General features: G+C 65.8%; 52 protein-coding genes and 1 other RNA gene (1 of these 53 cut by a window edge). 33 read left to right on the forward strand and 20 right to left on the reverse strand.

Going from position 1 to position 56854, the window contains the following annotated elements; translation table 11 throughout:
• Positions 1 to 383 precede the first annotated feature (383 nt).
• Both D779_RS08005 and D779_RS08010 read left to right on the forward strand, forming a co-directional pair.
• Positions 384 to 815, forward strand: a complete 432-nt coding sequence (locus D779_RS08005) for a gamma-butyrobetaine hydroxylase-like domain-containing protein (protein ID WP_043752250.1) — start codon at positions 384 to 386, stop codon at positions 813 to 815.
• Between the two features lie 50 nt (positions 816 to 865).
• Complete coding sequence (locus D779_RS08010; RefSeq protein WP_043752253.1) at positions 866 to 2074, forward strand: PQQ-dependent sugar dehydrogenase; 1209 nt, start codon at positions 866 to 868, stop codon at positions 2072 to 2074.
• 92 nt (positions 2075 to 2166) lie between these two features.
• Here the strand turns inward: D779_RS08010 and D779_RS08015 are convergent, their stop codons facing one another.
• Positions 2167 to 3384, reverse strand: coding sequence for an argininosuccinate synthase (locus D779_RS08015; protein ID WP_043752257.1), 1218 nt, complete (start codon positions 3382 to 3384; stop codon positions 2167 to 2169).
• A gap of 317 nt (positions 3385 to 3701) precedes the next feature.
• On the opposite strand from D779_RS08015, the gene D779_RS08020 reads away from it, so the two are divergent.
• A complete protein-coding gene (locus D779_RS08020; protein WP_043752262.1) occupies positions 3702 to 4514 on the forward strand; it encodes a UDP-2,3-diacylglucosamine diphosphatase in 813 nt (270 codons plus the stop codon).
• 153 nt (positions 4515 to 4667) lie between these two features.
• Complete coding sequence (locus D779_RS08025) at positions 4668 to 5012, forward strand: phenylpyruvate tautomerase MIF-related protein (RefSeq protein ID WP_043752266.1); 345 nt, start codon at positions 4668 to 4670, stop codon at positions 5010 to 5012.
• A gap of 184 nt (positions 5013 to 5196) precedes the next feature.
• Here the strand turns inward: D779_RS08025 and pufA are convergent, their stop codons facing one another.
• The 6 genes from pufA to D779_RS08055 form a co-directional block, all read right to left on the reverse strand.
• Entirely contained in the window at positions 5197 to 5379 is a 183-nt protein-coding gene (gene pufA, locus D779_RS08030; RefSeq protein ID WP_043752268.1) for a light-harvesting antenna LH1, alpha subunit, read from the reverse strand.
• Positions 5380 to 5464: 85 nt separating this feature from the next.
• A complete protein-coding gene (locus D779_RS08035; RefSeq protein ID WP_043752271.1) occupies positions 5465 to 7438 on the reverse strand; it encodes an alpha-amylase family glycosyl hydrolase in 1974 nt (657 codons plus the stop codon).
• Positions 7439 to 7462: 24 nt separating this feature from the next.
• Positions 7463 to 8362 (reverse strand): carbohydrate kinase family protein, encoded by a 900-nt coding sequence (locus D779_RS08040; RefSeq protein WP_043752273.1) that lies wholly within the window; start codon positions 8360 to 8362, stop codon positions 7463 to 7465.
• 61 nt (positions 8363 to 8423) lie between these two features.
• The gene (locus D779_RS08045) at positions 8424 to 9257 is read right to left on the reverse strand and encodes an HAD-IIB family hydrolase (RefSeq protein WP_043752276.1); all 834 of its coding nucleotides are present in this window, start codon (positions 9255 to 9257) and stop codon (positions 8424 to 8426) included.
• On the reverse strand, positions 9254 to 11389 hold the full coding sequence (locus tag D779_RS08050) for an HAD-IIB family hydrolase (RefSeq protein WP_043752278.1): 2136 nt from the start codon (positions 11387 to 11389) through the stop codon (positions 9254 to 9256). Before D779_RS08050 ends, D779_RS08045 begins: the two co-directional genes overlap by 4 nt.
• A gap of 586 nt (positions 11390 to 11975) precedes the next feature.
• A complete protein-coding gene (locus D779_RS08055; RefSeq protein ID WP_043752280.1) occupies positions 11976 to 12599 on the reverse strand; it encodes a pseudouridine synthase in 624 nt (207 codons plus the stop codon).
• A gap of 337 nt (positions 12600 to 12936) precedes the next feature.
• On the opposite strand from D779_RS08055, the gene D779_RS08060 reads away from it, so the two are divergent.
• A complete protein-coding gene (locus tag D779_RS08060) occupies positions 12937 to 14637 on the forward strand; it encodes a hypothetical protein (protein ID WP_043752282.1) in 1701 nt (566 codons plus the stop codon).
• A 6-nt stretch (positions 14638 to 14643) separates the two neighbouring features.
• Here D779_RS08060 and ampD read toward each other — a convergent pair whose 3' ends face one another.
• A complete protein-coding gene (gene ampD / locus D779_RS08065; protein ID WP_052347959.1) occupies positions 14644 to 15228 on the reverse strand; it encodes a 1,6-anhydro-N-acetylmuramyl-L-alanine amidase AmpD in 585 nt (194 codons plus the stop codon).
• A gap of 143 nt (positions 15229 to 15371) precedes the next feature.
• Between ampD and nadC the strand changes: the two genes are divergently transcribed.
• Complete coding sequence (nadC, locus tag D779_RS08070) at positions 15372 to 16199, forward strand: carboxylating nicotinate-nucleotide diphosphorylase (protein WP_043752285.1); 828 nt, start codon at positions 15372 to 15374, stop codon at positions 16197 to 16199.
• 74 nt (positions 16200 to 16273) lie between these two features.
• Here the strand turns inward: nadC and D779_RS08075 are convergent, their stop codons facing one another.
• Entirely contained in the window at positions 16274 to 17194 is a 921-nt protein-coding gene (locus tag D779_RS08075) for a DnaJ C-terminal domain-containing protein (RefSeq protein ID WP_043752286.1), read from the reverse strand.
• A 137-nt stretch (positions 17195 to 17331) separates the two neighbouring features.
• Complete coding sequence (locus D779_RS08080; RefSeq protein ID WP_043752289.1) at positions 17332 to 18840, reverse strand: AAA family ATPase; 1509 nt, start codon at positions 18838 to 18840, stop codon at positions 17332 to 17334.
• Positions 18841 to 19070: 230 nt separating this feature from the next.
• On the opposite strand from D779_RS08080, the gene D779_RS08085 reads away from it, so the two are divergent.
• From D779_RS08085 to D779_RS08095, 3 genes are all read left to right on the forward strand, one after another.
• Positions 19071 to 20621 carry a 2-isopropylmalate synthase gene (locus D779_RS08085; RefSeq protein WP_043752291.1) on the forward strand — a complete coding sequence of 517 codons (1551 nt, stop codon included), beginning with the start codon at positions 19071 to 19073 and terminating at the stop codon, positions 20619 to 20621.
• A 9-nt stretch (positions 20622 to 20630) separates the two neighbouring features.
• Positions 20631 to 21443, forward strand: a complete 813-nt coding sequence (locus tag D779_RS08090) for a uracil-DNA glycosylase (RefSeq protein WP_043752294.1) — start codon at positions 20631 to 20633, stop codon at positions 21441 to 21443.
• 341 nt (positions 21444 to 21784) lie between these two features.
• Positions 21785 to 22159, forward strand: coding sequence for a sulfur globule family protein (locus tag D779_RS08095; RefSeq protein WP_043752297.1), 375 nt, complete (start codon positions 21785 to 21787; stop codon positions 22157 to 22159).
• A gap of 329 nt (positions 22160 to 22488) precedes the next feature.
• Here D779_RS08095 and D779_RS08100 read toward each other — a convergent pair whose 3' ends face one another.
• The 5 genes from D779_RS08100 to D779_RS08120 form a co-directional block, all read right to left on the reverse strand.
• Positions 22489 to 23016 carry a phosphatase PAP2 family protein gene (locus tag D779_RS08100; RefSeq protein ID WP_043752300.1) on the reverse strand — a complete coding sequence of 176 codons (528 nt, stop codon included), beginning with the start codon at positions 23014 to 23016 and terminating at the stop codon, positions 22489 to 22491.
• Positions 22988 to 24214 carry a glycosyltransferase family 4 protein gene (locus D779_RS08105; RefSeq protein ID WP_043752304.1) on the reverse strand — a complete coding sequence of 409 codons (1227 nt, stop codon included), beginning with the start codon at positions 24212 to 24214 and terminating at the stop codon, positions 22988 to 22990. The genes D779_RS08100 and D779_RS08105 overlap by 29 nt, the downstream gene beginning before the upstream one ends.
• Entirely contained in the window at positions 24211 to 25005 is a 795-nt protein-coding gene (locus tag D779_RS08110) for a lysophospholipid acyltransferase family protein (RefSeq protein WP_232424120.1), read from the reverse strand. The genes D779_RS08105 and D779_RS08110 overlap by 4 nt, the downstream gene beginning before the upstream one ends.
• Positions 25006 to 25048: 43 nt before the next feature.
• Positions 25049 to 25813 (reverse strand): GNAT family N-acetyltransferase, encoded by a 765-nt coding sequence (locus tag D779_RS08115; RefSeq protein WP_043752309.1) that lies wholly within the window; start codon positions 25811 to 25813, stop codon positions 25049 to 25051.
• 122 nt (positions 25814 to 25935) lie between these two features.
• A complete protein-coding gene (locus D779_RS08120; protein WP_043752312.1) occupies positions 25936 to 26592 on the reverse strand; it encodes a histidinol-phosphatase in 657 nt (218 codons plus the stop codon).
• Positions 26593 to 26857: 265 nt separating this feature from the next.
• On the opposite strand from D779_RS08120, the gene D779_RS08125 reads away from it, so the two are divergent.
• Together D779_RS08125 and ptsP are read left to right on the forward strand one after the other, a co-directional pair.
• Positions 26858 to 27397 (forward strand): RNA pyrophosphohydrolase, encoded by a 540-nt coding sequence (locus D779_RS08125; RefSeq protein WP_043752315.1) that lies wholly within the window; start codon positions 26858 to 26860, stop codon positions 27395 to 27397.
• Between the two features lie 214 nt (positions 27398 to 27611).
• Positions 27612 to 29873 carry a phosphoenolpyruvate--protein phosphotransferase gene (gene ptsP / locus D779_RS08130; RefSeq protein ID WP_043752319.1) on the forward strand — a complete coding sequence of 754 codons (2262 nt, stop codon included), beginning with the start codon at positions 27612 to 27614 and terminating at the stop codon, positions 29871 to 29873.
• Positions 29874 to 29901: 28 nt separating this feature from the next.
• Here ptsP and D779_RS08135 read toward each other — a convergent pair whose 3' ends face one another.
• From D779_RS08135 to D779_RS08150, 4 genes are all read right to left on the reverse strand, one after another.
• Positions 29902 to 31308: an FAD-binding oxidoreductase gene (locus D779_RS08135; protein WP_081763405.1), complete on the reverse strand. Its 1407-nt coding sequence runs from the start codon at positions 31306 to 31308 to the stop codon at positions 29902 to 29904.
• Positions 31295 to 31858, reverse strand: a complete 564-nt coding sequence (locus D779_RS08140) for a BON domain-containing protein (RefSeq protein WP_232424121.1) — start codon at positions 31856 to 31858, stop codon at positions 31295 to 31297. Before D779_RS08140 ends, D779_RS08135 begins: the two co-directional genes overlap by 14 nt.
• Positions 31859 to 31931: 73 nt before the next feature.
• Positions 31932 to 32297, reverse strand: a complete 366-nt coding sequence (locus D779_RS08145; RefSeq protein WP_043752324.1) for a YraN family protein — start codon at positions 32295 to 32297, stop codon at positions 31932 to 31934.
• A 57-nt stretch (positions 32298 to 32354) separates the two neighbouring features.
• Positions 32355 to 34181: a penicillin-binding protein activator gene (locus tag D779_RS08150; protein WP_043752327.1), complete on the reverse strand. Its 1827-nt coding sequence runs from the start codon at positions 34179 to 34181 to the stop codon at positions 32355 to 32357.
• 37 nt (positions 34182 to 34218) lie between these two features.
• Between D779_RS08150 and rsmI the strand changes: the two genes are divergently transcribed.
• The 20 genes from rsmI (at position 34219) to lpxC (ending at position 55126) form a co-directional block, all read left to right on the forward strand.
• Positions 34219 to 35076 carry a 16S rRNA (cytidine(1402)-2'-O)-methyltransferase gene (rsmI, locus tag D779_RS08155; protein ID WP_043752330.1) on the forward strand — a complete coding sequence of 286 codons (858 nt, stop codon included), beginning with the start codon at positions 34219 to 34221 and terminating at the stop codon, positions 35074 to 35076.
• A gap of 94 nt (positions 35077 to 35170) precedes the next feature.
• Positions 35171 to 35541: RNase P RNA component class A (gene rnpB / locus D779_RS21060), an RNA gene on the forward strand.
• 302 nt (positions 35542 to 35843) lie between these two features.
• Entirely contained in the window at positions 35844 to 36299 is a 456-nt protein-coding gene (gene mraZ / locus D779_RS08160) for a division/cell wall cluster transcriptional repressor MraZ (RefSeq protein ID WP_043752333.1), read from the forward strand.
• Positions 36300 to 36335: 36 nt separating this feature from the next.
• Positions 36336 to 37298: a 16S rRNA (cytosine(1402)-N(4))-methyltransferase RsmH gene (gene rsmH, locus D779_RS08165; RefSeq protein ID WP_094300774.1), complete on the forward strand. Its 963-nt coding sequence runs from the start codon at positions 36336 to 36338 to the stop codon at positions 37296 to 37298.
• Positions 37295 to 37585 (forward strand): cell division protein FtsL, encoded by a 291-nt coding sequence (gene ftsL, locus D779_RS08170; protein ID WP_043752336.1) that lies wholly within the window; start codon positions 37295 to 37297, stop codon positions 37583 to 37585. Before rsmH ends, ftsL begins: the two co-directional genes overlap by 4 nt.
• Positions 37572 to 39344: a peptidoglycan D,D-transpeptidase FtsI family protein gene (locus D779_RS08175; RefSeq protein WP_043752339.1), complete on the forward strand. Its 1773-nt coding sequence runs from the start codon at positions 37572 to 37574 to the stop codon at positions 39342 to 39344. Before ftsL ends, D779_RS08175 begins: the two co-directional genes overlap by 14 nt.
• Positions 39341 to 40909 carry a Mur ligase family protein gene (locus D779_RS08180; RefSeq protein WP_052347960.1) on the forward strand — a complete coding sequence of 523 codons (1569 nt, stop codon included), beginning with the start codon at positions 39341 to 39343 and terminating at the stop codon, positions 40907 to 40909. The genes D779_RS08175 and D779_RS08180 overlap by 4 nt, the downstream gene beginning before the upstream one ends.
• Positions 40909 to 42270 (forward strand): UDP-N-acetylmuramoyl-tripeptide--D-alanyl-D-alanine ligase, encoded by a 1362-nt coding sequence (locus D779_RS08185; protein ID WP_043752343.1) that lies wholly within the window; start codon positions 40909 to 40911, stop codon positions 42268 to 42270. Before D779_RS08180 ends, D779_RS08185 begins: the two co-directional genes overlap by 1 nt.
• Position 42271: 1 nt before the next feature.
• Positions 42272 to 43354 carry a phospho-N-acetylmuramoyl-pentapeptide-transferase gene (gene mraY, locus D779_RS08190; protein ID WP_043752349.1) on the forward strand — a complete coding sequence of 361 codons (1083 nt, stop codon included), beginning with the start codon at positions 42272 to 42274 and terminating at the stop codon, positions 43352 to 43354.
• A gap of 5 nt (positions 43355 to 43359) precedes the next feature.
• Entirely contained in the window at positions 43360 to 44757 is a 1398-nt protein-coding gene (murD, locus tag D779_RS08195; RefSeq protein WP_052347961.1) for a UDP-N-acetylmuramoyl-L-alanine--D-glutamate ligase, read from the forward strand.
• Positions 44754 to 45950, forward strand: coding sequence for a putative lipid II flippase FtsW (gene ftsW / locus D779_RS08200; protein WP_043752353.1), 1197 nt, complete (start codon positions 44754 to 44756; stop codon positions 45948 to 45950). The genes murD and ftsW overlap by 4 nt, the downstream gene beginning before the upstream one ends.
• Complete coding sequence (gene murG, locus D779_RS08205; protein ID WP_043752354.1) at positions 45935 to 47053, forward strand: undecaprenyldiphospho-muramoylpentapeptide beta-N-acetylglucosaminyltransferase; 1119 nt, start codon at positions 45935 to 45937, stop codon at positions 47051 to 47053. The genes ftsW and murG overlap by 16 nt, the downstream gene beginning before the upstream one ends.
• Positions 47050 to 48480, forward strand: coding sequence for a UDP-N-acetylmuramate--L-alanine ligase (gene murC, locus D779_RS08210; RefSeq protein ID WP_043752357.1), 1431 nt, complete (start codon positions 47050 to 47052; stop codon positions 48478 to 48480). Before murG ends, murC begins: the two co-directional genes overlap by 4 nt.
• Positions 48481 to 48511: 31 nt before the next feature.
• The gene (locus D779_RS08215) at positions 48512 to 48691 is read left to right on the forward strand and encodes a hypothetical protein (protein WP_043752360.1); all 180 of its coding nucleotides are present in this window, start codon (positions 48512 to 48514) and stop codon (positions 48689 to 48691) included.
• Complete coding sequence (murB, locus tag D779_RS08220) at positions 48688 to 49587, forward strand: UDP-N-acetylmuramate dehydrogenase (protein WP_052347986.1); 900 nt, start codon at positions 48688 to 48690, stop codon at positions 49585 to 49587. Before D779_RS08215 ends, murB begins: the two co-directional genes overlap by 4 nt.
• The gene (locus tag D779_RS08225; RefSeq protein WP_043752363.1) at positions 49584 to 50507 is read left to right on the forward strand and encodes a D-alanine--D-alanine ligase; all 924 of its coding nucleotides are present in this window, start codon (positions 49584 to 49586) and stop codon (positions 50505 to 50507) included. Before murB ends, D779_RS08225 begins: the two co-directional genes overlap by 4 nt.
• 2 nt (positions 50508 to 50509) lie before the next feature.
• Positions 50510 to 51304: a cell division protein FtsQ/DivIB gene (locus D779_RS08230; RefSeq protein ID WP_052347987.1), complete on the forward strand. Its 795-nt coding sequence runs from the start codon at positions 50510 to 50512 to the stop codon at positions 51302 to 51304.
• Between the two features lie 6 nt (positions 51305 to 51310).
• Positions 51311 to 52546 carry a cell division protein FtsA gene (gene ftsA, locus D779_RS08235; RefSeq protein ID WP_043752366.1) on the forward strand — a complete coding sequence of 412 codons (1236 nt, stop codon included), beginning with the start codon at positions 51311 to 51313 and terminating at the stop codon, positions 52544 to 52546.
• Positions 52547 to 52808: 262 nt separating this feature from the next.
• Positions 52809 to 53975, forward strand: coding sequence for a cell division protein FtsZ (ftsZ, locus tag D779_RS08240; RefSeq protein ID WP_043752370.1), 1167 nt, complete (start codon positions 52809 to 52811; stop codon positions 53973 to 53975).
• A 239-nt stretch (positions 53976 to 54214) separates the two neighbouring features.
• Positions 54215 to 55126, forward strand: coding sequence for a UDP-3-O-acyl-N-acetylglucosamine deacetylase (lpxC, locus tag D779_RS08245; protein WP_043752373.1), 912 nt, complete (start codon positions 54215 to 54217; stop codon positions 55124 to 55126).
• On the opposite strand, the gene D779_RS08250 is transcribed toward lpxC, so the two are convergent.
• Positions 55123 to 55587 carry a DciA family protein gene (locus D779_RS08250; RefSeq protein ID WP_157726355.1) on the reverse strand — a complete coding sequence of 155 codons (465 nt, stop codon included), beginning with the start codon at positions 55585 to 55587 and terminating at the stop codon, positions 55123 to 55125. The two genes, lpxC and D779_RS08250, sit on opposite strands and share 4 nt — an antisense overlap.
• Before the next feature lie 147 nt (positions 55588 to 55734).
• On the opposite strand from D779_RS08250, the gene D779_RS08255 reads away from it, so the two are divergent.
• Both D779_RS08255 and secA read left to right on the forward strand, forming a co-directional pair.
• On the forward strand, positions 55735 to 56703 hold the full coding sequence (locus D779_RS08255) for a M23 family metallopeptidase (RefSeq protein WP_043752378.1): 969 nt from the start codon (positions 55735 to 55737) through the stop codon (positions 56701 to 56703).
• 120 nt (positions 56704 to 56823) lie between these two features.
• Positions 56824 to 56854 carry the start of a preprotein translocase subunit SecA gene (secA, locus tag D779_RS08260; protein WP_043752382.1) on the forward strand. 2798 nt of this gene lie beyond the right edge of the window, so 31 of the gene's 2829 nt are visible here — the first part of the coding sequence; the start codon lies at positions 56824 to 56826; its stop codon lies off the right edge, out of view.

A 56854-nucleotide genomic window follows, 5' to 3' on the forward strand; every position in this document is an offset into this window, starting at 1 on the left:
CTGGCTCTTCATCGCCGAGGTTATGCGCGAGCGTCGTCAGGGGCGACCGGCTCCCGTTCTGCCGCCACCTGCTGCGGCGTGAGAGCAGGGGGAACCGAACGGATACAACCAATGGCAGTGCCATATTGATTGGCTGCACAGTAGCGCATCCTGTTTTCTCGGAATGCCGGACAAAAACGGCGAGGACGATCCAAGGCGTCAGATCCATAAATCGCACACGCTCTCGATCTTATGCCCTTACTCGCTACGAGGGCAACCTGGGGCAGCCGTCGCTCGCTCGGTGCTACCGATAGTGATGCATGCGCTCTCGTCCAATACCTCCCATCAACCGGTTCCGCCCCCATCTACCAGCCATCCAATCTCAACCCAAACCCATCCAACCCATGACCCAAACCCCACACCCAAGCGACATCAAGCTCCGTCAGCAGTCCCGCATCCTCGAAATCACCTTCGACGACGGCGCACGTTTCTGCCTACCCTGCGAGTATCTGCGGGTCTATTCCCCCTCCGCCGAGGTGCGCGGCCATTCTCCGGCGACGGCGAAGCTCCAGGTCGGCAAGGAGGCGGTGAACATCACCGATCTGCTGCCCATCGGCCAATATGCCTTGAAGATCGTCTTCGACGACGGGCACGACTCGGGGCTCTACGACTGGGGGTATCTCTACAAGCTCGGGCGTGCCTGGCAGCCGTATTGGTTCGACTATCTGCGACAGCTCAAGGATGCGGGGCACGAGCGCACTGGGCCGGATCCCTTCGATACATTGAAGGCGAACGGTGAGTCTCCCTCGTGTCTGCCCGAGACGGCGGCCGGCTGATCTGGAGTCGAGCTGGACCGTATCCCGAACCCCGGAGAAGGAGGACGACCATGCACATGCGACATCTTCACTTGCCGATGCTGTTCCTGGCTTTCTCGGTCTTCCCGACGACCTTCCTGACGGCCGCCGAAGTGGAGCTGACAGGGGATGTCCCGGAGGCATCCGGCTGGCGGACCGAGGTGGTCGTCGAAGGGCTGGAGCATCCCTGGTCCATCGCCTGGTTGCCGGATGGCTCGGCCCTGGTCACCGAGCGTCCCGGTCGGCTGCGGATGATCCGCGACGGGGCCTTGGTGCCGACGCCGATTGCGGGCGTGCAGGACGTTCTGGCGCACGGTCAGGGCGGGTTGCTGGACATCGCCCTGCATCCCGATTTCGAGACCAATCGGCTGCTCTATCTGACCTATTCGGTCGGAACCAAGGCAGCCAACCGCACTGTCTTGGCCCGGGCACGGCTGGACGAGGACGGGCGGCGGCTCTCCGATTTGGAGGTCATCTTCCGCAATCCGGATACGAAGGAGGGCGGGGCGCATTTCGGGTCGCGCCTGCTCTGGCTGCCGGACGGCAGTCTGCTGATGAGCCTGGGCGACGGTGGCAATCCGCCTCTGTCATTCGATGGCGCCTATATCCGCGAGCAGGCGCAGAACCTGGGGACGGACTTCGGCAAGCTGGTGCGGCTCACCGAGGATGGCAGGCCGTTCCCCGGCAATCCCTTCGTCGCCGAGAGCGGGGCCAGACCCGAGATCTATACCTTCGGCCACCGCAACATGCAGGGTCTGGCACTCGATTCGGCGAGCGGGCGGGTCTGGGCGACCGAGCACGGCGCCCGCGGCGGGGACGAGCTGAATCTGATCCGGCCCGGCCAGAACTACGGCTGGCCGGAGGTCACCTACAGCATGGAGTATTTCGGTCCGGCGATCTCGGACGTGCACAGCCGATCGGGCATGCCGGATCCCAAGGTGGTCTGGACGCCCTCGATCGCGCCGAGCGGATTGGTCTTCTACAGCGGCGAGCGTTATCCGGGCTGGAAGGGCGATCTCTTCGCCGGGGCGCTCAAGTTCCTGCAGATCCGCCGCATCCGTCTCGATGGCGAGCGGGTGGTGGGCGAGGAGAAGCTGACGATCGGCAGGCGGGTGCGCGACGTGCGCCAGGGACCGGACGGCTATCTCTACGTCCTGACGGACGAGCCCAACGGGGGCCTGCTGCGGATTCTCCAGCTACCAGCCTCCAGCGGCCAGCTGGAAGAGATTGAGCGCCGCTGAACTATACGGTCGCAAGCCGCTCCAGCCGTGGATGAAGGCCGCCATGCATCCCAAGCCGCAAAGGCTGGGAGCTGGCGGCTGGAGGCTGGCCGCTACTTCTTCCGTCCCTGCACCCGCAGACGCAGCGCGTTGAGGCGGATGAAGCCGGTGGCGTCGCCCTGGTCGTAGGCGCCGGCGTCTTCCTCGAAGGTGGCGATGGAGGCGTCGAAGAGGCTGTTGGTCGCGGACTTGCGGCCGGCGACCATGACGTTGCCCTTGTAGAGGTTGAGACGGACCTCGCCGTTGACGACGGTCTGGGTCTGGTCGATGGCGGCCTGCATCATTTCGCGCTCGGGGGCGAACCAGTAGCCGTTGTAGACCAGGCTGGCGTAGCGCGGCATCAGCTCGTCCTTGAGGTGCGCGGCCTCGCGGTCGAGGGTGAGCGATTCGATGGCGCGGTGGGCCTTGAGCAGGATGGTGCCGCCGGGGGTTTCGTAGCAGCCGCGCGACTTCATGCCGACATAGCGGTTTTCGACGATGTCGGCGCGGCCGATGCCGTTGGCGCCGCCGATGCGGTTGAGCTCGGCCAGGATCTCGGCCGGGGTCATGCGCTTGCCGTCGATGGCGACCGCGTCGCCCTGCTCGAAGGTGAGCTCGATGCTGGTCGGGGTATCAGGGGCCTCCTCGGGCGAGACGCTCCAGCGCCACATGTCGGCGCCCGGCTCGACCCAGGGATCCTCCAGGTCGTAGCCCTCGTAGGAGATGTGCAGCAGGTTGGCGTCCATGGAGTAGGGCGACTTGGTGCCGTCGCGCTTCATCTCGACCGCGATGCCGTGCTTCTCGGCATAGGCCATGAGCTTCTCGCGCGAGAGCAGATCCCACTCGCGCCAGGGGGCGATGATCTTGATCTCGGGGTTGAGGGCGTAGGCGCCGAGCTCGAAGCGGACCTGATCGTTGCCCTTGCCGGTGGCGCCGTGCGAGATGGCGTCGGCGCCGGTCTCGGCGGCGATCTCGATCAGACGCTTGGCGATCAGCGGGCGGGCAATGGAGGTGCCGAGCAGGTACTCGCCCTCATAGATGGCGTTGGCGCGGAACATGGGGAAGACGAAGTCGCGCACGAACTCCTCGCGCAGATCGTCGATGTAGATCTCCTTCACGCCGGCCGCCTTCGCCTTGGCGCGGGCCGGCTCCAGCTCCTCGCCCTGGCCGATGTCCGCGGTGAAGGTCACGACCTCGCAGCCGTACTCCTCCTGCAGCCATTTGAGGATGACCGAGGTATCCAGTCCGCCCGAATAGGCCAGGACCACCTTCTTGATTGCGCTTTGCGCCATCGTCTTGCTCCAAATCTCGGTTGAACACGCCCTCTTGGTCGATCACGCAATCGGGCAATCGCACAGTATAGAACGAGGTCCGGGAGGACGGGAGTCAAGGATCGGATCTCGGCGCCGGGCCGCCCGACTCGGTCCGTGCCGCTCGATCCTCGGCCGTCTCCGGATCGCCATGCATCCGACATTGAATCGTCAGAAAATCGAACGAAATCAGCATTCTTAATCGCCCCTTCACCCGATCTCAACCAGTCTGAAACATAGTTGGTGGACCATAGCGCAAATTTTCTCCGAACCAGATTTCGTCAGAGGCGGTGAAGCCGATGTCCGACATCAAGCGCATGAATCCACTGAAATACCGCAGCATCTTCCTGTCCGACATCCATCTCGGCTTTCGCGGTTGTCAGGCCCGCTTCGTGCTCGATTTCCTGCAGTCGACCCAGTGCAAGCAGCTCTATCTGGTCGGGGACATCGTCGATCTCTGGGCGATGAAGGGCGGCCTCTATTGGCCGGAGGCCCACAACCAGGTGGCGCGCGAGATCTTCGACAAGGCGCGGCGCGGAACCGAGGTCATCTTCATCCCGGGCAATCACGACGGTCTCTTTCGCGAGCATCTGGATGCGCGTTTCGGCGACGTCGTGGTGCGCGACGAGGTGGTACATACGACCGCCGACGGCCGGCGCTTCCTGGTCCTGCACGGCGACAAGTTCGACGGGGTGGTGCAGAACAGCCTCTGGCTGGCCAAGCTCGGATCGCGCGCCTACGATCAGCTGCTGGCGCTCAACGGTTATCTGAGTCGGGTGCGCTCGCTGTTCGGGCTCAAGTACTGGTCGCTGGCCGGATATCTGAAGCACAAGGTCAAGGACGCCGTCAGCTACATCGGCAACTACGAGCGCGCGGTCGCGACCGAGGCCGGTCACCGCGAACTGGACGGCATGATCTGCGGCCATATCCATCATGCCGAGATGCGCGACATCCAGGGCGTCACCTACTGCAACTGCGGCGACTGGGTCGAGAGCTGCACGGCGCTGGTCGAGCATCACGACGGGCGGCTCGAATTGCTGCGCTGGACGGATGCCTTTCCGCAGACCATCAGCACCATGGAGCCGGAGATCGCATTGGCGCGGGCGAGCTGAGTCGGGGACGCGAAATGCTGCGGTGAGGGGCGAAGCGGACCGATCGCGACTGATGCGATTCGCGATGCTCATCGCAGTCGACGACGGGTCGATTCGTGCGCGGGAATCGTCCTATGATCGGGGTTCTTCGTCATCGCCGAGAGGAACCCCGCCATGCCGACACTGCGTATCCTGACCAACGTCTCCGTTCAGCCCGACGTCCGCCAGTCGCTTCTCGCTCGCGCCTCCAGCGCGGTCGCCGAGATGCTCGGCAAGCCCGAGTCCTATGTGATGGTCGTGCTCGAGGACGGGCGCGATATCATCTTCGGCGGATCCTTCGATCCCACGGCCTATCTCGAACTCAAGAGTCTCGGTTTGCCCGAGGATCGGACCCCCGACTTCTCCAAGACGCTCTGCGCGCTGGTCTCCGATCTGCTCTCGGTGCCGCCGGGGCGCGTCTATATCGAGTTCGCCTCTCCGCCGCGTCATCTGTTCGGGTGGAATTCGGGGACATTCTAATTCGACCGAAGCCGTTAGCCGCCGGTCGGGGGTAGGGCGCAATAGGCCGCCCGGATTTGGTGGCTGCAAGGTTTCGCTATCGAGTTGGGGGTGGGAAGCCCCGTCGGTCGATGATGGGGCGGCCGTATTGCGCCGTCTGTCATGCGGCGCAATACGCTGCGCTATTGCGCCCTACGGGGCCGGATCAGCGAATGCCGGGTGGCTCGGGTTGCGGGTTGATGGCGACCGGCGCGTCCGGTCCGGCGAGCCAGTTGAACTCGGCGGTGCTGATCAGGATGAAATGGATCAGGAGCGCGAGCACGGCGAGAAAGCCGAAGATGGCGATCAGTGTCGCGCGCGGGCTCAGAAGCAGCCAGATTCGATGCATTCCTACCTCCTGTCGTCGAGCGTGAGCGGGCTTGGTCCGCTCACAGCATAGACGATCCGTTCAGGGCCCAAGCGCTGTCTGCGGTTTACAGCTGCGAGCGCGCCCGCTGGTTGGCCAGCCAGTAGAAATGGTAGGGCGGGATGATGACCCGGTTGTTGAAGATGGCCGGTGAATCGCCCGTGACCAGATCCTGCAGCTGGCCGTAGCGGAAGAGCCCGCGCTGGCTCAGCTCCTCCAGATCCAGATACTGGGGCGTGACGTCGAAGTTGGCCGCCACCAGCACCGAACTGGTCTGCATCATGGGATGGGTGCGCAGGAATACGAACAGGTGCGGGTTGCTGACGTCGATGAGTTCGCGGTTGTTGAAGTCGGCGAAGGCCGGGGTGTTCTTGCGCACCGCGATCATGCGTTTGAGGCCGTCGAACAGACGCTGCTCGACGGTGCCGTGCTCGAGCCGCCGGTTGGCCCGGTCCCAGTTGATGCGCGGACGGTGGATCCAGCGCGCGTCGCTGGCCTTGTTGACGTCGTCGAGGAACGAGCAGTCGTTGAGGGTGCCGACCTCGTCACCGTACCAGATGAGCGGGATCCCGCCGAAGGAGAGGATCATGCCGTGCAGTGTCAGGATGAGCGCGACGGCGTGATCGATCTGTTCGGGGTCGTTGGACTCCAGGGCCGTTTCCAGGCCGGCCAGCGAGGCCAGCGCGCCGGCGATGCGGGCGTCTCCGGTCTTGTGGTTGACGCCGAACGGGCGGCCGCGCGCCGGCGATCCCTCGAAGGCGCCGGTGAACCAGTCGATCAGGAAGTGCCGGTGGGCGTAGGGGTCGTAGTCGCAGGTGCGGATGTCGGCGTCGTCGAAGCCGAGACCGATGTCGTCGTGACAGCGCACGTAGTTGAGCCAGGTGGCACGGTCGAGCTTGTGGGGCAGGCTCTTGATGCCCTGGTTGAGCAGCTTGGCGTTCTTGGTGGCGACCGCGTCCCAGAGCAGGGCCATGAAGGTGGCGTTGTAGGCGATCTCGCATTCCTTGGCGATGACCGCGTCCTCGCCGAAATACTTGATGATCTCGGAGGGGGAGACGATGGCCTCGGCGATGAAGAGCACGCCGGGGGCGACCACCTGGCAGCAGTCCTTCATCAGCTGCAGGATGAGGTGAGCCTCGCGCTCGTTCTGCGAGGTGGTGCCGATCTTCTTCCACAGGAAGGCGACCGCGTCCAAGCGTACGATGTCGGCGCCCTGGTTGGCCCAGAAGAGGATGATGTCGAGCATCTCGATGAAGACGGCCGGGTTGGAGTAGTTCAGGTCCCACTGATAGTGGTTGAAGACCGTCATCACCCACTTGCCCATCTCCTCGTCCCAGGTGAAGTTGCCTGGCGCGTTCTCCGGGAAGATCTCGGGCAAGGTCTCCTCGAACATGTCGGGCACGTCACGGTTCGGGAAGACGTAATAGAAGTCCTGGTAGGTCTTGTCGCCCTCGCGCGCCTTCTGCGCCCATTCGTGCTCGTTGGAGGTGTGGTTGACCACCACGTCGAGGGTGAGCAGCATGCCGCGCTTGTGCATGGAATCGGTCAGCGCGGAGATGTCCTCGACCGAGCCGGCACGTGGGTCGATGTTGCGGAAGTCGCTCACCGCATAGCCGCCGTCGCTCGCCCCGAGCGGGCAGCGCAGGATGGGCATCACATGGACCATGTTGACGCCGAGGTCCTGCAGATAGGGCAGGCGTTCGATCAGCCCCTTCAGATTGCCCGCGAAGCCGTCCAGGTAGAGCGCCATGCCGACCCATTCCGGGCTCAGGAACCAGTTGTGATTCTCCTCGCGCTCCATGTCGATCTGCTTGAGCCGCTCGGGCCGGTCGATATAGGCGCGTGCCAGGCGTTCGGTCAGGGCCACCATCTGGTCCTTGAAGTCCTCGCGATGGCCATAGAGATGCTCGAAGAGCGAATGGATCGCGTAGAAATTGGCACCGAGGCGGGTGTAGAAGTGACGTAGATCCTCACGAACGACCCGATGGCTGAACTCGTCGAGGATGTCGTTCAGCAGGGCGTGCGAAACCTGTTCGTACATGCAGACTCCAGATGGCGGCGGAGACTAGGTGTGAAGGCCCCATCCTTCGATGAGGGGCCGGTAGAAGTCCGGCTGTGCCGCGGTCGCCCCGCGTTGTCCGACCACCCTGGAGGCGAATGTCTGCGCGCGCTCCAGGGTGGTTTCGAGCGACCAGCCTTGGGTGATGCCGAGGATGGTCACGGCCGCGAAGGCATCGCCGGCGCCGACCGTGTCGACGACCTCCAGCGCGGGCTGGGGGGCGACCAGAACCGCATCGGTCTCGGGCGTGAGGGCGAGCGCGCCGGCTTCGCCGAGCGTGACCACCAGCCCCTTCAGGCGATGACGCTCGAGGAAGGCGCGCGCGAGATCGGTCATGTCGATGTCCGTGGACGTCGGGGCCGGGTCGCTCAGGCAGAGCAGTTCGTCGCGGTTGAGCTTGACCCAGTCGGCCTCCGTGACCCAGGTGAGCACGGGGTCGCGCGACCACCAGGGCTCGCGCAGATTGACGTCGAGAAAGATCAGATCCGGTCCCGATGACTTGATGTCCCTCAGCGTCGCGGCCGAGACCGGGCGGCGCAGCGCCAGTGTACCGTGGTAGAGCAGGCCGCAGCCAGAGGCGTCCGTTGGAGTGCGGATGAAATCGTAGGCGCAGTCGAGGAGGATGTCGTAGCTGGGTTCTCCATCCTGGATGCTGACCTGGACCTGTCCGGTCGGATGGTCCGGGTCGGTCTGGAGCTCGGTGGTATCCATGCCCCAATCCCGCATGCCCGAGCGGATGCGCGCGCCTTCCTCGTCCTCGCCGACCGCGCTGACGAAGCGCGGGGCCGCGCCGAACGCCTGCAGATGCCAGGACACGTTGAAGGGCGCGCCGCCCAGGATCTGGCGGCCGTCCGGAAAGCAGTCGAGCAGCACCTCGCCGAAGATGCAGACTGAGGGTGTCTCCACGATGTGGTTTCCTCTTGTGGTGTGGTGTCTCGCGCGTCTCTCTTCGGTCCGGGGCCGGCTCTCAGGACTCCATGAGCGGAATCAGGTCGGGCCGGAAGTGAGCCACGCCCTCCAGGATTCCGGCGCTGTAGTTGCCGTTCATGCCGGACCAGCCGCCCTTGGCGCAATAGAGGGTTCCATCCAGGTCGTTGGCCCTGGTGTGGGCCACGGCCTCCTCGCGCACGTCCGGATGGCCGTTGGCGACCAGTACGGCCGGGATGTAGCTCGTGAGCACCTCCAGGTCGTTGCCGCTGTCGCCGGAGAAGACCGTGGTCCGGGTGTCGCGTCCCAGCTTGCGCATCAGGAATTCCACCGCATGGAACTTGCTGGCCCGTTCGGGCAGGACGTCGAGCAGACCGACCCCTGCCTGTTCGTCCAGGCTCCAGATCAGGGTGGCCCGGATCGCCTCCGCGGACAGCAGGTCCGAGAGCTCGGAGCGCAGCCGCTCGGCGTCGAGGTCTGCCTCGGCGTAGAAGCTCAGCTTGAACCGGCCCTGCTTCTCCGGCTCCTGGAGACGCAGCTCCGGCCGGTCGGCGAAGAGCGACCGGATGCGGTCGCCCCCCCAATCGGCGCCGATCTCGCGTGCCCAGTCCTCGGCCAGCCTCCAGTCGTCGTCGAGGCGCTCGTAGAGACTGGTTCCCACGTCGCCCACCAGATAGTCGGGCTGGGGCAGATCGTATTCGGCGATGGCCTTCTCGACCAGTCCGCGATCGCGGCCGCTGACATAGGCCAGGGTCACGCCCGGATCGCTCACCAGCCGGCGGAACCGCTCGCGCGCGTTGGGCGATTCAGGCTCGTTTCCGTTCGGGATGAGGGTGCGGTCGAGATCGGTGCAGAGCAAGAGTGGCTGAGTCATGAGGTCGCCCCCGGGACGCGGCAGGAACGGAAGAAATCGTAATAGTCGATGGCCTCGAGGATGCCCTTGGCATGGCCCTGCTTGGCGAAATAGATGTTGTCCATCTCGGTCAGCTGGGAGAGTTCCTCGTGATGGCGGTTGGCGACCACGACGGCGAGTGTGTTGCCGCGCATCATGTCCTCGTCGGCGCCCGATCCGCCGACCACCAGCACGTGCTCGAGCGGGATGCCGAAGCGGTGCGTGGCGTAGCGCACGGCCAGGCCCTTGCTGGCGCGCACCGGGATCACGTCGAGGAACTGGCCGAAGGCGTGGACGACGTTCACGCTCAGCTCGCGGGTGCGCAGCATGGTCGAGATCTCTTCGACGCTCGGCGCGACCGTCGGGTCGTAATGGTAGGCGATCTTGAAATAGCTCTGTTCGATCTTGTGCTGCGGGACCAGTCCGGGGACCTCCTGGAGCGCGCGGCGGACCGCCTTGGGTTTCCAGAGGTGGTCGACATGGTCGTGCCAATAGTCGTCCGGGACCAGTCGAGCCGAATAGTGGATCTCGGTTCCCAGGCTGGTGATGAGCACGTCCGGGATCGGGATGCCGTGCCGTTTGAGCTCGGCGAGAAGGCTGTCGAGACGGCGCCCGGTGACGATGCCGAAATTGGCGCAGCGCTTGTTCTTGCGCATCATGGCGACGAACTGCTCGACGCCCTCCTGGTCTCCGAGCAGGCTTTGGTCCAGGTCGGTGAAGAGTGCGCGATCCCGGTAGATCATGCTGCGGCGCATGGGCGGGGTGTCCGGGATGGGCTCGTGCTTGGCGAGCAGGGGCTTGATGCGATTCAGATATTCGCCGGCATGGGCCTGCCACGAATAGTGTTCGCGGACCCCGGCGAGTCCCTTCTCGGAGAATGTCTTCCAGAGCTTGCGGTCCGCGAGGATGCGCAGCAGTGCCTCTGCGATGGCCTGGCGGTCGAGCGGGTCGACCAGGATGCCGTTGCGGCAGTTGCCGATGATGTCGACCGGGCCGCCGTTTTCGGTGGCGACCAGCGGCAGGCCGGTGGCGGCCGCTTCCAATAGGGTCAGGCCGAAGGGTTCGGTCAGGGCAGGGTTGATGAAGACCCCGCCGCTCTGGGCGGTGAGCCGGTAGATCTCGGGGACCTCTTCCGCGGCGTGGTGCTTGGGCGCGGCGACCTTGCCGTGGAGGTCGTAGGCGTCGATGGTGATGAGGATGTCGGTCAGGACGTTTCTGGCGCCTTCCTCGAGCTCGCGGATGTCGTCGCGGTTGCCGGCGACGATCAGCAGGTTGGCCCGTTTCTGCAACTCCTCGGATTCGCCGTAGGCCTCGACCAGGGCGACGATGTTCTTGCGGTGGTCGGCCCGCGACAGGGCCAGGATCAGCGGCTTGTCGGGATCGTCCAGGAAGCGGTGGACCTCGTCGGCGAAGGGGATGGGGGGGTCGTTCGGCTGCGGCGGATGGAATTGGTCGAGATCGGTGCCGGGCGGGATGACGACCATCCGGTCCGGGCGGTAACAGTCGTAGAGTCCGTACTGTTCCTCGATCTCGTTGTGGGTGCTGGCAATGACCAGATCGACGCTCGCTAGCACCGACTCTTCGGCGTCGATTCGTCTGAGCATGTTGTAGCGGGAGTCGATCTGGTCGCTGTCCAGGCCTGCGGCGAGCAGGCGTTGACGTTTATCTCGACCGAGCGAGTGTCCGGTATGGACCAGGGGCGCACCGATGAGGTTGGCCAGGTTGGTGCCGACATAGCCGGCGTCGGCGTAATGGCTATGCACGATATCCGGCCAATGTCCCTGCTCGTGCAGGAAGGCCGTGAGGTTGTCCATGAAGCTGTCCATGTGGTCCCAGAGCTGTTCCTTGGGGATATAGGCATCCGGGCCGGCCTCGATGCGAACGATGCGCACCTTGTCTCCGAGCGGCTCGAGCGGTTCGGCGTAGTCTGGGCTGACGTTAGGGTCGCGGACGCAGCGCGTCACCAGATCGACCTGGGTTACTTCGTCGAACTGGCCGAGCGCGCGGGCCAGGTCGACGACGTACTTGGTCTGTCCGCCGGTATCGGCGTCACGTCCCAGTTCGAGATCATGGCCGCGTATCAAGCCATGGATGCTCAGGAGCAGGATATACATTGGGATGTTTCCTTTCGTTTTCGGCGCCCGCAGCATGCGGCACCGTCTTAAACGTCGGCCCTCCTAAGATACGGGGATAGAGACGCGATTCCAAATCCGGGCCGATCGAGCCTGTCTCATCTCGCCTCCCTTTTCGGGCGGCTGCTCCCCGTTCTGGACCCACGCATTCAGCATCCGTTCATCCCGTCGAGATTATGCTCTGGCCATCTGCTTCGCCCGAGAGGCCCGAGTGATGGTCTTGGCGTCAGATTGAGAGCCGGCGGCGATGTCTGGGCCGGATAGGTCCTGGAACGATTCAGAATGGCGAGGTGATCCCAGTGAAAAGGTCGATACTCTTGGCTGCAACCCTGACGATGCTATCGGTCAACGCCCCTGGAGCCTATGCTCGCGGGGAGGATGCGGGGGCCGCTGCGGCCGCCGGATTCATCGGTGGTTTGTTCACCGGCCTGCTTCTCGATGCAGCCCCTCCGCCCCGGGTCCATCGTCCGGGGCCGGTGGTGATCGAGCGCTACTATGACGCGCCGCCGCGGGGCTACCGCAGACATGGCCCTCCGCGCCATCGGTACGATAGGCATCGCTGGCACCATCATGAACGCCGCGGCCGCTGGGACTGAGGTCGCTTGGCCCCTCGACTCCGTGCGCGCCGCTCCGTGCCATTCGCCGAGGCGACCTGAATCACCCGATACTGCCCAGGATCCAGATCGTCGAGGCGCCATTGTCCGATCGCAACCCGCACCAGCCTCAGGGTTGGCAGGCCGACGGCTGCGGTCATGCGTCTGATCTGGCGGTTGCGTCCCTCGCGGAGCCCTATCTCGATCCAGGCGGTCGGAACGCGTTTGCGAAAGCGCACCGGCGGATCGCGTGGCCATAGATCCGGCTCCATCAGCCGCTTCGCTCGGGCCGGTTTGGTCGGGCCGTCGTTCAGCATCACACCCTGGCGCAGTTGCGCCAACTGTTCTTCTTCGGGTGTCCCCTCGATCTGAACCCAGTAGGTCTTCCATTCCTTGTGTCGCGGATGGCTGATGCGATGTTGGAGGCCGCCGTCGTCGGTGAGCAGCAGCAGGCCTTCGCTGTCCTTGTCCAGGCGCCCCGCCGGGTAGATGCCGGGCAGCGGCAGGTAGTCGGCGAGCGCGCCCCCCGAACCCGGAGGCGATCCGCTGAATTGACTGAGAACGCCGTATGGTTTGTTGAATAGAACGAGTCGGGCCATCGGGGCGCGCGTTGCGTGTGGAGTCTGTTTTGTGCCTGCCATTCTATACCTCACCGACAATTCGTCCCTTCGAGCGGCAGGGCTGTATGGGGCCGCATCCACGCCGTTCGGATATCGGTCGATTTGCGTGCAAGTGATCTCCGTCACATTTCGGGAGTCGGAAGCCCAATCGTCTCGCATTGGTCGTCATCCCGTAAGATCCAATTGATAGCGTGCGCCACCCATAGCTCCTCCTCCCTTGGTTTTGGCTGTCGACCGTCGCGATCCTGGCCGCACCGCGGTCCGGTCACCCGACGGTTCAGCCTCGCCTCCTTGCCCTTTTCCGGTGGTCTCTCCCATGTCTTCGCTCCCAACCGATGGTCAAGAGGACGATAGCTGGAACGCTCGCTTCGTCTCGCTTCTTTGGACCCTGAAACGCGCGGTCGATCAGGCGCCGCCAGGCAGCGTTCCGGGCGTTCACTATGTACATTTCCATGCCCTGCGCAAGGATGCGGCCTATCGCGAGGATCTGCTGAGGAAGATGCTGGAATCGAAGGATGCTGGCATTCGATCGCTCGCCGAGGAGGTCGTGGCCTTCAGCGCCCAATTGCATCATGACTCCAGCCATCGGCAGCGGCCAGGGACGGATGGGGCACTGGCGGCGCCCCCGATCCCCGGTGGACAGGCCGCCGGTCCGGCCTCGATGGATGGGCCATCGGATCGTCGTAAGGGCGGCGGAATGGGCGGCGTCAAGGTACTGCTGCTGATCCTCATCCTGATCGCCTCGAGCGCCGGCATCTTCGTCGCCAGCGAGACGGGAATCTTTCAGCGGATGACCCAGATCCCGGTCGAAGGCAGTCTGGTTCAGGACACCCATTGGCATTCGGGATCGACCTACCGTTTGAGGGGGCTGGTCTTCGTCGAAGGCACGGCGACCCTGACCATCGATCCGGGCGCCAGGATCCTCGGCGAGCCCGGATCCGCGCTGATCGTGACCCGGGATGCCCGCATCAACGCCCGGGGATCGGCGCAGGATCCGATCGTCTTCACCAGCGCCAGCCCGGTCGGCAGTCGCCATCGAGGCGACTGGGGCGGGGTGGTGCTGCTCGGGAACGCCCCGACCAATACGGAGGTCGCGCATGTCGAGGGTCTGGACGCTGGCGATCCGCGCGGCTTCTTCGGCGGCCAGGCCGACTCGGACAGCTGCGGCATTCTGCATTACGTTCGGATCGAGTACGCGGGTCACGAGATCTCGAAGGACAACGAGCTCAACGGTCTGACGCTCGGCGGCTGCGGCAGCGGCACCATCCTGCGTTTCGTCCAGGTCCATATGGGCCTCGACGACGGTATCGAGCTGTTCGGAGGCAGCGCGAACCTGAGTCATGTGGTCATATCCGGGGCCGCCGACGATGGTCTGGACTGGGACCGGGGCTGGACCGGGTTCGGTCAGTTCATCGTCATTCAGCAGGATCCGAGCATCGGCGACAACGGTATCGAGGCGGACAATCTCAAGAGCGATCCGGATGCCTCGCCGCGCTCGGCCCCGACGCTCTCCAATGTCACCATCGTCGGGGGGCGCAATCCGGCGGTGGGGCAGCGGGGCATGGTCCTGAGACGGGGCACCGGCGGGAATCTGCTGAATGTCCTGGTCGCCGACTTCTCCCTCGAGGCCATCGATGTCCGGGACCCCGCGACGGTGGCACAGGCCGAGCGTGGCGTCTTGCGCACCTCGGGGCTGGTGCTGGCGGGCGGAGTCGGAGAGCGGCTGTTCGAGCTGGAGCAGGGCGAGGCCGACGATGACGGCGGGTTCGACGAGTCGGCGTTCTTTCTGAGCGATGCGGAGCATGCGGCCCATTGGCCAAGTTCTCCGCTCACCCATCTCGGTCCGGTCTGGACGGCGACCGAATTCGTTCCGGAATACGACGGGAGACTGGTGCGGCTGGCCGTTCAGCCCCCTCAGGGCGAGTTCTGGGACGAGGCCGCCGGCTTCATCGGCGCCCTCCGTCCCGGTGCCCGGACCAGCTGGCTGGAGGGATGGACCGATTTCGCCGAACACTGACCGGGATCATCGGCAGAGATCCAGATAGCGCCGCCAGTCGAAGGCCGCTCCCGGATCCGTCTTGCGTCCGGGTGCGATGTCGCTGTGTCCGGCGATGCGTTCGAGGGTGATGGCCGGATAGCGCGCCAGAATCCAGCGCGTGCAGTCGGCGAGCGTCCGGTACTGCAGATCCTCGAACGGAGTGAGGTCGGCGCCTTCCAGCTCGATGCCGATCGAGTAATCGTTGCAGCGTTCGCGCCCTTCGTAGGACGAGATTCCCGCATGCCAGGCGCGTCGCTCGCATGGGACGAACTGGATCAGGCTACCGTCGCGACGGATCAGCAGGTGCGAGGAGACCCGGATCCGGGCGATGGGGGCGAAATAGGGGTGTGCGTCCGGGTCGAGCCGGTTGAGGAAGAGGTCCTGGATCCAATGGCCTCCGAACTCGCCTGGCGGCAGGCTGATGTTGTGGATCACCAGAAGGTCGATGCGGGTGTCCGGCGGGCGGGCATCCTGGTTGGGTGAGGGGAGGTGGTGCGCCCAGTCGATCCAGCCCTCGGCGTCCGGATCGGCGACGCGCTCGGTTGGCGATTCATCATGTCTTTCGGGCATCGACTGGATTCACAATCCACTGGTAGGTGAATCCATCTTATCCTGTCGACCCCGTTCGTTGCCAAGGAGCCACCCGAGTGACGCTCAACCCCAGTTCCGCTGCCGAATTCTCCGCTCATTCCCCGCTGGATCCGACCCCGTTCATGCCGCCCCCGGCCATGATCGAGGCCCAGGTGCGCGCCGCCCTGGAAGAGGACGTCGGCCGCGGCGACCTGACCGCGTCCCTGCTGCCCGCCGAGCGGATGGCGCGGGTCGAGCTCGTCACGCGCGAGACGGCGACGCTCTGCGGAAGCGCCTGGTACGAGACGGTGTTCCGGCTGCTGGATCCCGATTGCAGCCTGATCTGGCAGGCCCGAGACGGCGATCCTATCCGGCCGGGGCAGTGTCTGTGCGCGATCGAGGGAAGCGCTCGCGCCCTATTGACCGGCGAGCGGACCGCCATGAACTATCTGCAGACCCTGTCCGGTACCGCGACCATCGCCCGCCGCTATGCCGATGCCGTGGCGGGATTGCCGGTTCAGGTGCTGGATACGCGCAAGACGCTGCCCGGGCTCCGAATGCAGCAGAAATATGCCGTGCTCTGCGGCGGCTGCCACAACCATCGCATCGGTCTCTTCGACGCCATTCTCATCAAGGAGAACCATATCATGGCGGCCGGGTCGATTCGGGCCGCCCTGGAGGCCGCGCTCGCCCTGGGCGCCGAGGTCCCGATCGAGATCGAGGTCGAGTCCGTCGCCGAGCTCGTGGAGGCGCTGGAGGCCGGGGCGCGCATGGTGCTCCTGGACAATTTCGCGCTGGACGACCTGCGGCGCGCGGTCGCGCTGAACGCCGGGCGCGCCCGTCTCGAGGCATCGGGCGGAATCGACCTCGAGACCATTCGTCCCATCGCCGAGACCGGCGTCGATCGCATCTCTGTCGGTGCCCTGACCAAGGATGTCCGGGCGGTGGATCTTTCGATGCGCTTCAGGTGATTGCCCGGCGATGAATGACCCCGAGAGCCCGACTCCGCAGGCGTGGCCACCGTCGTCCTGATCTCGGGCGGGCGTCAGACGCCGAGCTCGGCCCGCGGATTGAACTGCAGGCGTTTTGCCATGTCGCGATAGAGCGCCTTGGCATCGTCCGTGGTCGCGGCCGGGGTGACGATTTCGAGCAGAACCATCTCGTCGCCTGATGGCGAGCCGGGAAGTCCGCGACCCTTGAGTCGCAGCTTCTGACCCGACTGGGAGCCCGGCGGGATCTTGAGACTCACCGTGCCGCCGAGCGTGGGGACCGGAACCGACCCGCCCAGGGCCGCCTCCCAGGGGGCGATGGGGAGGCGCAGCTGGATATTGCGGCCATCCACGGTGAAGTGGCGGTGGGGCTCGATCTCGATCTCCAGATAGAGATCTCCGGCTGGGCCGCCGTTCGGTCCCGCCGAACCCTGACCGGCCAGTCGGATCTGCTGTCCCTGTGTGACGCCCGGCGGGATACGGACGTTCAGGGTCCTGGTCGTCGTTCTGCCGCGTCCGGCACCGTTCTGGGCCTCGACCTGGAGCTGACGTGTCGTCCCGCCATAGGCGGCCTCGAGGTCGATGAATAGCTTGATGGTCTTGTCCTCGCCGCGCTGGAGCACCCTGTCCCTGGCCTCGCCATGGAAGGCGCGGCCGAAGATGCTGGCGAAGAAGTCGCTGAAATCGGCCGTGTCGTCCGGATTGAACTTGAAGTCCTGGTAGGAGGAACCGGGTGGGGGGCGGAAGTCCTGACCGGCGCGCCAATTGCTGCCCAGGGCGTCGTAGGCCGTGCGCTTCTCGGGATCGCGCAGGACCTCGTTGGCCTCGTTGATCTCCTTGAAGCGGGTCTCGGCATCGGCCTCCTTGCTGACGTCCGGATGGTATTTGCGCGCCAGCCGGCGGTAGGCGCGCTTGATCTCGTCTTGGGTCGCGGTGCGTGCGACTCCGAGTGTCTTGTAATAGTCCTTGTATTGCATCGCGGCGTCTCAGGTCGGCGAAATCTCATCGGGCCGGGCCCGATTCATGGCCGAAGGTGGGGGTTCCCCGGTTGGATTGCAGCGGTCCTGGCCCCTTGGGCCGAGAGGGATGGGAGGCCCATTGGGTGGCGGACGGCTCATGAGGGTCTGTTCGTGGTGGTGGATGTCTCGGCGTGGGCCGGGACGGTGCGGTCCCTGGCCCAGGCACGCAGGCGCTGGAGCTGGTGGTCCATGATCGCCGAGAGCGGCTGGGTGCCGGCGAGCTCGGCGAGCAGCTGTTCGGTGTCGAGCGGCCTGTCGCTGGGCGATTCCGCATAGAGCGCGGAGACGACGGCCTGCTCGATTCCCGCGCCGGTGAATCCCTCGCTGGCCTCGGCGAGACGGTCCAGATCGAAACGCTCCGGCTCCAGACCGCGCTGGCGCAGATGGATGGCGAAGATCTCGCGGCGCACCTCGGCCGGCGGCAGGTCGACGAAGAAGAGCTCGTCGATGCGGCCCTTGCGGATCAGCTCGGGCGGGAGACGCGAGATGTCGTTGGCGGTCGCCGCCAGGAAGACCCGGGTCGTGCGCTCGGCCATCCAGGTGAGGAGGGTTCCGAGCACGCGGCGTCCGACGCCCTCGTCCTCCGAGCCGGTCGCCACGCCCTTTTCGATCTCGTCGATCCAGAGGACGCAGGGCGCCATGAGATCGGCGGTCTCCAGCGCCTTGCGCAGGTTCTTCTCGGTCTCGCCGATGTATTTGTCGTAGAGCGCGCCGAAGTCCAGGCGCAGCAGCGGCACGCCGAACCGGCCGGCGACGGCCTTGGCGGCCAGGCTCTTGCCGCCGCCCTGTACGCCGAGCAGCAGGATCCCGCGCGGGTGGTCGCGCCGGCGCTCGGGATCGAGAAAGGGTTCGCGCCGCCGGTCGATCCAGGCCTTGAGATTGGAGAGCCCGGCGATATCGGCGAAGGAGCGGGTGTCGTACTCGAAGCTGATGACGCCCTGCTGGCTCAATAGCTCGTATTTGGCCCGCTTGACCGATTCCACGTCCTTCTTGGTGATGGCGCCGTCGTTGCGGATGGCGTTGCGGATCAGACGGCGGGCATCGGATTCGGTGATGCCGAGCAGGTTGTCGGCCAGCTGGTTGAGCGATTCGCGGCTGGCGCGCACCGCGCCCGAGTCGCCGATCTCCTGCCAGCGCTTGGCTTCCTCGTGGATGAGGGCCAGGATGCGGTTGCGGTCCGGCAGGCGCAGGGTGAAGCGAACGCTGAGATGGCGCAGCTCGGGAGGGATCTCGAGCGCGTGACTGACCAGCACCAGGGTGCGCGGCAGCGCGCCGTAGCCCTGGGCGATCTCCTTGAGGAGCCGCACGTGCAGCGGATCGTCCAGATAGGGGTGGAAATCGAGCAGGATGTAGATGCCGCGCTGCGGCGTGACCCGCATGTGCTTGAGCACCTCGGCCGGCTCGGAGAGCATGCGCTGGGGGTTGGTCTCGTACTCGATGCGCTGCAGGCCGTCCGTCACGGTCCAGCGGAATGCCGGCTCGGAGACGCGGATGGCCAGCCGGGCGAACAGCTCCAGCACCCGGGATTCCTCGATGGATTCGATCAGGACGATGGGCGTGTCGGATCTCAGCAGCAGTTCCAGGTCGTGAAGGTCTGGCGTCATCGGTGGCTAACCAAGTGTCGCGGTCGATGTTGACCTCGGGATTATCCGCTATTTTGGCGTATGACGAGATCGCTGCGACTTGCAGGATTCAGGGCCGGGCATCGATCGATGCCCGGCATGGGCATTTCCGGGACTGGACGTTCGGCACCATCGGGTGTATCACCGCCGTCGTCCCGATCGCCTACAATGAACGGCTCGATGCAACAGCAGGCAACGCCCAGAGATCATCCATGACCGCAAAAGACCATCTGATCATCTTCGATACCACGCTGCGCGATGGCGAGCAGAGTCCTGGTGCCTCCATGACCCGCGACGAGAAGGTGCGTATCGCCAAGGCGCTCGAGCGCATGCGCGTGGATGTGATCGAGGCCGGCTTCCCGATCGCGAGTCCGGGTGATTTCGAGGCGGTCAAGGCGGTCGCCGAGGCGGTGAAGGACAGCCGGGTGTGCGGGCTGGCACGCGCGCTGGATCAGGATCTGGATCGCGCCGGGGAGGCGCTCGCCGGGGCCAACGCCGGGCGGATCCACACCTTCATCGCGACCTCTCCCATTCATATGGAGAAGAAGCTGCGGATGACGCCTGACCAGGTACTGGAACAGGCGGTCTATGCGGTCAGGCGCGCCCGCCGCTACACGGACGACGTGGAGTTCTCGCCCGAGGATGCCGGTCGCTCGGAGATCGATTTCCTGTGCCGGGTGATCGAGGCCGTGATCGATGCCGGGGCCGGCACGGTCAATATCCCGGATACCGTCGGCTACAACATCCCGGATCAGTTCGGTGGTCTGATCGGCGCGTTGCGCGAGCGCGTCCCCAACGCGGACAAGGCGGTCTTCTCGGTGCACTGCCACAACGACCTGGGTCTGGCGGTCGCCAATTCGCTGGCCGCGGTACGCAATGGCGCGCGTCAGGTCGAGTGCACCATCAACGGTCTGGGCGAGCGTGCCGGCAATGCCGCTTTGGAAGAGATCGTGATGACGGTGCGCACCCGTCAGGATCTGTTCGACTGCGAGACCCGGCTCGATACGACCCAGATCATGAACTGCTCGCGTCTGGTCTCCGGTATCACCGGATTCGCCGTGCAGCCCAACAAGGCCGTGGTCGGGGCCAACGCCTTCGCCCACGAATCCGGCATCCATCAGGATGGCGTGCTGAAGAACCGCGAGACCTACGAGATCATGCGCGCCCAGGACGTGGGCTGGAGCGAGAACCGCATGGTCCTGGGCAAGCATTCGGGACGCAACGCCTTCCGTGCGCGTCTCCAGGAGCTGGGCGTGGTGCTGAATTCCGAGGAGGAGGTCAACGCCGCCTTCTCGCGCTTCAAGGATCTCGCCGACAAGAAGCACGAGATCTTCGACGAGGATCTGCAGGCACTGGTCACGGACACCACGCTGGATGCCGCCAACGAGCGGGTGAAGCTGGTCTCCATTCGGGTCTGCTCGGAGACCGGCGAGGTGCCGACGGCGGATCTGGTGCTGACCATCGATGGCATCGAGAGGACCGGAACCGCGACCGGCGGCGGTCCCGTGGACGCGACCTTCAAGGCCGTCGAGACCATCGTCGAGAGTGGAACCACGCTCAAGCTCTATTCGGTCAACGCCATCACCAGCGGCACCGACGCCCAGGGCGAGGTCACGGTGCGACTGGAGAAGGGCGGGCGCATCGTCAACGGCCAGGGCGCGGACACGGACATCATCATCGCCTCCGCCAAGGCCTATATCAACGCCTGCAACAAGATCCTGCATTCGGCCGAGCGCGCCCATCCGCAGATCGCCGAGGTCTGATCCAGGGTGATGGACGAGAGGCGTCGCAGCCACTATCTGGCGGCCATGGGAGTGACCCTCTGGACCTTGCGTGACGTTCAGGACCGGCCGGCGCTGGCCGGGACGGTCGCGCTGGAGGCGACGTACATGCCCGGGTCTCCCGCTCGCCTCCGGGGCGAGCCTGGACCCGATGCGATGATGCCGCCGGTCGACCCCCCCGGGGTTCCGGTGGCCGCGGAGACCCCGCCGCCCGAGAAGACCGGGGTCTCCGATCCCGCGCAGATGGACTGGGATCAATTGGAGGCCGCCGTCGCCGGCTGTCGAGCCTGCGGTCTGTGCGACACCCGGACCAATACCGTCTTCGGTGACGGCAATCGTCGGGCGCGTCTGATGGTGATCGGAGAGGCGCCGGGTGCCGACGAGGATCGTGCGGGCGTGCCCTTCGTCGGGCGTGCGGGTCAGCTCTTGAACCGCATGCTGGCTGCGATCGGCTATCCGCGCGAGAGCGTCTATATCGCGAACGTCCTCAAGTGTCGCCCCCCGGGGAATCGGGATCCGCGTCCCGAGGAGTCATTGCGCTGCCAGGGATTCCTCGCGCGCCAGGTTCAGCTGATTCGGCCAGGGGCGATCCTGGCGGTGGGACGCATCGCGGCTCAGCATCTATTGCAGACCGACGAAAGCGTGGGGCGTCTACGCGGACGCTGGCTGGAACTGGGTCCGGATCGGATTCCGGTCCGGGTCACCTATCATCCCGCCTATCTGCTGCGTTCGCCCGAACAGAAGGCCAAGGTATGGGACGATCTGACCCTGGTTCGGCGTCGTCTCGACGCGTCCTCGGGCTGAGCGTGGACGGTCGGGCCGATTGTCCGACGATCGGTTCGGTGGGGGTTGAGGGATATTTTTTCCATTCGATACTATCCATGCCCGAAATCCAGTCTACATTCCAGGGGCAGGCCCGCGAGATGGGATGCGCCGGGCAGACTCCGGCGAGGGTTGGTTGTGGGGATCGGGGGGTGTATGAGGATTCGATCTGCTGTATGATTGCCGTCGGCGATCGTTACAATTGAAACAATCATAAAATGAAATTTCTTATTTAATTATTTTCTAATATAATCCTTCCCGTGGCCGCCAAGAAGTACAGTGGCCGCGCTTGCTGCCAACGACACAATGATCGGAGAAAACAGATGAAAAAGCTTGCTACTGCTGCCGCTGTCGCCGCCCTGCTGGGTGTTTCCGCTTCCGCCTCCGCTTGGTGGGGCCCGGGCTGGGGTGGTCCTGGCTACGGTAACGGCATGGGCGACTGGATGGACGACTTCTTCGGCGACGGCTACGGCGACTTCAACATGAGCATGAGCGGCGGCGGTCGCGGCTACAACCGCGGTTACGGTCGCGGTTACGGCTATGGCTACGGCGCCCCTTACTACGGCTATGGCTATCCCTACGGTGGCTACGGTGCCCCCTACTACGGTGGCGGCTACCCCTATGCAGCCCCCTACGGTGCTCCTTACGCGCCCATGGCTCCCGCTCCGGCTGCTCCGGCTCAGTCCGAGTCCAAGTAAGCAGTCCTAGAGCTCCGCTCGGAAAAGCCAGGCATCTGCCTGGCTTTTTTTGTTTCTGCTCCCAGCTCCCAGCTCCCAGCTCCCAGCGGGAGTGTGTGCCGGGGAGGCTTTTCACGACAAGGTCGAACCTGGGGCGGCATAAAAGAAGCGCCGAACCGTGAAGATGCGGCTGAAGCCGCACCTGCATTGGCAAGACTCGGGGATTGGCGATCTCGGGGCTGAACCCGATTCCACTCAGATCGGCGGGCAGGTTCGATACGTTATCTTGGCCGCTGGCCGCTGGCCGCTGGCCGCTGGCCGCTGGCCGCTGGCCGCTGGCCGCTGGCCGCTCAGACGACCAGCGTGATGCCCGCGTAGGCCAGCCCCAGGCCGATCAGGGTGGCGACCAGGACGTCGCTGGGATAGTGCAGACCCAGGATCACGCGCGAGGTGGCGACGAGGCAGGTGAAGGGCACCAGGATCCAGGCGAGTTCAGGGATATAGTAGATGGCCACGGTCGAGAAACTGACCGCGTGGAGCGTGTGCCCCGAGGGAAAGCTGTAGCGGTCCAGCGGCGCGACCGGCGCGACGATGTCGCTCGCGTAGCGGCAGGGGCGCTCGCGGCGCGTGAAGCCCTTCAGGGATTTGTAGAGGATGAGTGCGATACCGCCGGTCGCCAGCATGTGCAGGCTGGCCTGAGCGCCCTCCAACCCATAGATCAGAGGCAGTACGGCCATGAGGCTGTACCAGAAGACCCCGTCGCCGAGACGGCTGACGATGGCGAAAGGTCGCTGGATCCAGTGACGTTGGCCCGAGCGACTCCAGAGGCGGCAGACCGGCGCCTCGATTTCATTCAGGTGTTGCAGCCATACTTGCATGACGAGCCTCCGTTCCACGCTGTCGGTGGATCACTTCGAAGAGACGTTCCTCGACCCCGCCAAGAACTCGGTCCCAGCTGATGTCCTCGGCCGTTGCTCGCGCGGCCTCTCCCATTCGGCGCAGCCGCTCTCGATCGCTTGCCAGGTCGCGGCTGGCGGCGACGAAGGCCGCTCGATCGTCCATGGGAACGGTCACGCCGTTCTTCCAAGGCTGGATGTGGGCATGGGCCGCCGCATAGTCGAAGGCGATGACGGGTAGTCCGCTCGCCATGGCCTCGGTGACCACGTTGCCGAAGGTTTCGGTCAGGCTGGGGAACAGGAAGAGATCGCCGGAGGCGTAGTGCGCCGAAAGTTCGGCTCCGACCTTGGCCCCGACGAAGATGAACTCGGGATGCTCGCGCTGCATGCTGGCCGCCTCCGGACCGTCTCCGACCAGCACGAAGCGCACGTTGGAGCGGTCGGCCCGGATGGCCTGGAAGGCCTCGCGTGCCAGATCGAGATTCTTCTCCGCCGCGATGCGCCCGACATAGACCACGGCCAGATCCTCGTCGCCGCAACCCCAGGCGCGACGCAGCTCGGTACTGCGCCAGCTGGGGGAGAATTGGTCGACATCCACGCCCCTGCCGAAGATATGCAGATTGTTGAAGCCTTCCACCGAGAGCTCGGTCTTGAGCTCGGCGGTCGGTACCAGGGTCGTGTCCGAGCGGTTGTGGAAATGGCGCAGCGTCCCGGCGATGGGGCGTGTCAGCAGTCCCAGGCCGTAATGCCGGCTGTATTGATGGAACTGGGTATGGAAGCCGGTGATCGTTGGAATCCCCAGTGCCTGGGCGGCCGAGAGGGCGGCATGGCCCAGTGGTCCCTGGGTGGCGATGTAGATGAGGCTCGGCCGCTGGCGATGCCAATGGCGTCGCAGGCGCCAATAGACCGGAAGCCCGAATCTGAGACCGCGATAGCCGGGGATCGGGAGTCCGGGAACCAGCATCAGCTCGATATCGGTGCCCTCGGGTTTTCGGGGATCCTTCGTCTGTCTGGGGCGGACGAGCTCGATGCGGTGGCCCCGGTTGGCCAGTCCCTCGGCGAGATGCCGCATGGTGTTCGCGACGCCGTTGATTTCTGGCGGATAGGTCTCGGTGACGACCGCGATCCGCAGGGTTGCGGACGGGGGCGGGGCGTCTGGGGTGCGTTGAGCGGACATCATGGGATGAAGGCCGGTCTTGGCTCGAGATCCATCTCCTCGATACAGGTGTTCGGGGTCTCTTCGGGCGTCTGCTTTCGTTCGCCGCGCACGGGATCGAGCGCGCCGAGGATCGCGGCATGGGTGCGCTCGGCCAAGGCGCGCCTGGATTCGTTCGCGTCCGCCTGGATCGGTTCCAACAGCTGGATATCGGCGACCAGATTCGGATGACGCAGGATGCGCCAGAGGCTGGCCACCAGGGTGTCTTCGCCGATATAGGCCGCCCGCGTCTCGGGCCTTGGATCGGATCCCTGGTGATAGCCGATCGCGACCGGCTGTATCCTCGGACCCGCGTCCTGGGCGATTCCGAACAGACGGGGGTGGAAGCGGAGAACCTCGCTCCCGTCGGTCGTGGTGCCTTCGGGGAAGATCACCAGGGTGCGACCGGAGGCGAGGAGACCGGCGATCCGGGAGGCGATGTTCAGCGTCTGGTTGCCGCCGCGCGCGATGAAGAGGGTTCCCGCGATCTCGGCCATCCAGCCGATCAGGGGCCAGGTTCGTACCTCGGCCTTGGACAGGAAGCCGATCTCGCCCTGTCCGCCGATGATCGGAATGTCGAGCCAGGAGATGTGATTGGCGACCAGCAGGCAGCCGGGCTCCAGGCGTCCGCGAACGGAGATCTCGATGCCGAGCGCGGCGCACAGCCTGGCATGCCACCAGGACGTGACCGTCGGCAGCCACTCCGGGCGTCCGTCTCTGCGATAGCGCAGACTCACGTAGAGCGCGATCAGGGCACCCGTGGTCAGGTGCTCCACGACCCTCAGGCTCCTCCAAATCGATCTTCCGACCATCAGCCCCTCATCGTTGGGTAAGGCGTTCCAGGAAATGGCGCGAATACGCCGGATTGAGCTCGTCCACGTTGAGCAGCATCAGCACGTCTCCGACCCCGAAGTCGGGATCCCGGCAGGGCTCTCCGCAGGCCTTGGCTCCCAATCGGATATAGGCGCGCAGCAGTGCCGGCAAGGGGGCGTCGAGATTGTCGTCCGGTGCGTGGGTGGTGAGCAGTGGCGAGCGCGGTGTGACGCGCAGATGCTCGGGTCCCATGGCCTGGCGGCGTATCCGGTTCATGATCGCGGCGGCCTGGATGTCCTGCTCGCCGAGCGGCACGCTGGCGCATCCGAAGAGATAATCGAATCCGTGCAGATGGATGAATCCGGCCAGGCCCGACCAGAGGACGGCGATGGCCGAGCCCTGTCTGAACTCGGGTGCGATACAGGTGCGTCCGACCTCGAGCAGACGTCCCTGCAGGGTTCGGATGGGGGCGAGCTCGAACTCGCTCTCCGAATAGAAACGGCCGAGCCGGTCGGCCTGGACGTCGGTCAGGATACGGGTGCAGCCGACCACGCGTCCACTCTTGGTCTCGCGGACCAGGAGGTGCTGGCAGTAGTGGTCGAATTCATCGATGTCGAGCCCGGCGGTGCCCTTCAGCTTGGCGCCCATCTCCTCGCCGAAGACGTGATAGCGCAGGGCTTGCGCCTCGCGGATCTCCTGCTCGGAGGTTGCGAGCTCGACGAACAGTCGCTCACCGCGCGGGGCGACCTGGGCAGAGGCAGACACGGCCATTGAGAACCCTCGACAGTTGTTCAGCAAGTAGAGGGTTATGGTATTTCGCGACTATGTCAGCTTGATGTGTAGCGCATGACGGCCTGGTGAAGGATGCCCGGCGGCTCGCCGGCCGTTCGGTTTCAGTCCCGCAGCGAGAGGATCCGCCAGCCCCTGGAGGCGGCGGTCGCGCGCAGCCGGGGATCCGGGTCCACGGCAACCGGGTGCGTCACGCGTTCGAGCAGGGGCAGGTCGTTGTGGGAATCGCTGTAGAAGGCGCTTCCGTCCAGATCCAGATCCCGTTCCGCCAGCCATTCCTCCAATCGGATGACCTTGCCCTCGCGGAATGCGGGTATGCCTGCGACCTCGCCGGTATAGTGTCCTCCATGCAGCGCGGGCTCCGTCGCGATCAGGTGCGGCACGCCGAACCGCTCGGCGATCGGGGCCGTGACGAAGGCGTTGGTCGCGGTGACGATGAGCAGGGTGTCGCCGGCCTCGCGATGGCGCTCGATCAGTGCCCTGGCCGAGCGGAGCATGATGGGCTCGATCTGCTCGGCCATGAAATCCTCGCGCAGCGCCTCCATCTCCTGTCTGGGGTTGTCGCGCAGCGGTCTGAGCGAGAAGCGGAGAAAGGCGTCGATGTCCAATGTGCCGGCCTGGTAATCGGCATAGAAGCGCTCGTTCTCGCGGTCGTAGTGCTCGCCGTCCACGATCCCGCGCGCGGCGAGGAAGCGTCCCCAGAGATGATCGGAGTCGCCGTCGAGCAAGGTGTTGTCGAGATCGAAGATTGCCAGAGCCATGTACTAACCTATTCTGAAGACTTGTCTGTTCGCGGGCATCGATGCGTGCGGCATGGTCCCGATCTGCGTCGATGCTCGCGGATTTGGCCGCGCGTTTCAAGGAATTGGATCGCGCGGGCGGTCGCTCGGGCGTGTTATTTTGCGCACTTCTTCAATCTGTGCGACCAAGCCGTTGATTGGCAATCGCTTAATGAGTTCGTTCGCTTGCCGGGGACGAGCCTGATATGGAAGAATTGGTCGGAAAATGCCAACTGGATGACACCCTTTGATCGACCATGACGGCTTCAGACCCAACGTCGGCATCATCCTGAGCAATCAGGATCGGCGCCTATTCTGGGGGCGCCGCGTTGGCCAGAACGCGTGGCAATTTCCCCAGGGGGGCATCAACCCGAACGAGAGCCCGGAGGAGGCGATGTTCCGAGAGCTCGAGGAGGAGGTCGGACTGCAGGAGCAGCAGGTCACCATCCTCGGCTATACGCGCGGCTGGCTGCGCTATCATCTCCCCAAGCGCTATATTCGTCGGCATTGCGGCCCGACCTGCATCGGCCAGAAACAGATCTGGTTCATGCTGCGGGTGCACTGCGGGGAGGATGCCTTCTGTCTCGACCACACCGACAAGCCGGAGTTCGATGCCTGGCGCTGGGTGAGATACTGGCAGCCCCTGAACGAGGTGGTCTACTTCAAACGCCATGTCTATCTTCAGGCGCTCGAAGAGCTGGCGCCCATCCTCTATCCGGAGGGTGCCCCGATGCGCGAGGCCCAATATGCCAGGGGCGCTAGAATGATGCGGCAGCGCTGCACATGAGTGCTGCGGCTTGGGGCTGGATCCTTCATGCCTCGTCCGGTCGCTGCGGGGTGCCCAGCCGCCCCGTCCGGCTCGACCGAACGGCCGCCACCCCTATGTCGCGGCGGCCACCTTTTCCCATTAGCTGATTCCAGGCGCGAGTTTGTCCGAGCCCTCTCCAATCAAGCAAGCGGTCTCGCCCACGGCGAGCTCCCTTCAGGCCCCTCCCTCGAACATGCTGGAGTCGCTTCGGCGTATCGTGCAGGAGGTCAACAACGCCCAGGATCTCGAGCAGGCGTTGAACATCATCGTCGGCCGGGTCAAGCAGGCCGTGGGGGCCGACGTCTGTTCGGTCTATCTCAACGATTTCGAGAATCACCGCCATGTCCTGCAGGCGACCGAGGGGCTGCGCGCCGATGCGGTGGGTCGGGTTCGGCTCGAAATGGGGCGTGGTCTGATCGGCCTGGTGAGCGAGCGGGCCGAACCCATCAACCTGGACGACGCGGCCAACCATCCGCGCTACGAATGCATCATCGACACGGGCGAGGAGCGCTATCACGGCTTCCTCGGCGCGCCCATCATCCAGAACCGCAAGGTTCTGGGGGTCCTGGTGCTGCGCCAGCGCCGCCGTCGTCATTTCGGGGAGGACGAGGTCACCTTCGTCATGACCCTGGCCTCCCAGCTGGCCGGGGCCATCACCTTCGCGCGCACCAGCGGCGAGCTGGCCCGACTCCAGGACGATGGCATCCCCCAGCGCTTCCTGCCGGGCCTGGCCGCCTCTCCGGGGATCGGTATCGGCATGGCCGTGGTCGTCTATCCGCCGGCCGATCTCAACGCGGTTCCGGATCGGCGTCCGGACGATCCGGATGCCGAGATGCGCGACTTCCGCCGTGCCGTCGATGATGTGGCCCGGGATCTGGACCGCTTCGCGGCTCGCACCCAGGTGCATCTGAGCGCCGAGGACATGGCGCTCTTCGACGCCTGGCGCCTCATGCTCGAAAGCGACACCCTGATCGACGGCACTCTGTCGCGCATCAGCGGAGGCAACTGGGCGCCCGGTGCCCTGCGCGAGACCATCGCCGAGCATGCCAAGGTGTTCGACAACATGGACGACGCCTATCTGCGCGAGCGTGCCTCGGACGTGCGCGATCTGGGGCGATGCATCCTCATGCATCTGCAGAATCAGACCGCCGCGCCCATCCAGTATCCCGCCCAGACCATCCTGGTCGGCGACGAGATCAGCGCCATGCAGATCGCCGACGTCCCGCGCGAGCGTCTGGTCGGCATCGTCTCGACGACCGGGTCCGGGTCCTCCCACGTCGGCATCCTCGCCCGCGGCATGGGCGTGCCGGCCGCGATGGGCGTCTCGGACCTGCCGGTCAGCCGGATCGAGGGGCGCGAGATGGTGGTGGACGGCTACCGCGGCCGTGTCTACGTCTCGCCGGGGCCGGCCGTGCGTTTCGAGTACCAGCGGCTCGCCGAGGACGACGCGGCCCTGACCAACGAGCTGCAGACCCTGCGCCACCTGCCGGCCGAGACCACCGACGGCTATCTGATTCCGCTCTATCTCAATACGGGGCTGGTGTCCGAGGCGCGTCCGCTGGGGATCGAGGAGTCCGGAGGCGTGGGGCTCTACCGCACCGAACTGCCCTTCATCGTGCGCGACAGCTTTCCGGGCGAGGCGGCCCAGATGGAGAACTATCGGCACGTGCTGGAGCTGTTCGCTCCGCGTCCGGTCACCATCCGTACCCTGGACATCGGCGGCGACAAGCCGCTGCCCTATTTCCCGATGCAGGAGGCCAATCCCTTCCTGGGATGGCGCGGTATCCGCATCACCCTCGATCAGCCCGAGATCTTCCTGACCCAGGTGCGCGCCATCCTGCGCGCGGCGATCGGGCTCGACAATCTGCGTCTGCTGCTGCCCATGATCAGCACGGTCGGCGAGGTGGACGACGCCCTGCTGCTGATCCAGCGCGCCCACGACGAGCTGCTCGAGGAGGGCTATCAGGTCAAGATGCCGCCGATCGGCGTCATGATCGAGGTGCCGGCCGCCGTCTATCAGACCGAGGCGCTGGCACGGCGGGTCGATTTCCTCTCGGTCGGCACCAACGACCTGACCCAGTATCTGCTGGCCGTCGACCGCAACAATCCCCATGTCGCCAAGCTCTACAACGAATATCACCCGGCGGTCCTGCGCGCCCTGCTGCAGATCCTGACCGGGGCCAGGCTGCACGGCCGCGAGGTGAGCGTCTGTGGAGAGATGGCGGGCGATCCGCTGGCGACCTTCCTGCTGCTCGGCATGGGGGTGCACAGCCTCAGCATGGGGGCCGGCGGTCTGCTGCGGGTCAAGCGGGTCATCCGCAGCATCAGCCGGGCGCGGGCACGCGAGGTGCTGAGGGTCGCGCTCGAGTGCGAGGACGCCGGAGCGGTCCGCAGACTGCTGCTGGATGCGCTCGAGGCGGTCGGGCTGGGCGCCCTGGTGCGGCCCGGCAAGTGAGTCGCACGAGCCCTGACGGGCTCGGTTCTCAGCCTTGAGGGAATCCCTTGCCGACATTCAGGATCCCGGCCGGATCGAAGCAGCGCTTGATCTCCGTCATGAGCGCGAGCGCCGCCGGATCCAGCTCCTGACCGACGAAGTCGCGCTTCTCGATCCCCACGCCGTGCTCGCCCGATAGGGTCCCGTCCAGACTCAGCACCAGAGCGAAGACCGCGTCCAGACACTCGGCGGCACGCGCGACCTCGTCCGGGTCGTCCGGGTCGATCAGCAGATTGACATGGATGTTGCCGTTTCCGGCATGGCCGAAATTGACGATGCGGATGCCGGTCGTCCGCGACAGACGCTCGAGCCCTTCGATGAACTCGCCCATGCGCGAGACCGGCACCACCACGTCCTCGTTGATCTTCTTGGGCGCGATGTGACGCAGCGTCGGCGACAGCGCCTTGCGCGTCTTCCACAGGGCCGCGATCTCCTCCTTGCTCTCGGCGCGTCGCAGCTCCAGCAGGCCCGGATTGCGGGCCACCTCGCCGATCGCCGAGACCGATTCCTCGATGCAGGCGGCCGATCCGTCGAGCTCGATCATGAGCACGGCGCCGGCGCCGTCCGGCAGATCGAATTCGGCATAGTGACGGACCATCTCGATCGCCGATCCGTCCATGAACTCCAGCGCGCAGGGGATGATGGGTTGGGCCATGATGGCCGACACGGCCGCGGCCGCGCTGTGGATGTCGCCGTAGGTCGCGCGCAGGGTGCGCTTGGTCTCGGGCAAGGGGGTCAGCTTGAGCGTGGCCTCGGTGATGAGCGCGAGCGTGCCCTCGGAGCCGATGACGAGCCGCGTGAGATCGTATCCGACTACCCCCTTGGTGGTCATGACGCCGGTGCGCAGCGACTCGCCCCGGCCCGTCACCACCCGCAGTCCCAAGGTGCTCTCGCGCGCGGTGCCGTATTTCACCGCCCTCGGGCCGGCCGAGTTGTAGGCGAGATTGCCGCCGATGGTGCAGGTCGCCGCGCTCGTGGGGTCGGGCGGCCAGAAGAAGCCCAGGTCTCCGACCGCCTGCTGCAGCTGGGCGTTGAGGACGCCGGGCTGGACGATCGCCAGACGGTCGTTCGGCAGGATGCGCAGGATGCTGTCCATGCGCTCGAAGGAGAGCACGATGCCACCTCTGTCCGGGACCGTGGCGCCGGTCGTGCCCGTGCCCCGTCCGCGTGCCGTCAGAGGGATGCCGGCATCGCGGCAGAGCGCTACCAGCGCGACGACCTGGGACTCGTCGGTGGCGAACATCACGGCCTGCGGCAGGGCATGGCGCCGGCTGTTGTCGTAGCCGTAGGGCCAGCAGTCCGCCGGGTCGGTGAGCAGTCCGCCGTCGCCGGCGATCCCGGCGAGGGATCGGCGCAGACCGCCGCTGAGCTCGGGGATGGGATTATCTGTATTCAAAGAGCTTGACCACGCGCTCGACGCCCGGAACGTAGCGCACCTTTTCGGTCGCGGCATCCGCTTCCTCCGGGGTGACGAGTCCGAGCAGATAGACGACGCCGTTCTCGGTGACGACCTTGACGCGCGTCGGGTTGAAGTCGGGGAGATCGATCCCGGTCAGGGCCAGCTTGGCGCGGGAGGTGATGTAGAGGTCCTCCGACTCCCGGGACAGGCTGATATTGGGTCCGATGCTGATCTCGTCGATCACCCGTTTGACGCCGGCGATGAGACTGACGAGCTGGGTCGCGTGCCGGGCGACCTCCTCGGATTCGGCCTGGCCGGTCAGCAGAACGGTCTTGTTGTAGCTGGTGACCGAGATTCCGGAGTGACCCTCGATCGATCTGTCCTGCTGCAGGGCATGGATGGCCCGCAGCTCGATCTCCTGATCGGCGAGGAAGACCTGATGCTCGCGTCTGTCGTAGAGCGCCGAGGCGCCGACCGCGGCTCCGCCGACGATCACGGGGCCGCAACCGGCGAGGGAGGATGCGACGAGGCTCGATGCCAGCAACACGGCATGGCGGGTTCGGCGTGACGGAATCCATGCCGTCATGGTGTCCATGAGGTCGGTTGCTGCAGTGGGCGCTCTATGTCGAGTCGAGGGCGAAGGCATGTTGGATCCAGTGGATTCGATGGTGTCCGTCGATGGCGATGACATCGAAGCGGCAGGGTGAGTTGCTCGGATTGATCTTGAGGTAATGTCTGGCCGCCGTGATGAGGCGTTTCTGCTTGCGTCGGTCGACGGTTTCCGCGGCACTGCCGTAGCGATCGGAGCGTCGGAATCGTACCTCAACGAAGACCAGGACCGCACCATCGCGCATGACGAGATCGATCTCGCCGTAGCGGCAGCGGTGGTTTCGCGCGATCGGCCTGAGATTGCGTGCGATCAGGAAGGACTCGGCGAGGCGTTCCGCCTCGGTTCCGATCTCCCTGGTGTCATGCTTCGCCTTCATGGCGTGCCTCAGATCTCTCCCCGGGCCGGCGCGCGGCCAGGCGAGCGGGCCTCTGCGCTATTGGCCGCCGCTGGTGTCGGCGAAGCGCGGGCCTTCGGGGGTGAACTGTCCGAGGGCGAGCTGGCGCTTGATCCGGCCGAGCTTGTCCAGCGAGAGTCCGCCCGTCTGGCCAGGGTAATAGGCGGCCGGGTTCTTGGACAGGTCGGTCAGTCGGGGCGCCAGCCGATAGGCATCGATCCCCATCGCGTAGAGCCGTGCCAGTGGATCCGCCGCGTTCGCGGAGGCGCCCATGAGTGTGCGCCGCGACAGCGGTCCGTTCGCCTCGGTATCCAGCATCCAGGGGATGTCGACGAAATAGAGTCCGATCAGCGGCTTGTCCCGCGACGGATCGAAAGCGCCGGAATAGACGTGGGAGGTCGAGATCACCCTCAGTGGCTTGGAGGCGGTCTGCTGGATCCGCGGGTAGAGATGGCGGGCCGATTCGGCGGTCGCGACCAGGAAGAGTACATCCGGGTCGGAGTCGGTCAGAAGCCTGGTCAGGATCGCGTCATGGTTCGTCTTGCTGGGGTCGTAGGTCGCCTGTCCGGCCAGCGTTCCGCCGAGGTTGCGCCATTGTCGGCGGAAGGCCGAGGCCATGCGGTTGCCCCAGGCACCCGCGGGATAGAGTATGAGGGCGCGTTTGGCACCGGCCGTGAAGGAGGCGGTCGCGGCCTCGCTCGCCTCGTTTTCTGGAGACAATGCGAACTGGAAGAGATTCTCGGCGCGCCGGTTGGAGCGCGTCGCCTGATTCAGGGCCAGGGTCGGGATGCTCAGGTGGCGCGTGCCCAAAAGCGTATTCACCGCGGGTTTCTGCAGAGGGCCGATGACATAGTCGGCCCCGGAGCGAACGGCCCTGGCGTGCATGGCCTGCGCCCCGGATACGTTCGAGCTGTCTTCGAAGTCGAGCTTGGGCGCGTGACCGCCGGTGTCGGCGCGGCGGGCGGCCTCAATGCCCTTTCTGACGGCCCTGGCGGCGGCGGCGAAGCGGCCGCTGCGCGGAAGCATGACGCTCACCCGGTCGCCTTCGGCATAGCCTCCGCTCAGGGTCTCGGCATAGGCCTCTCCCAAGCCCGGCAGGGCGGGGTGTCCGGCATGCTTGCCGCGCCAGGCTCGATAGCCGGATTCGATCCGTTCCGGCGAACTGCCGTGCGTCTTGAAGGCGAGCGCGATCTCTGCCCAGCCTTTCACGGGGCTGCCTCGACTCGACAGATTCTGCAGTTGGGGCTGGGTGAGCATGGTCAGTGTGGATACTAGGAATATCTGATTTTCCAGCCGCTTATCCTTGCTTTCTAGAATTCGGTCCAACTCGGCGAGCGACTCGGCGGCCTGGACCGGCTGGTCGGCGAGACGCTGTGCGGAGGCGAGGGTCCTGAGCCTGCGGGCGGCCAGATCCCTGGGTAGCGCGCTCGACCGCATGCGCTCGAGGAGCGCGATCGACTCGCTGGGGTGGCTCGTCAGCATCGCCAGGTCGGCCTGTTCGAGCAGCATCAGCTGGCGCTGGATCGGCATGAGCGGACCGGCCGACAGGGTATCGATCAATCCCCGAGCCTCGTCCGTGCGACCTCCGGATACATAGGCATGGAGCGCCTTCAATTGCAGTTGCGCGCGTGCGGGCGGCTGGGCTCGGGAGGCGAGCTGCAGATAGCGCTCGGCCGCCTCGATCTTCTTGCCCTTGGCCTCGATGGCGGCCGTCTGCTCCAGTTCGGATTCGGCCACCCCGGCCAGTATCCGGGATTCGTCGAAGGTCGGATTGAGGGCGCAAGCGGACAGGAGCGCCGCTGCGACGAGTGCCATGAGCCACCAGACACTGGACAGATGCGGACGCGCAACGCGATTCTCGGGCATGATTCCGTTCCGTTCGTAGGGCTGTCGGGAGCGTAAAATGCAGCAAACTCGTGGGGTACTATACGTGGTCGCAACGCCGATCGGCAATCTTGCGGATATGTCCGAGCGTGCCCGTAAGATATTGGCCGAGGTCGATTTGATCGCCGCCGAGGATACGCGTCAGACACTGCGTCTGCTGAATCATTGCGGCATTTCGGCGACCCTGGTGTCCTATCACGATCACAACGAGACGAGCGTCTCGCGCCGGCTGCTGGCCGAACTCGAGCAGGGGCGCAACCTGGCTCTGGTGTCGGATGCCGGGACCCCGCTCGTCAGCGACCCGGGCTACAGCCTGGTCAGCGCCGCGCGCGAGCGGAACCTATCCGTGGTGCCCATTCCCGGTCCCAGTGCCGCGATCTGCGCCCTGTCGGCGGCCGGGCTGCCGAGCGACCGTTTCCTCTTTCTCGGTTTTCCGCCGCGCTCCAAGCCGCAACGGCGGACCTGGCTCGATGGGGTCGCCGATGAGCCTGGAACCCTCATCCTCTACGAAAGCGGCAGGCGCGCGGTGGCGACGCTCGCCGACCTGGCCGAGACCTTGGGCGATTCGCGGCGCGTCGTCCTTGCCCGCGAGCTGACCAAGCGCTTCGAGACCTTTCTCTTCGGTTCGGCCTCGGAACTCGCCAGGCGCGTGGAGGAGGACGAGGAGCAGCAGCTGGGCGAGCTGGTGATCCTGGTCGAGGGGCGCGGCTCGGACGGAGAGGACGCGGGTTTGGCCGAGCAGGAGCGGGTCCTGCGTATCCTGTCCGAGTCGCTGCCCTTGAGCCAGTCGGCGGCCTTGGCCGCGCGTCTGACCGGGGCGAAGAAGAATCGTCTCTATCGTCTCGGACTCGAACTCGGCCTGGGGGATGCGGATTGAGGCTTTGCGCTTACCCCCGAGGGTGGAGGTGCAAAGCCGCGAGGTAGAATCCGCCGGTCGGATGGTTGGCCGATTCATGTATACTGCGCGGCTGGGAGTCAGCCAGGCAACCGCTCCGTTCCGATCGGGACGGGGAGGAAAGTCCGGGCTCCATAGGGCAGGGTGCCAGGTAACGCCTGGGGGGCGCGAGTCCACGGAAAGTGCCACAGAAAAGATACCGCCGATCCCGCATTCGTTGCGGGAGGTAAGGGTGAAATGGTGCGGTAAGAGCGCACCGCGCTGGTGGCAACATCAGTGGCAGGGTAAACCCCACCCGGAGCAAGACCAAATAGGGGAACGGCAGCTCAGGCTGCGGCGCGCGGCCCGCGTGCGTTCCCGGGTAGGTCGCTCGAGGCATGCGGCGACGCATGTCCCAGATGAATGGTTGTCCTTCGACAGAACCCGGCTTATCGGCTGACTCCCTCCCTTGCCAGTGCATTTCTCCCTTCGCTCGAACCCTCGCCGGAACACTCCGAAAGTTGTCTGTGACTTAGCCGTTCTTGCTGTGTCGCAACATCAGCTTTTTTTCCCACCTGTTTGAAATTAGTGGTCTTTGTCGAAGTTAGTGTCCGTGCCTAACTTCCGCCTCTAAGTTGCTGACTGTCAAGAATTAAAGCTCGAGGGTTTCTTGACGATGCCCATTCCCACCTCTAACATGGACACCAAGTGGGAGAGAGTGGGGAAACGGGGGGTAAACCGCCAGAGGCGACGTGCCATGGGGGGCGCTGGTGTTCCGGGGGGTTTCCATCGTCAATCTGGATGTCAAGGGACGTCTCGCGATTCCTTCCAGGCATCGCGAGCGTTTGCAGGAGATGTGCGGCTCGCATTTGGTCGTCACGGTGGACCGCGATCGCTGTCTTCTGCTCTATCCGGAGCCTGAATGGGAAGTCATCGAGCGCAAGTTCGCCGCGCTCCCCGCTCTCGATCCCACTGCTCGCTCTCTCCAGCGTCTCTATGTCGGAAATGCACAGGATGTGGACATCGACGCCCAAGGCCGAATCCTGATCCCTCAGTATCTCCGAGACTTCGCCGCCTTGGACAAGCGGGTCGCCTTCGTGGGCCAGGGCGTCAAGTTCGAGCTCTGGGACGAGGATGCCTGGACGGCGCGGAACGAAGCGGCCCTGAACGACGCGGCGATCGGGGATCTGGCCCAGCAGGCCGGGCTCGGTTCGCTGACGCTTTGAAACTGGACGCGTGCCACTGGCGCCCGATGTCCGAACATGACCAACGTGCTGGGAAACGATTTGCCTGGTGATTCTCCGCTGCATACGCCCGTATTACTGGAGGAAAGCGTGTCTGCCCTGGTATGGCATCCGGACGGTATCTATATCGACGGCACCTTCGGTCGTGGCGGGCACAGCCGTGCCATCCTGGAACGGCTCGGGGCCGCCGGCCGCCTGATCGGGATCGATCGCGATCCCGAGGCCGTGGCCGTGGGCGAGGATCTGGCCGCGCGCGACGCACGCTTCTCCATCCATCATGGGCCCTTTTCCTCCATCGGCGATGTCGCGCACCGGACAGGTGTCGCCGGGCGGGTCTGCGGGATATTGCTCGATCTGGGCGTCTCCTCGCCGCAGCTGGATTCGGCCGAGCGCGGTTTCAGCTTCAGCGCGGAGGGTCCGCTCGACATGCGCATGAATCCCGGGTGCGGCATGTCCGCGGCCGACTGGCTCGCGCGCGCCGAGGAATCCGAGATCGCGGCCGTGCTGCGCGATCTGGGCGAGGAGCGTTTCGCCAAGCGGATCGCTCGCGTCCTCGTGGCCGAGCGGGCGGTCGCGCCCATCGTCTCGACCCATCGGCTGGCCGAGCTGGTCGCCCGCGCGGTACCGACCCGCGAGCCTGGCAAGCATCCGGCCACTCGAACCTTCCAGGCCTTGCGCATTCGCGTCAACGACGAATTGGAAGAGGTGCGCGACTGTCTCGGTCAGGTGTGCGGTCTGCTCGCGGATGCCGGCCGTCTGGTGGTCATCAGTTTCCACTCGCTCGAGGACCGTATCGTCAAGCGCTTCATCCGTGACGAGTCGCGCGGACCCCAGCTGCCGAAGGGACTGCCGGTGCAGGCATCGGAGGTTCGGGGGCGCCTGCGGGCGATCGGCAAGCAGGTTCGCCCCTCGGAGGCGGAACTGGCCGTGAACCCCCGGGCGCGCAGTGCCGTGATGCGCGTGGCCGAGCGACTGCCATGACGCGAAGCGGCATCCTCATGCTTTCCTGTCTCGGGCTGGCCGTGATCCTGTCCGCGGTCGAGGTCGTGCACGTCAAGTATCTGACGCGAATCCATTTCGCCCAGCTGCAGGATCTGCGGGCCCAGCGCGACGCGATCGACGTGGAGTGGAACCGGCTGCGGCTCGAGGAGGCGGCGCTCTCGACCCATGCCCGTGTCGAGCGCAAGGCGAGGAACGAGCTGGGCATGTTCGCGCCGCGCTTGAGCGACGTGCTCCTGATCGAGGAGGGCGGTCATGGCCAACGCTAGACGCCGCGGCCGGCGCGTCGCCGAGACCCCGCGCGCCAAGCCGAACCTGCGGCTGCGCCGCCAGCTGATCGTGGGCGGATTGTCGCTGGCCTTCGCCGTGCTGGCGGGTGCGGTCTTCTTCCGCCAGGTGATCGAGACGGATTTCCTCCAGAACGAGGGTCAGCGGCGCTATCTGCGCGACGGCGAGATCGCCGCGCGCCGGGGTGTCATCACCGACCGCAACGGCGAGCCGCTGGCGGTGAGCACGCCGGTCGAGACGGTCTGGGCCGAGCCGCGCAAGCTGGTCGCCCATCTGGACGCTATCGCGCCACTGGCGGCCGCGCTCGATCTGGATGCGGCCGGGCTGCGCCAGAAGATCCAGGACAATGCCGAACGCGGTTTCATGTACATCAAGCGGCGGGTCAGCTTCGACGAGGCGCGCGCCGTCCGCGAGGCGATCGCCGAGCACGGTCTCCAGGGCGTCGATTTCGAGACCGAGTACCGGCGCTTCTATCCGGGGGCCGAGGTCTTCGGGCACGTCATCGGCTTCACCAATATCGAGGATCGCGGTCAGGAGGGACTCGAACTGGAGTACGACGCCCAGCTCGAGGCGGTCCCCGGGCTGCACCGGGTCATCCGCGACGGGCGTCAGCGTATCGTCCAGGAGGTGGAGCAGATTCGTCCTCCGCGTCCGGGCAAGGACCTGGTCCTGAGTCTCGACCGCCGGCTGCAGTTCCTCGCCTACCGCGAGCTGATGGCGGCCGTCAAGGAGCACAAGGCCAAGGGCGGCACCGCGGTTGTCCTGGACGTGGCCACCGGTGAGGTGCTGGCCATGGTCAATCAGCCCGGATACAACCCCAACGGCGACCGCGACGGTGGCAGCGAGCGTCGACGCAACCGCGCCGTGACCGACGTCATGGAGCCGGGCTCGACGGTCAAACCGCTGGTGATCGCCGCCGCGCTCGAGAAGGGGCTGGTCAGTCCCGGCACCCGGATCGCGACCGGACCCGGAGTCCTGCGGGTCGGCAGCAATCTCGTCAAGGACGTGCACAACTACGGGACGCTCGACGTCACGGGCGTCATCACCAAATCGAGCAACGTGGGCTCGGTCAAGATCGCCCAGATGATGGACTATGCCGGGCTCTGGGACATCTACCGCAAGGTCGGATTCGGTCAGCCGACCGGAATCGGATTTCCGGGCGAGACCCGCGGCAGCCTGCGTCATTATTCGCAGTGGCGTCCCTTCGAGCATGCCACCATGGCCTTCGGCTACGGCCTCTCGGTGACGGCGCTGCAGCTGGCCCAGGCCTACGGCGTGCTCGCCGCCGACGGCATCAAGCGCCCCGTCACCCTGCTGAAGCGCGACAGCAACGATCCATCGATGCTGCCGGTGGCCACCCGTGTCCTCAGCGTCGATACCGCGCGCAAGGTTCGTGCAATGATGGAGACCGTGGTCTCCGACAAGGGGACCGCCAGGCGTGCCGAGATCCCCGGCTACCGAGTCGGCGGCAAGACCGGCACGGCCAAGAAGGCATCCGGTTCCAGAGGCTATGGCGGACGCCGCTATCAGTCGGTCTTCGCCGGCTTCGTGCCCGCCGGAAATCCGCGTCTCGTCATGGTGGTAATGGTCGACGAGCCCGGCGGCTCCTCCTATTACGGCGGTCTCGTCGCGGCGCCGGTCTTCCAGCGCGTGATGGAGGGAGCGCTCCGCCTACTCAATGTGCCGCCGGACGATCCGCCGCCTTCCATGCTGCTCGTCCATCGCGGAGGTGCGTCATGATGGCGCTGGCCCGTACCGGCCATGCCTGGCGTCTGGGCGATCTGATGGCTGGACTGCTCGAGCTGCCCGCCGGCTCCGAGCCGGCCGCCGAGCTGCAGGTCCCGGATCTCTCCCTGGATAGCCGCACCCTGATTCCGGGTGCGCTGTTCCTCGCCTGCCAGGGGCGTCGCCGGCATGCGCTCGACTTCGCCGAGGAGGCGAAGCGGCGCGGCGCGGTCGCGATTCTCGCCGAGTCCGGCGCGGGTTGGTCCGCCGATGCGATGCGGGATCTGCAGGATCGTCTCGGTCTGCCGGTGATTCCGGTCGCGCGTCTGTCCTCGCGCTTGAGCGAGATCGCCGATCGTTTCCATGGATCGCCCAGCGCCCGGATCGAGGTATTCGGGATCACGGGCACCAACGGCAAGACCACGGTGGCCCATCTGCTGGCCCAGGCATTGTCGGTCGAACAGCGCTGCGGCCTCATCGGTTCGCTCGGCCAGGGTTTCCCCGGCGATCTGCATCAGCCGCCCGGTCCGGTCCTGGATCCGCTCGCCGTACAGCGGGCGCTCGAGGATCTAGGATCCCGTGGTGCCCAGGGCGTCGCGCTCGAGGTGTCGGCCAGGACGCTCGCCCGGTCTTCACTCTCGGCGGTGCGGATGTCGCACGCACTCTTCACCAATCTCACGCGGGACCGGGATGAGGCCCAGGAAGATATGTTCGCCTATGGCGCGGCCAAGCGCGCCCTGTTCGCGTCCAGCGGATTGGGTTGGGCGGTGTTGAACCTGGACGATCCATTCTCCGAGGACATCCTCGCCGCGCTTACGCCCAAGGTGTCGGTCGCGGCCTACAGCCTGCGTTCGGACGCGTCCCAGCCCGCCCATTGCGACCTCTGGCTGCGCGCGGACGCCATCGAGACCCGGCCGCTGGGTCTGCGTATCCGCATTCATTATTGCGGCGGTTTCGGCCGTGGCGAGGTCGAGCTCGAGGTGGGTCTGGTCGGTCTCTTCAATGTCGCCAACCTGCTGGCGGTGCTCGCCGTCCTCTGCTCCCGCGGGCTGCCGATCGAGCGCGCGGCGCGCGAGTTGTCCCAGGTGCGCGGGGTGCCGGGCCGGATGGAATGTTTCGGCACCCAGGGCACGCCCCAGGTCGTGGTCGATGGCGCCCATACCCCGGACGCGCTGGAGAAGGCACTGGTCAATCTGCGTCTGCACGGCTATCGCCGTGTCATCACCGTCTTCGGCTGCGGAGGCGGGCGCGAGCGGGACAAGCGCCCGCTGATGGGTGCCATCGCCGAGCGGCTGAGCGAGCAGCTCATTCTGACGGACGACAATCCGCGCCACGAGTCGGGGGAAGGCATCATCGACGACATCCGCGCCGGTCTGTCGGACCCGCAGTCGGTGCGGGTGGAGCGCCAGCGCGGGCTCGCCATCCGCAGGGCCATCGCCCTGGCGGGCACGACCGATGCCGTGCTGGTCGCCGGAAAGGGGCAGGAAACTCAGCAGGACATGGGCGATCTCAGGGTGCATTTCAGCGATCGCGCCCAGGTCGTCGAGGCCCTGCGCGAATGGCGGGAGGGACATCACTGATGTGGACGCTAGCCGAGGCGGTCGCACGAGCCGGGGGCGCGCTTCAGGGTGCGGATCTCGCCTTCACGGGTGTCGGAACCGATTCGCGGGCCGATTGCTCGGGTCAATTGTTCATCGCCCTGCGCGGGGAGCGCTTCGATGGTCACCTCTATGTCGAGGCGGCAAAGCGTGCCGGCGCCGTGGCCGCGATGGTGGATCATCCGCTCGATCTGGATCTGCCGCAGTGGGTGGTGCCGGATACCCGCCTGGGTCTCGGTCGTTTGGCGGCGGCCTGGCGGGACCGCTTCCGGGGGCGCATCGTCGCCGTCACCGGAAGCAACGGCAAGACCACGGTCAAGGAGATGCTCGCGGCCATCCTCGGACGAGCCGGCCGGGTGCGCGCCACTCGTGGGAACCTGAACAACGACATCGGCATGCCCTTGACCCTGCTTCAGGCGCGCGACGAGGACTATCTGGTTCTGGAGATGGGCGCCAACCACCATGGCGAGATCGGTTACATGACCGACATCGCCCGTCCGGACGTGGCCCTCATCACCAATGCCGGCCGCGCCCATCTGGAGGGTTTCGGCAGTCTGGAGGGTGTGGCGCGCGCCAAGGGCGAGATCGCCCGCGGTCTGTCTCCCGGCGGGACCTTCGTGGTGGCCGGCGATTCACCCTTCATCGGGCTCTGGCGCGAGCTGGCCGGCGAACGCTCCCTGTTCAGTTTCGGAATGGAGCCGGGCGCGTCGGATCTGAGTGCCGACCCCGGTTCCGTGAGCGTCGCCTGGGACGAGGAGGGGTTTCGCACCCGGTTCACGGCGCTTCGGGGCGGGGCGAAGATTCCGGTCCAGCTGCGTCTGGCCGGCCGGCACAACGTCCGCAACGCCCTGGCCGCCGCATCCGCGGCGCTGGCTTTGGGGGTCGAGGTCGAGAGGATCCAGGAGGGGCTGGTCGGACTGCTGCCGGTCAAGGGGCGCCTCTGTCCGCGTTCCTGCTCCGGGCTGTCGCTGATCGACGATACCTACAACGCCAACCCGGACTCGATCGCCGCGGCCGTTCAGGTCCTGATGGATCTGGATGGCAGGCGCTGGCTGGTCCTTGGCGATCTCGGCGAACTGGGCGCGGATTCCGCCCAGCTGCACCGGGAGATCGGGGCCATGGCCCTGGACGCGGGCGTCGATCGTCTGGCCACCGTCGGCACCCTGACCGCCGGGGCCAGCGAGGCCTTCGGCCCGGGGGCGCGGCATTTTTCCGAGCAGGGGGCGCTGATTCAGTATCTGCGTTCCGAACTGGGTCCCGAAGATCGGATCCTGGTCAAGGGTTCGCGCACGGCGCGAATGGAATTGGTCGTAGAGGCGCTGTGCGCCGAGGTAGGTCGTTAGGATGTTGCTGTATCTGACTGAGTGGCTGGCCGAGATCCATAGCGGCTTCGATGTCTTCCGCTATCTGACCCTGCGGGCGATTCTCGGCGTCCTCACGGCACTCTCGATCGCCCTGATCGTCGGCCGGCCCATGATCCGCCGGCTGCGCGCCTACAAGATCGGACAGACCGTGCGCGACGACGGTCCTCAGAGCCATCTGTCCAAGTCCGGTACCCCGACCATGGGCGGGGCGCTCATCCTGGTGGCGGTCGGGGTCGCCACACTGCTGTGGTCGGATCTGAGCAACCACTATGTCTGGATCGTGCTGCTGACCACATTGGCCTTCGGCGCCATCGGTCTGGTCGACGACTACAAGAAGCTGGTCAAGCGCGACCCGCGCGGCCTGATCGCGCGCTGGAAATATTTCTGGCAGACGGTCGCCGGCTTCGTCGCGGCCGTCGCACTCTATGTCACGGCCTCCTCTCCGGCCGAGACGGCGCTGCTGATCCCCTACGCCAAGAGTCTGTCGATCCAGCTGGGTCCCTGGTTCATCCTTCTGACCTATTTCGTCATCGTGGGCGCGAGCAACGCGGTCAATCTGACCGACGGGCTCGACGGTCTGGCCACCATGCCCACGGTGCTGGTCGCCGGGGCCCTGGCCATCTTCGTCTATGCGGCCGGGCACGTGCAGATCGCCAACTATCTGCTGATCCCGCATATCCCGGAGGTCGGCGAGCTCGTCATCTTCTGCGGCGCCCTGGTCGGCGCCGGGCTCGGATTCCTCTGGTTCAACGCCTATCCCGCCCAGGTCTTCATGGGCGACGTCGGCGCACTGGCGCTGGGGGCCGCGCTTGGGGTGGTGGCGGTGGCGGTGCGTCAGGAGCTGGTGCTCTTCATCATGGGCGGCGTCTTCGTCGCCGAGACCCTGTCCGTCATGCTCCAGGTGATGTCGTTCAAGCTGACCGGCAAGCGCATCTTCCGGATGGCGCCGCTGCATCACCATTTCGAGCTCAAGGGCTGGCCCGAGCCGCGCGTCATCGTCCGTTTCTGGATCGTGACCGTGGTCCTGGTCCTGATCGGTCTGGCGAGTCTCAAGATTCGGTGAGCCATATGCAGGTCGAACTGGAAACGGCATCCGACATGGCGTCCGGGCGGCAGGGCAAGACCCTGGTGGTGGGGCTCGGCAAGACCGGTCTCTCATGCGCCCGCTATCTGCGTTCGCAGGGCGTCCTCGCGGCCGTGACCGATTCGCGTCCACGGCCGCCCGGGCTGGACGATCTGCGCGAGCGGATGCCCGAGCTCGCCGTCTTCGTCGGGGGCTTCGATCCGGAGGTCTTCGCCGCGGCGACCCAGCTGGTGGTCAGCCCAGGCGTGCCGGTCTCCGAGCCCCTGATCCAGCAGGCGATCGCCCGCGGCGTCCCGGTCATCGGCGACGTCGAGCTGTTCGCGCGCGCGGCGCGCGCGCCCATCTGCGCCATCACCGGCTCCAACGGCAAGAGCACGGTGACGACGCTGCTCGGTCTGATGGCGCGCCTGGCCGGTCGCCGCGTGGCGGTCGGGGGTAATCTCGGCGAGCCGGTCCTGGACCTGCTCGATCCGGCCGCGGATCTCTACGCGATCGAGCTGTCGAGCTTTCAGCTGGAGACCACGCCCGGACTGCGGGCCGACGTGGCCGTGGTGCTGAACGTCTCGGCGGATCACCTCGACCGCTATCCGGATCTGGATGCCTATGCCGAGACCAAGGCCGCCATCTATCGGGGGGCGCGGGTCGCGGTCGTCAATCGGGACGATCCTCGGGTCCTCGCCATGCGCCGCGAGTCCGAGCGCGAGATCGGCTTCACCCTGGGCGAGCCGGGGCCGGACGATCTGGGACTGATGCCTCACGCGGCGTCCGCCGGAGATTCCGAGACCCCCTGGATCTTCCATGGCCAGGATCCGCTGATGCCGGCCTCCGAGGTCGCCATTCCGGGGCGGCACAATCTGGCCAACGCACTGGCGGCGCTCGCCCTGGCGTCGGCCTGCGGGATTCCTGCCGGGCCGGCCTGCGAGGCGCTCCGCACCTTCCCGGGCCTGCCGCACCGCAGCGAGCTGGTCGCCGAGCGCGACGGCGTGCGCTGGTACGACGATTCCAAGGGCACCAATCCGGGCGCGACCGTCGCGGCGCTGGCCGGTCTGATTCCCGAGGAGGGCGACGGCAAGGTGGTGCTGATCGCCGGCGGAGCGGGCAAGGGCGCGGATTTCCAGCCGCTGCTGGATCCGGTCCGCCGCGCCGCGCGCGCGGTGGTCCTGATCGGGCGCGATGCGCCGGCGATCGAGCGCGTCCTCGCGGGTGCGGTGCCCTTGGTCCATGCGGTCGACATGGCGGACGCGGTGCGTCGGGCCGCCGAGTTGGCCCGGTCCGGAGACTCCGTGCTCCTGTCTCCCGCCTGCGCCAGCCTCGACATGTTCGACAACTACGAGCATCGCGGAAGGGTGTTCGCCGACACGGTGCGGAGGCTCCTGTCATGACCGCGGCCGTGCGCACCCGGCGTTCCGGGCCTCGCCGGCGCGAGCGGGCCCTGCCGATGGACTATCCATTGCTGGTCTGTGCCCTGGGGCTGCTGGCGTTCGGCTTCGTCATGGTCGCCTCGGCCTCCATGTCGATCGCCGAGAACTGCTGTCACGATCCTTTCTATTACATCATGCGTCACGGTCTGGCCCTCGGGCTCGCCTTGACCGCGGGTCTTCTGACCTATTTCGTTCCGCTGGATGCCTGGGAACGGCTCGGGACCCTGCTCATCCTGCTCGGAATCGCCGTGCTGGTGCTGGTCCTGGTTCCGGGAATCGGCCGCACGGTCAATGGCGCGACCCGCTGGATTCCGCTCGGTCCCTTGAATCTTCAGCCATCCGAGTTCCTCAAGCTGTTCGCGGTCATCTATGTCTCGGGCTATCTGGTCCGGCATGCCGAGTCCGTCGCGAACGATCTCTCGGGATTCATCCGGCCGATGATCCTGGTCGGCGTCGCGGCGGCTCTGATTCTGATGCAGCCCGATTTCGGCACCACGGCGGTCATGCTGGCGACCGTGATGGGTCTGCTCTTCCTCGGCGGGGTGAGCATCCTGCCCTTCGTCTTCCTCATCGGCGTGGTCGGGGTCGGGCTGGTCGCGCTGGTGATCCTGTCGCCCTATCGCTGGGCGCGGGTGACCTCCTTCCTCAATCCCTGGGAGGATCCCTTCAATTCGGGCTATCAGCTGAGTCAGGCGCTGATCGCCTTCGGCCGCGGCGAATGGTTCGGCGTGGGGCTCGGCAACGGTATCCAGAAGCAGTTCTTCCTGCCCGAGGCCCATACGGACTTCCTCGCCTCCGTGATCGGCGAGGAATTCGGGCTGGTCGGCATGCTGGTTCTGATCGCGGCCTTCGCCTTCATCGTCTCGCGCGCCTTCGCCATCGGGGTGCGGGCCGAGATCCTGGAGACGCGCTTCGCCTCCTATGTGGCGCAGGGGATCGGGCTCTGGCTGGGTCTGCAGGCCTTCGTCAACATCGGCGTGAACGTCGGGCTGCTTCCCACCAAGGGCCTGACGCTGCCGTTCCTGAGCTATGGCAGCAACAGTCTCATCGTCGGCTGCATGGCGATCGCGCTCCTGCTGCGTATCGATGTCAACGTCCGTCAGCAGGAATCGGACGCCAGATTGAAACGGGGGGTGAAATGGGTCCGAGCATAGGCGTCATGGCCGGAGGGACCGGCGGGCATGTCTTCCCGGCGCTGGCGGTGGCCGAGACGCTGCGTGCCCAGGGTGCCCGTGTGTTCTGGATCGGCACGCATCGCGGCATGGAGTCGCGTTTGGTGCCGGATCACGGCTTCGAGATGGAGTGGGTCGGCATCGAGGGCGTGCGGGGCAAGTCGCTCGGCCAGATGTTGAAGGCGCCTTTCCGCCTGACGAGCGCCATGCTGCAGGCCCGCCGCATCCTCGCGCGCCGCGAGGCCGATCTGGTGCTCGGCATGGGCGGCTTCGTCTCGGGTCCCGGCGGTCTGGCCGCGCGGGCCTCGGGACTGCCCCTGGTGATCCACGAGCAGAACTTCGTGCCCGGCATGACCAACCAATGGCTGGCGCGTGTCGCCAGCGCCGTGTTCGAGGCATTCCCTGGAAGCTTCCCGGCCTCGCGCCGCGCCATCGCGACGGGCAATCCGGTGCGCCAGTCCATCCTGGACCTGCCGGAGCCCCGGGCGCGCCTCGCCGCGCGCGGCGGTGCGCCGCGCCTGCTGGTGCTCGGCGGTTCGCTCGGGGCCAAGGCCTTGAACGAGACGGTTCCGTCCGCCGTGGCCGCCCTTCCGGAGGGCAAGCGTCCCGAGATTCGCCATCAGGCCGGCGAGCGGACGCTGGAGACCGCGCGCGAGGCCTATCGCTCCGCGGGCGTCGCGGCGGATGTGACGCCCTTCATCCGCGACATGGCCGAGGCCTATGCCTGGGCCGACCTGGTGGTGTGTCGTGCCGGCGCGCTGACCGTGTCCGAGCTGGCCGCGGCCGGCGTGCCCTCGGTCCTGGTTCCCTATCCCTTCGCGGTGGACGACCACCAGGTCGGCAACGCCCGCTATCTCGCCGACGCGGGCGCGGCGCGTCTGGTCGTTCAGCGCGACCTGACCCCGGCCGGGTTGACCGCGCTGCTCGCCGAGCTGCTCGGCGATCGCGCCCGTCTGTTCCAGATGGCCGAGACGGCACGGGGATTGGCCCAGCCGGAGGCGGCCGAGCGGATCGCCGCGGCGTGCATGCATCTGTCCAAGGGTGGGGCTCAGGGTGGCCTTTCGCATATGGAGGCCGGCCGATGAATGCGCATCTCCAGCATACGGCGGCGCGCATGGGGCGGGTGCGGCGTCTGCACTTCATCGGGATCGGCGGGTCCGGCATGAGCGGCATCGCCGAGCTCATGGCCAACCTGGGATACGAGGTGGCCGGTTCGGACCTGCGCGCCAGCGACGTGACGCGCCGACTCCAGGAGCTGGGGATCGAAGTGCATATCGGTCATCGTGCCGAGCAGGTGGTGGACGCCGATGCGGTGGTGGTCTCGACCGCTATCGACGAGCTCAACCCGGAGATCCGGCAGGCCCGCGAGTCGCGCATTCCCATCGTGCGCCGTGCCGAGATGCTGGCCGAGCTGATGCGCTTCTATTACGGCGTCGCGGTTGCCGGTACCCATGGCAAGACGACCACCACCAGTCTGGTCGCGAGCATCCTGGTCGAGGCCGGATTGGATCCGACCTTCGTCATCGGCGGCCGTCTGACCAGCGCCGGCACCAACGCCAAGCTGGGAACGACCAAGTATCTGGTCGCCGAGGCCGACGAGAGCGACGCCTCCTTCCTCTATCTGCAGCCCATGATCGCCATCGTCACCAATATCGATGCCGATCATATGGTGACCTACGGCAACGACTTCGCCCGGCTGCGCCAGACCTTCATGGAATTCCTGCATCACCTGCCCTTCTACGGCTTGGCGGTACTCTGTATCGACGACGACGAGGTTCGCGCCCTGCTGCCCACGGTCGCGCGTCCGGTGCGAACATACGGCACCCGCGAGGAGGCCGACGTCCGGGCGACCGACATCCATCAGGAGGGCATGCGCACCATCTTCCGCGTCCATTGCCCCGAATTCGGACGGCCTCTGACCGTCGACATGAATCTCCCGGGGCGCCACAACGTGCTGAATGCCCTGGCGGCCATCTGCGTCGCCCTGGAGCTGGGCGTGGAGGAGGAGCCGATCCGCCGGGCGCTGTGCGGATTCCAGGGTGTGGGACGGCGTTTCGTCACCAGCGAGGTGACCGATCCGCAGGGACGCCGTCTGCTGGTGGTGGACGACTACGGCCATCATCCGCGCGAACTGGCGGCGACCCTGGCGGCGGCCCGCGCCGGCTGGCCCGGCCGGCGTCTGGTGCTGGTCTTCCAGCCCCATCGCTATTCGCGTACCCAGGAGCAGTTCGAGGACTTCGTCGAGGTGCTCTCGACCCCGGATGCCCTGATCCTCTGCGACGTCTATCCGGCGGGCGAGACGCCCATTGCCGGAGCCGACGGACGCTCGCTGAGCCGGGCCATCCGCATGCGCGGCGAGCTGGAGCCGATCTTCGCCCAGACGATCGATGCCGTGCCCGGTCTGCTGGCGAATCTGATCCAGGATGGCGACATGCTGCTGGTGGCGGGGGCGGGCGACATCGGCGGCGTGGCCGCGCGTCTGCCCACCATGCTCGCGGAGGGGCTCGAATGATCCGTCTCATGTGTCGTCGCGGGAGGGGGGCATGATGCGAAGATCCCTGATTCGCCGTCTGCTCATGGGGTGCGGAGAGCCTCTGCGGGCCATCAACTCGGGGGGGGCGGCGCGTTCCTTCGATCGCCCGCTCGTCGAGCGGCCTCGGACGCGCACCGCATCCGATCAGGAGTCGACCGGCGTCTGTCGCGGTCGGGAGTGGTGGCGATGAAGGGGCTGGACATGAACGGGCTGCGCGGCGAGCTGCGACTCGACGAGCCGCTGGCCGGCCATACGACCTGGAGGGTCGGCGGTCCCGCGCGCCGTTTCTATCGTCCGGCCGATGTCGAGGATCTGGTCCGCTTCCTGTCCCGTCTGGACGAAGGCGAGCCGCTGCTGTGGCTGGGGCTCGGCAGCAACGTCCTGATCGCGGATCGCGGTTTCGAGGGCACGGTGATCCATACCCAGGGCTGTCTGAGCCGATTGGAGCGGCGCGGCGACACGGGGATCCATGCCGAGGCCGGAACCTCATGCGCCAAGCTGGCGCGGTTCGCGGCACGCCTGGATCTGGTCGGCGTCGAGTTCCTGGCCGGGATTCCCGGCACCATGGGCGGCGCGCTCGCCATGAACGCCGGTGCCTGGGGTGGGGAGACCTGGAGCTCGGTGCTGAGCGTGCGCACCATCGATCGGCACGGCCGCATCCGCGAGCGTGGTCCGGAGGACTTCCGCATCGGCTATCGCGAGGTGAGGGGACCCGAGGGCGAATGGTTCCTCGACGTGGATCTGCAGCTGGCCCCGGGCGACGGCGAGGCGGCCATGGCGCGTATCCGCGAGCTGCTGGAGCGCCGTTCGGCCACCCAGCCGACCGGTCTGCCGAGCTGCGGATCCGTATTCCGCAATCCGCCCGGCGATCACGCCGCCCGGCTCATCGAGTCGCAGGGCCTCAAGGGGTACAGCATCGGCGGCGCCCAGGTGTCGCCCAAACATGCCAATTTCATCATCAACACCGGGGGGGCGACGTCTTCGGACATCGCCGGCCTCATCGCCCACGTACAAGATATGGTCGAATCGCGGACCGGAATCCGTCTGGTTCCCGAGGTTCGGCGCATCGCTGGAGACCCTGCATGAGCATCGACGCGACCGGAGCAGCCCGGTTCGGAAAGGTGGCCGTCCTCCTGGGCGGCACGGCGGCGGAGCGCGAGATCTCGCTCAAGAGCGGCAAGGCGGTGCTGGATGCGCTGCTGCGCTCTGGCGTCGATGCCCATCCGCTGGATCCGGACGCCGAGATCCTGAATCGTCTGAGTGCCGATGCCTTCGATCGCGCCTTCATCGTCCTGCACGGACGCGGCGGAGAGGACGGTCAGATCCAGGGCGCGCTGGAGACCGTCGGTCTGCCATACACGGGATCCGGCGTGCTCGGTTCCGCCTTGGGAATGGACAAATATCGCTGCAAGCTGCTCTGGGCCGGATGCGGTCTGCCGACGGCCGATTTCGTGCTCCTGCGCGGCGCGGAGGATCTTTCGGCGGCCGCCGATCTGGGCTTTCCGCTCATGATCAAGCCGGTCCACGAGGGGTCGAGCATCGGCATGGCCCGGGTCGAGGGCCGTGACGAGCTCGAACGGGCCTGGCGCAGTGCGGCGGATTTCGATTCGCTGGTGCTGGCCGAGCGCTGGATCCAGGGCGCCGAATACACCTGCGCCATTCTGGGGCGTGAGGCCCTGCCGCTGATCCGGCTGGAGACCCCGAACGCCTTCTACGATTTCGAGGCCAAATACCGGGCCGACAGCACCCGCTACCACTGTCCCTGCGATCTGTCCGAGGACGAGGAGTCGCGGCTGCAGGGGTTGGCGCTGGAGGCATTCGAGGCGGCTGGGGCGAGCGGCTGGGGTCGCGTCGATTTCATGGTCGACGGTGACGGACGCCCCTTCCTGCTCGAGATCAACACGGTTCCTGGCATGACGGATCACAGCTTGGTGCCGATGGCGGCACGGGTCGCCGGGATCGATTTCGATACCCTGGCGTGGCGGATCCTGGAGACGAGTCTCTGAACGTGAAGACGACGCGGCCAGTCGAGTCCCGGTCGGCATCCGAGCCTTCTGCATGGCGTGCGCGTCTGCTCGCCCTGCTGGGGTTGACGCTGTTCGGCGCCACGGCCTCCGCGGTCTGGCTGTTCGGTTACTGGGAGCCGCGACTGCTGCCGATCCTGGTGATCGAGGTCCAGGGCGAGCTGCATCACCACTCGTCGGAGCTGCTGCAGCAGACCATCAGCGAGCGACTGCACGGCGGCATCCTGACCGCCGACCTGGCCGATCTCAAGTCCGCCGCGGAGGCGCTTCCCTGGGTGGGGCATGCCAGCCTGCGGCGGGTCTGGCCGGATCGGCTGCAGGTGCGGGTCGAGGAACACCGCCCGCTCGCGCGCTGGAACGGCGACGGCCTGGTGACGGCCGATGGGATCGTCTTCCATCCGCTATCGCGTACCATCCCGGCCGGTCTGCCGCTGCTCGAGGGCGACGACAAGCGGGCGCCCGAGGTCGCCAAGCGGTATCAGCGATGGCGGGACGATCTGATGCTGGTGGGACACCTGATCCAGAGCCTGTCGGTCGATCCCCGTGGCGACTGGCGTGTCGGACTGGTGATGGGTACCGAATTGCGGCTCGGCACGGGTTCGGTCGACGAGCGGCTCGCGCGCTTCATCTCCAGCGCCCAGCAGCTCGAGGCCGCCGGCCGGCCACTGGTGGTGGACCTGCGCTACAGCAACGGGTTCGCCGTGAAATGGGCACCTGACGCGAGCCCTCAGGCTCGCGCGAATTCGGATCGCTCCAAGCGGTCCGGCAATCGAGGATAAATCTGGATGTCGCGACGCAACGACAAGAATCTGCTGGTTGGTCTGGATATCGGCACCTCGAAGATCGCCGCCCTGGTCGGCGAGCTCAAGGACGACGACCAGATCGAGATCATCGGCATCGGGACTCACCCTTCGCGCGGCCTGAAGAAGGGCGTCGTCGTGGACATCGAGTCCACGGTCCAGTCGATTCAGCGCGCGGTGGAGGAGGCCGAGCTGATGGCCGGCTGCGAGATCCATTCGGTCCATGCCGGCATCGCTGGCAGCCATGTCCGCAGCCTCAATTCGCACGGCATCACGGCCATCAAGGAGGTCGAGGTCACCCAGGCCGACGTGGATCGGGTCATCGACGCGGCGCGCGCGGTCGCCATCCCGGCCGATCAGAAGATCCTGCACATCCTGCCGCAGGAATTCATCATCGACGACCAGGAGGGCATCCGCGAGCCCATCGGCATGTGCGGTGTACGGCTCGAGGCAAGGGTACACATGGTGACCGGCGCGGTCAGCGCGGCCCAGAACATCATCAAGTGCATCCGCCGCTGCGGCCTGGAGGTCGACGATCTGGTCCTCGCCCAGCTGAGCTCCAGCTATTCGGTGCTCGGCGAGGACGAGAAGGAGCTAGGGGTCTGCGTGGTGGACATCGGCGGCGGGACCACGGATCTGGCCGTCTTTACCGACGGTGCCATCCGTCATACCGCCGTCATCCCGATCGCCGGCGATCAGGTGACCAACGACATCGCCGTGGCCCTGCGCACGCCGACCCAGCATGCCGAGCAGATCAAGGTCCAGCATGCCTGTGCGCTCACCCAGCTGGCGGCCAACGGCGAGTCCATCGAGGTGCCGAGCATCGGCGATCGCCCGCCCCGGCATCTCTCGCGCCAGACCCTGGCCGAGGTGGTCGAGCCGCGCTACGAGGAGCTGCTCACGCTCCTGCACAACGAGCTGCGGCGCAGCGGTTTCGAGGACCTGATCGCCGGGGGCGTGGTCCTCACCGGCGGCAGCGCCAAGATGCAGGGCCTGATCGATCTGGCGGAGGAGGTCTTCCACATGCCGGTGCGGCTGGGGGTTCCTCAGTACGTGATCGGCATGGAGGAGGTCGTCGACAATCCAATACACTCGACGGGTGTGGGGCTTTTGATGTATGCGCGCCAGCATCGTTTCGCGCGCCGTCCGGAGCTGGCCGAGAATCTCGGTCTCAAGGCGACCTGGGCGCGGATGCGCAATTGGTTTCAAGGCAATTTCTGAGGAATCGGACGATGCGGCTCGGTGCCCATTCGCATCCAGTTCGGTTCCCTGCTCGGCAGTGCGATGACGCTGTCGGGCGACGGGCAACATCGCGGGGCCTCTCGTCGGGTCTCGTCGTGATGGATCGGCCGCGCGGTGTCAGGCGGTCTCAAGGTCGGGACGTGTCGGGCGTCCTGGCCGTGTCGGGGGCGGTCGCGTGCTCTAGCATGCGGCTGATCGAGGTTTCAGTTGGCGTACGTCGTACGCCAGAGGAGAGAAATCAATGTTCGAACTGATGGATACCCATAGCCAGAATGCCGTCATCAAGGTCATCGGCGTCGGTGGGGGCGGCAGCAACGCAGTCAATCACATGGTGGCGTCGACCATCGAGGGCGTGGATTTCATCTGCGCCAACACCGATGCCCAGGCGCTCAAGAGTTCCAACGTCAAGACCATCCTGCAGTTGGGCGCCAGCATCACCAAGGGGCTCGGCGCCGGGGCCGATCCCGATGTGGGTCGCCATGCCGCGATGGAGGATCGGGACCGGATCCAGGAGGCCCTCGAGGGTTCCGATATGGTGTTCATCACCGCCGGTATGGGCGGTGGAACCGGTACCGGCGCGGCACCCGTGGTCGCTCAGGTCGCCAAGGAGTTGGGCGTTCTGACCGTCGCGGTCGTCACCAAGCCCTTCCCGTTCGAGGGCGCCAAGCGTCGCCGGGTCGCGGAGGAGGGTATTTCCGAACTCGCCCAGCATGTCGACTCTCTCATCACCATCCCGAATGAGAAACTGCTTGCGGTTCTGGGCAAGGACATGAGCCTGCTCGACGCCTTCAAGGCGGCCAACGACGTGCTGCTCAACGCGACTCAGGGCATCGCCGAACTCATCACCTGCCGCGGTCTGATCAACGTCGACTTCGCCGACGTCAAGACCGTCATGTCCAACATGGGCGTGGCCATGATGGGAACCGGTTCGGCGATCGGCGAGAACCGCGCGCGCGAGGCGGCCGAGGCGGCGATCAAGAGTCCGCTGCTCGAGGATATCGATCTCGCGGGCGCCAAGGGCATCCTGGTCAATATCACCGCCGGCATGAGCCTGACGATCGGCGAGTTCGACGAGGTCGGCAACACGGTGCGCGATTTTGCCGACGACGATGCGACGGTCGTGGTCGGAACCGTCGTGGATCCAGAGCTGGAAGAAGAGTTGCGCGTCACCGTCGTGGCCACCGGCTTGGGCGAGCGTCGCGTCTCCGTCAAGCGTCCAATCGCGGCCGAGCCGGCGATGCGGCTCGTTTCGGAGGGCAGCGACAGTGCGCCGGACTATCGTGAGATGGATCGCCGTCCTGCGGTCTATCGCAAGGGTGGTGCGGTCGCGCCCAGCTCGGAGAACAGCGAAGACAACGACCTCGATTATCTGGACATTCCGGCCTTTCTGCGTCGGCAGGCGGATTGATCCGGAATTTCCCTCTATCGAAAAATCTTTCTAAAACAAAGACTTTTCGCTCGATTCAAGGTTGTGCTTGAAAATATTTCGGGAAAACCCTAAGCTAGCGTTGCGCCCTCAGCGGATGCTGGGCGCGCAACGACTTGGCGCAAGGAAAACGACCATGGTTCCGGTAAAGGCATGCCGGATCGCGTGCGGTAGTCGTTCAGCCGGCAGCCGCCGTGGACAGCGATGGGAGATCCCGACCGATGCTCAAACAACGCACCTTGAAGACGACGATCCGGGCCACCGGGGTCGGTTTGCACACGGGTGAAAAAGTCGAATTGACCCTGCGTCCGGCTGCGCCCGATACGGGCATCGTGTTTCGGCGGATCGACATGGCGGAACCGATCGAGATCAAGGCGACGCCTTTTAACGTCGGCGACACCCGTTTGTCAACGACCCTGATCCAGGATGGGGTGAAGATCTCGACGGTCGAGCATCTGCTCGCTGCGTTCGCGGGTCTCGGTATCGACAACGCCTACGTGGATGTGGGTGCGCCGGAGGTGCCCATCATGGATGGCAGCGCTGCGCCCTTCGTCTTTCTGGTGCAGTCCGCGGGCGTCGAGGAGCAGGGTCGCGCCAAGCGCTTCATTCGCATCAAGCGCCTCATCGAGGTGCGTGACGGCGACAAATACGCGCGTTTCACGCCCTATCATGGCTTCAAGGTCGAGTTCTCGATCGATTTCGATCATCCGGCCTTCAATGCCAGAGCCAACCGTGCGACGGTGGATTTCTCGACCTCGTCCTTCGTCCGCGAGGTCAGCCGGGCTCGGACGTTCGGTTTCCTCAAGGAGATCGAGACGCTGCGGCAGCATAATCTGGCGCTGGGCGGGAGTCTGGACAACGCGGTCGTGGTCGACGAGTATCGGGTGCTGAACGAGGAAGGCCTTCGCTATGAAGACGAATTCGTCAAGCACAAGATCCTGGATGCGATCGGCGATCTCTATCTGCTCGGCCATACCCTGATCGGCGCCTTCACGGCCCATAAGTCCGGGCATGCCTTGAATAATCTGCTGCTGCGCGAACTCGCGGCAGACCCCATGGCCTGGGAAGAGGTCGTGTTCGAGGATTCGTCCGCCGCTCCGATCTGCTATGCGCAGCCGGTGCCTGTCGTTTAGACTTCGTCCGTTGCGGTATGCTCGACATGCCGAAGCGCGAAGCGTCTGAAGGTCTCTCGCAGGCTCGGGTCGCTCATATGCTCGGCGGCTTCGAGCAGATGCCGTGCGGCTCCGGATGTCAGTCCGCGTGTCCGATCGGAGTCTCCCCGGCCTTCGGGCGTGCTGCCCCGGCCGACCCGGATGCGGGTTCGAATCCTCGCGATCCGCGGGGAATTCAGCGATTCGACGATGTCTGCGGCCAGGAAGCGCACGCGCGTTGCCCAGACCGCGGAGTCGAGGAAGAGCGTCAGGCAGTCCTCGACGAGGCTCGCATCCAGGCAATGTTCTCTTAGAGGTGGCGGCAGTCGGGCTCGCACCTCTTCCAACAATTCGATCTCGCGTCGACGTTGTGCGACCAATGTGCGGAAGGTCGCGTGTTTGTTCAGCAGATCCTGAACGTGCGCAAGCCGTGTGGCAGGCATCTTCATCATATCCCTTCGGGGGCGTCGTTCCGGGCCGGTCTCGGCCGTGTCCGGTACTGATTCTCGGCGGTCCCTGCCGCCTGCATGCTGCTTCTCGATCTCAGTCGATGGGTCTGCTGGATCACATGAAATCGCAGAGAAATAACCATGTTCCACCTCGATCGAAGACAAGCTGCTCGTGGACAGGCCCTCGTCATCTTCCTGGCCGTGGTGTCCTTCAGCCTGGCCGGGGCCGGGCTCGGCTTCTGGCTCGGAAAATACTCTGGTCAGGTCTCCTTCGCCAGTGGGTCATTCCCCCCCTTCGGATCGGTCTCCGAAGCCGCGTTGCTTTCCAATCCTTTCTCCGATCTCCAGCCATTACCCGCTCCCGCTCCCCATTCCGCCCGGGATGCCGGCGAGGTCGACCTGATGGCGGCCCGTCTCGGTGAAATGCAGGCCGAGCTGATGAGACTCAATGCCCTGGGCGAGCGACTGGTTCGGATGTCCGATCTGGATCCGGCCGAGTTCGATTTCGAGAATCCTCCGCCTCGAGGCGGGGCCGAGGTCGGACCCGTGCGGGACTACACCATCAAGGAGCTGGCCAGCGAGCTCAGCGGTATGGTCGACATGATCCAGGATCGCCGTCGCAAGCTCGAGGTGCTCGAAAACCTGATCCTCGACAAGCATCTCTCCGCCAAGGCGCTGCCGTCCGGATGGCCTGTGCATTCCGGCTATATCAGCTCGCGCTACGGCTACCGTATCCATCCCATCCGCAAGACCCGGATCTTCCACGAAGGAATCGATCTCGCCAGTCCGCGCGGCGAGCCGATCGTGGCCGTGGCCGACGGCATCGTGACCTTCAGCGGACGCAAGAACGGATACGGGCGTATCGTCGAGATCCGCCATTTGGACGGTATGGTGACCCGTTATGCCCATAATTCCCGCAACCTCGTGAAGGTGGGGCAGCTGGTGCGCCAGGGCGAGAAGATCGCGACCGTCGGTTCTTCCGGGGCCGCGACCGGGCCCCATGTGCATTTCGAGGTGCTCAAGGACGGCAAGACCCTGGATCCCATGCCCTACCTGGAGTCCGGGCCGCGCCGGCTCGTCGCAGGCAACTCCGCCGATCTGTCCGGCTGACCGCGCGATCTGCCGGATCGATCCCCTTCCGTGTGAGCCGCCGGTGTCAATGCCTACCGACGCCGACGCTCGAAATCCGGTATCATCCGCCGATTTCTTCGACAGGCCCAAGCTCATCTGATGGTTACTCATCTATTTAGAAAGATCTTCG

Origin of the sequence: Imhoffiella purpurea, from assembly GCF_000585215.1 — a bacterium.
In the GTDB taxonomy this organism is placed as follows: domain Bacteria; phylum Pseudomonadota; class Gammaproteobacteria; order Chromatiales; family Chromatiaceae; genus Imhoffiella; species Imhoffiella purpurea.

Coding starts and splice junctions, on each gene's coding strand:
- D779_RS08005 (WP_043752250.1), top strand. CDS start 384: ATGACCCAAACCCCACACCCAAGCGACATCAAGCTCCGTCAGCAGTCC.
- D779_RS08010 (WP_043752253.1), top strand. CDS start 866: ATGCACATGCGACATCTTCACTTGCCGATGCTGTTCCTGGCTTTCTCG.
- D779_RS08015 (WP_043752257.1), bottom strand. CDS start 3,384: ATGGCGCAAAGCGCAATCAAGAAGGTGGTCCTGGCCTATTCGGGCGGA.
- D779_RS08020 (WP_043752262.1), top strand. CDS start 3,702: ATGTCCGACATCAAGCGCATGAATCCACTGAAATACCGCAGCATCTTC.
- D779_RS08025 (WP_043752266.1), top strand. CDS start 4,668: ATGCCGACACTGCGTATCCTGACCAACGTCTCCGTTCAGCCCGACGTC.
- pufA (WP_043752268.1), bottom strand. CDS start 5,379: ATGCATCGAATCTGGCTGCTTCTGAGCCCGCGCGCGACACTGATCGCC.
- D779_RS08035 (WP_043752271.1), bottom strand. CDS start 7,438: ATGTACGAACAGGTTTCGCACGCCCTGCTGAACGACATCCTCGACGAG.
- D779_RS08045 (WP_043752276.1), bottom strand. CDS start 9,257: ATGACTCAGCCACTCTTGCTCTGCACCGATCTCGACCGCACCCTCATC.
- D779_RS08050 (WP_043752278.1), bottom strand. CDS start 11,389: ATGTATATCCTGCTCCTGAGCATCCATGGCTTGATACGCGGCCATGAT.
- D779_RS08055 (WP_043752280.1), bottom strand. CDS start 12,599: ATGGCCCGACTCGTTCTATTCAACAAACCATACGGCGTTCTCAGTCAA.
- D779_RS08060 (WP_043752282.1), top strand. CDS start 12,937: ATGTCTTCGCTCCCAACCGATGGTCAAGAGGACGATAGCTGGAACGCT.
- ampD (WP_052347959.1), bottom strand. CDS start 15,228: ATGCCCGAAAGACATGATGAATCGCCAACCGAGCGCGTCGCCGATCCG.
- nadC (WP_043752285.1), top strand. CDS start 15,372: ATGCCGCCCCCGGCCATGATCGAGGCCCAGGTGCGCGCCGCCCTGGAA.
- D779_RS08075 (WP_043752286.1), bottom strand. CDS start 17,194: ATGCAATACAAGGACTATTACAAGACACTCGGAGTCGCACGCACCGCG.
- D779_RS08080 (WP_043752289.1), bottom strand. CDS start 18,840: ATGACGCCAGACCTTCACGACCTGGAACTGCTGCTGAGATCCGACACG.
- D779_RS08085 (WP_043752291.1), top strand. CDS start 19,071: ATGACCGCAAAAGACCATCTGATCATCTTCGATACCACGCTGCGCGAT.
- D779_RS08090 (WP_043752294.1), top strand. CDS start 20,631: ATGGACGAGAGGCGTCGCAGCCACTATCTGGCGGCCATGGGAGTGACC.
- D779_RS08095 (WP_043752297.1), top strand. CDS start 21,785: ATGAAAAAGCTTGCTACTGCTGCCGCTGTCGCCGCCCTGCTGGGTGTT.
- D779_RS08100 (WP_043752300.1), bottom strand. CDS start 23,016: ATGCAAGTATGGCTGCAACACCTGAATGAAATCGAGGCGCCGGTCTGC.
- D779_RS08105 (WP_043752304.1), bottom strand. CDS start 24,214: ATGATGTCCGCTCAACGCACCCCAGACGCCCCGCCCCCGTCCGCAACC.
- D779_RS08115 (WP_043752309.1), bottom strand. CDS start 25,813: ATGGCCGTGTCTGCCTCTGCCCAGGTCGCCCCGCGCGGTGAGCGACTG.
- D779_RS08120 (WP_043752312.1), bottom strand. CDS start 26,592: ATGGCTCTGGCAATCTTCGATCTCGACAACACCTTGCTCGACGGCGAC.
- ptsP (WP_043752319.1), top strand. CDS start 27,612: ATGCTGGAGTCGCTTCGGCGTATCGTGCAGGAGGTCAACAACGCCCAG.
- D779_RS08145 (WP_043752324.1), bottom strand. CDS start 32,297: ATGAAGGCGAAGCATGACACCAGGGAGATCGGAACCGAGGCGGAACGC.
- D779_RS08150 (WP_043752327.1), bottom strand. CDS start 34,181: ATGCCCGAGAATCGCGTTGCGCGTCCGCATCTGTCCAGTGTCTGGTGG.
- rsmI (WP_043752330.1), top strand. CDS start 34,219: ATGCAGCAAACTCGTGGGGTACTATACGTGGTCGCAACGCCGATCGGC.
- rsmH (WP_094300774.1), top strand. CDS start 36,336: ATGACCAACGTGCTGGGAAACGATTTGCCTGGTGATTCTCCGCTGCAT.
- ftsL (WP_043752336.1), top strand. CDS start 37,295: ATGACGCGAAGCGGCATCCTCATGCTTTCCTGTCTCGGGCTGGCCGTG.
- D779_RS08175 (WP_043752339.1), top strand. CDS start 37,572: ATGGCCAACGCTAGACGCCGCGGCCGGCGCGTCGCCGAGACCCCGCGC.
- D779_RS08180 (WP_052347960.1), top strand. CDS start 39,341: ATGATGGCGCTGGCCCGTACCGGCCATGCCTGGCGTCTGGGCGATCTG.
- D779_RS08185 (WP_043752343.1), top strand. CDS start 40,909: ATGTGGACGCTAGCCGAGGCGGTCGCACGAGCCGGGGGCGCGCTTCAG.
- mraY (WP_043752349.1), top strand. CDS start 42,272: ATGTTGCTGTATCTGACTGAGTGGCTGGCCGAGATCCATAGCGGCTTC.
- murD (WP_052347961.1), top strand. CDS start 43,360: ATGCAGGTCGAACTGGAAACGGCATCCGACATGGCGTCCGGGCGGCAG.
- ftsW (WP_043752353.1), top strand. CDS start 44,754: ATGACCGCGGCCGTGCGCACCCGGCGTTCCGGGCCTCGCCGGCGCGAG.
- murG (WP_043752354.1), top strand. CDS start 45,935: ATGGGTCCGAGCATAGGCGTCATGGCCGGAGGGACCGGCGGGCATGTC.
- murC (WP_043752357.1), top strand. CDS start 47,050: ATGAATGCGCATCTCCAGCATACGGCGGCGCGCATGGGGCGGGTGCGG.
- D779_RS08215 (WP_043752360.1), top strand. CDS start 48,512: ATGATGCGAAGATCCCTGATTCGCCGTCTGCTCATGGGGTGCGGAGAG.
- murB (WP_052347986.1), top strand. CDS start 48,688: ATGAAGGGGCTGGACATGAACGGGCTGCGCGGCGAGCTGCGACTCGAC.
- D779_RS08225 (WP_043752363.1), top strand. CDS start 49,584: ATGAGCATCGACGCGACCGGAGCAGCCCGGTTCGGAAAGGTGGCCGTC.
- ftsA (WP_043752366.1), top strand. CDS start 51,311: ATGTCGCGACGCAACGACAAGAATCTGCTGGTTGGTCTGGATATCGGC.
- ftsZ (WP_043752370.1), top strand. CDS start 52,809: ATGTTCGAACTGATGGATACCCATAGCCAGAATGCCGTCATCAAGGTC.
- lpxC (WP_043752373.1), top strand. CDS start 54,215: ATGCTCAAACAACGCACCTTGAAGACGACGATCCGGGCCACCGGGGTC.
- D779_RS08250 (WP_157726355.1), bottom strand. CDS start 55,587: ATGCCTGCCACACGGCTTGCGCACGTTCAGGATCTGCTGAACAAACAC.
- D779_RS08255 (WP_043752378.1), top strand. CDS start 55,735: ATGTTCCACCTCGATCGAAGACAAGCTGCTCGTGGACAGGCCCTCGTC.